The organism is Acrocarpospora macrocephala (assembly GCF_009687865.1).
Classification (GTDB): Bacteria; Actinomycetota; Actinomycetes; order Streptosporangiales; family Streptosporangiaceae; genus Acrocarpospora; species Acrocarpospora macrocephala.
The window spans coordinates 115,344-173,014 of the sequence record NZ_BLAE01000033.1; the positions used below are offsets into that span (position 1 = coordinate 115,344).

General features: G+C 71.5%; 37 protein-coding genes (1 of these 37 only partly in view). 27 read left to right on the forward strand and 10 right to left on the reverse strand.

What is annotated here, in order from left to right:
* The 5 genes from Amac_RS27005 to Amac_RS27025 form a co-directional block, all read right to left on the reverse strand.
* Positions 1-3,391: the 5' portion of a non-ribosomal peptide synthetase gene (locus tag Amac_RS27005; RefSeq protein WP_170322665.1), read on the reverse strand. 74 nt of this gene lie to the left of the window's left edge; the window shows 3,391 of its 3,465 coding nt (coding positions 1-3,391); the start codon lies at positions 3,389-3,391; the stop codon falls past the left edge of the window.
* Between the two features lie 100 nt (positions 3,392-3,491).
* Entirely contained in the window at positions 3,492-9,320 is a 5,829-nt protein-coding gene (locus tag Amac_RS27010) for a non-ribosomal peptide synthetase (protein WP_155357216.1), read from the reverse strand.
* Positions 9,317-10,228: an LLM class flavin-dependent oxidoreductase gene (locus Amac_RS27015; RefSeq protein WP_373869844.1), complete on the reverse strand. Its 912-nt coding sequence runs from the start codon at positions 10,226-10,228 to the stop codon at positions 9,317-9,319. Before Amac_RS27015 ends, Amac_RS27010 begins: the two co-directional genes overlap by 4 nt.
* Positions 10,229-10,275: 47 nt before the next feature.
* The gene (locus Amac_RS27020; RefSeq protein WP_155349151.1) at positions 10,276-10,479 is read right to left on the reverse strand and encodes an MbtH family protein; all 204 of its coding nucleotides are present in this window, start codon (positions 10,477-10,479) and stop codon (positions 10,276-10,278) included.
* A gap of 19 nt (positions 10,480-10,498) precedes the next feature.
* A complete protein-coding gene (locus Amac_RS27025) occupies positions 10,499-15,928 on the reverse strand; it encodes a type I polyketide synthase (protein ID WP_155357218.1) in 5,430 nt (1,809 codons plus the stop codon).
* Positions 15,929-16,117: 189 nt separating this feature from the next.
* Here Amac_RS27025 and Amac_RS27030 point away from each other — a divergent pair, with 189 nt between their 5' ends.
* Positions 16,118-17,404, forward strand: coding sequence for an MFS transporter (locus Amac_RS27030; protein WP_155357219.1), 1,287 nt, complete (start codon positions 16,118-16,120; stop codon positions 17,402-17,404).
* The gene (locus Amac_RS27035; RefSeq protein ID WP_155357220.1) at positions 17,385-18,188 is read left to right on the forward strand and encodes an alpha/beta fold hydrolase; all 804 of its coding nucleotides are present in this window, start codon (positions 17,385-17,387) and stop codon (positions 18,186-18,188) included. Before Amac_RS27030 ends, Amac_RS27035 begins: the two co-directional genes overlap by 20 nt.
* Here the strand turns inward: Amac_RS27035 and Amac_RS27040 are convergent.
* The gene (locus tag Amac_RS27040; RefSeq protein WP_155349147.1) at positions 18,175-18,411 is read right to left on the reverse strand and encodes a helix-turn-helix domain-containing protein; all 237 of its coding nucleotides are present in this window, start codon (positions 18,409-18,411) and stop codon (positions 18,175-18,177) included. The genes Amac_RS27035 and Amac_RS27040 overlap by 14 nt on opposite strands.
* A gap of 84 nt (positions 18,412-18,495) precedes the next feature.
* Positions 18,496-20,355, reverse strand: coding sequence for an AfsR/SARP family transcriptional regulator (locus Amac_RS27045; RefSeq protein ID WP_155357221.1), 1,860 nt, complete (start codon positions 20,353-20,355; stop codon positions 18,496-18,498).
* 233 nt (positions 20,356-20,588) lie between these two features.
* Here Amac_RS27045 and Amac_RS27050 point away from each other — a divergent pair, with 233 nt between their 5' ends.
* The 3 genes from Amac_RS27050 to Amac_RS27060 are packed head-to-tail and all read left to right on the forward strand — an operon-like array spanning position 20,589 to position 23,374.
* On the forward strand, positions 20,589-21,617 hold the full coding sequence (locus Amac_RS27050) for a pyridoxal-phosphate dependent enzyme (protein WP_155357222.1): 1,029 nt from the start codon (positions 20,589-20,591) through the stop codon (positions 21,615-21,617).
* Complete coding sequence (locus Amac_RS27055; RefSeq protein WP_246268722.1) at positions 21,614-22,660, forward strand: ornithine cyclodeaminase; 1,047 nt, start codon at positions 21,614-21,616, stop codon at positions 22,658-22,660. Before Amac_RS27050 ends, Amac_RS27055 begins: the two co-directional genes overlap by 4 nt.
* 21 nt (positions 22,661-22,681) lie before the next feature.
* Entirely contained in the window at positions 22,682-23,374 is a 693-nt protein-coding gene (locus Amac_RS27060; RefSeq protein ID WP_155357223.1) for a rhomboid family intramembrane serine protease, read from the forward strand.
* Here Amac_RS27060 and Amac_RS27065 read toward each other — a convergent pair.
* On the reverse strand, positions 23,371-24,564 hold the full coding sequence (locus Amac_RS27065) for a DUF418 domain-containing protein (protein ID WP_155357310.1): 1,194 nt from the start codon (positions 24,562-24,564) through the stop codon (positions 23,371-23,373). The two genes, Amac_RS27060 and Amac_RS27065, sit on opposite strands and share 4 nt — an antisense overlap.
* Positions 24,565-24,817: 253 nt before the next feature.
* Between Amac_RS27065 and Amac_RS27070 the strand changes: the two genes are divergently transcribed.
* The 21 genes from Amac_RS27070 to folD all read left to right on the forward strand — a co-directional run bounded on the left by Amac_RS27070 (position 24,818) and on the right by folD (position 52,767).
* Positions 24,818-26,260 carry a hypothetical protein gene (locus Amac_RS27070; RefSeq protein WP_155357224.1) on the forward strand — a complete coding sequence of 481 codons (1,443 nt, stop codon included), beginning with the start codon at positions 24,818-24,820 and terminating at the stop codon, positions 26,258-26,260.
* A 30-nt stretch (positions 26,261-26,290) separates the two neighbouring features.
* On the forward strand, positions 26,291-26,698 hold the full coding sequence (locus Amac_RS27075; protein WP_155357225.1) for a hypothetical protein: 408 nt from the start codon (positions 26,291-26,293) through the stop codon (positions 26,696-26,698).
* A 654-nt stretch (positions 26,699-27,352) separates the two neighbouring features.
* The gene (locus Amac_RS27085) at positions 27,353-27,976 is read left to right on the forward strand and encodes a 4Fe-4S single cluster domain-containing protein (protein ID WP_155357226.1); all 624 of its coding nucleotides are present in this window, start codon (positions 27,353-27,355) and stop codon (positions 27,974-27,976) included.
* On the forward strand, positions 27,973-29,127 hold the full coding sequence (locus Amac_RS27090; RefSeq protein WP_155357227.1) for a hypothetical protein: 1,155 nt from the start codon (positions 27,973-27,975) through the stop codon (positions 29,125-29,127). Before Amac_RS27085 ends, Amac_RS27090 begins: the two co-directional genes overlap by 4 nt.
* Positions 29,128-29,145: 18 nt before the next feature.
* Positions 29,146-30,945, forward strand: coding sequence for an AAA family ATPase (locus tag Amac_RS27095; protein ID WP_155357228.1), 1,800 nt, complete (start codon positions 29,146-29,148; stop codon positions 30,943-30,945).
* Positions 30,942-32,825, forward strand: coding sequence for a hypothetical protein (locus Amac_RS27100; RefSeq protein WP_155357229.1), 1,884 nt, complete (start codon positions 30,942-30,944; stop codon positions 32,823-32,825). The genes Amac_RS27095 and Amac_RS27100 overlap by 4 nt, the downstream gene beginning before the upstream one ends.
* Entirely contained in the window at positions 32,818-33,804 is a 987-nt protein-coding gene (locus Amac_RS27105) for a hypothetical protein (RefSeq protein ID WP_155357230.1), read from the forward strand. The genes Amac_RS27100 and Amac_RS27105 overlap by 8 nt, the downstream gene beginning before the upstream one ends.
* Positions 33,801-36,062: a hypothetical protein gene (locus Amac_RS27110; protein ID WP_155357231.1), complete on the forward strand. Its 2,262-nt coding sequence runs from the start codon at positions 33,801-33,803 to the stop codon at positions 36,060-36,062. The genes Amac_RS27105 and Amac_RS27110 overlap by 4 nt, the downstream gene beginning before the upstream one ends.
* The gene (locus Amac_RS27115) at positions 36,059-37,486 is read left to right on the forward strand and encodes an acetate and sugar kinases/Hsc70/actin family protein (protein ID WP_155357232.1); all 1,428 of its coding nucleotides are present in this window, start codon (positions 36,059-36,061) and stop codon (positions 37,484-37,486) included. The genes Amac_RS27110 and Amac_RS27115 overlap by 4 nt, the downstream gene beginning before the upstream one ends.
* Entirely contained in the window at positions 37,483-38,472 is a 990-nt protein-coding gene (locus Amac_RS27120; RefSeq protein WP_155357233.1) for a coiled-coil domain-containing protein, read from the forward strand. Before Amac_RS27115 ends, Amac_RS27120 begins: the two co-directional genes overlap by 4 nt.
* On the forward strand, positions 38,469-40,007 hold the full coding sequence (locus Amac_RS27125; protein ID WP_155357234.1) for a vWA domain-containing protein: 1,539 nt from the start codon (positions 38,469-38,471) through the stop codon (positions 40,005-40,007). Before Amac_RS27120 ends, Amac_RS27125 begins: the two co-directional genes overlap by 4 nt.
* Positions 40,008-40,023: 16 nt before the next feature.
* Complete coding sequence (locus Amac_RS27130; RefSeq protein ID WP_155357235.1) at positions 40,024-43,251, forward strand: hypothetical protein; 3,228 nt, start codon at positions 40,024-40,026, stop codon at positions 43,249-43,251.
* A 5-nt stretch (positions 43,252-43,256) separates the two neighbouring features.
* Entirely contained in the window at positions 43,257-44,543 is a 1,287-nt protein-coding gene (locus tag Amac_RS27135) for a hypothetical protein (protein WP_155357236.1), read from the forward strand.
* 226 nt (positions 44,544-44,769) lie between these two features.
* Complete coding sequence (locus tag Amac_RS27140; protein ID WP_155357237.1) at positions 44,770-45,315, forward strand: methylenetetrahydrofolate reductase C-terminal domain-containing protein; 546 nt, start codon at positions 44,770-44,772, stop codon at positions 45,313-45,315.
* Entirely contained in the window at positions 45,312-46,247 is a 936-nt protein-coding gene (locus tag Amac_RS27145; RefSeq protein ID WP_155357238.1) for a methylenetetrahydrofolate reductase, read from the forward strand. Before Amac_RS27140 ends, Amac_RS27145 begins: the two co-directional genes overlap by 4 nt.
* Positions 46,247-47,725, forward strand: a complete 1,479-nt coding sequence (locus Amac_RS27150) for a hypothetical protein (RefSeq protein ID WP_155357239.1) — start codon at positions 46,247-46,249, stop codon at positions 47,723-47,725. Before Amac_RS27145 ends, Amac_RS27150 begins: the two co-directional genes overlap by 1 nt.
* A gap of 3 nt (positions 47,726-47,728) precedes the next feature.
* Positions 47,729-48,787 (forward strand): uroporphyrinogen decarboxylase/cobalamine-independent methonine synthase family protein, encoded by a 1,059-nt coding sequence (locus tag Amac_RS27155; protein WP_155357240.1) that lies wholly within the window; start codon positions 47,729-47,731, stop codon positions 48,785-48,787.
* Positions 48,784-50,007 carry a methionine adenosyltransferase gene (gene metK / locus Amac_RS27160; RefSeq protein WP_155357241.1) on the forward strand — a complete coding sequence of 408 codons (1,224 nt, stop codon included), beginning with the start codon at positions 48,784-48,786 and terminating at the stop codon, positions 50,005-50,007. The genes Amac_RS27155 and metK overlap by 4 nt, the downstream gene beginning before the upstream one ends.
* A 7-nt stretch (positions 50,008-50,014) precedes the next feature.
* Positions 50,015-50,920 (forward strand): formyltetrahydrofolate deformylase, encoded by a 906-nt coding sequence (purU, locus tag Amac_RS27165; protein ID WP_155357242.1) that lies wholly within the window; start codon positions 50,015-50,017, stop codon positions 50,918-50,920.
* Between the two features lie 21 nt (positions 50,921-50,941).
* On the forward strand, positions 50,942-51,934 hold the full coding sequence (locus Amac_RS27170; RefSeq protein WP_155357243.1) for a carbohydrate kinase family protein: 993 nt from the start codon (positions 50,942-50,944) through the stop codon (positions 51,932-51,934).
* Entirely contained in the window at positions 51,931-52,767 is an 837-nt protein-coding gene (gene folD / locus Amac_RS27175; protein WP_155357244.1) for a bifunctional methylenetetrahydrofolate dehydrogenase/methenyltetrahydrofolate cyclohydrolase FolD, read from the forward strand. Before Amac_RS27170 ends, folD begins: the two co-directional genes overlap by 4 nt.
* Before the next feature lie 50 nt (positions 52,768-52,817).
* Here folD and Amac_RS27180 read toward each other — a convergent pair whose 3' ends face one another.
* Positions 52,818-53,249 (reverse strand): hypothetical protein, encoded by a 432-nt coding sequence (locus Amac_RS27180; protein WP_155357245.1) that lies wholly within the window; start codon positions 53,247-53,249, stop codon positions 52,818-52,820.
* A gap of 268 nt (positions 53,250-53,517) precedes the next feature.
* Between Amac_RS27180 and Amac_RS27185 the strand changes: the two genes are divergently transcribed.
* Positions 53,518-56,700: an ATP-binding protein gene (locus tag Amac_RS27185; RefSeq protein WP_218041300.1), complete on the forward strand. Its 3,183-nt coding sequence runs from the start codon at positions 53,518-53,520 to the stop codon at positions 56,698-56,700.
* A gap of 11 nt (positions 56,701-56,711) precedes the next feature.
* Here the strand turns inward: Amac_RS27185 and Amac_RS27190 are convergent, their stop codons facing one another.
* Positions 56,712-57,587, reverse strand: a complete 876-nt coding sequence (locus tag Amac_RS27190) for a bile acid:sodium symporter family protein (protein WP_155357247.1) — start codon at positions 57,585-57,587, stop codon at positions 56,712-56,714.
* Between the last annotated feature and the right edge of the window lie 84 nt (positions 57,588-57,671).

A 57,671-nucleotide genomic window follows, 5' to 3' on the forward strand; every position in this document is an offset into this window, starting at 1 on the left:
CGCGGCTGGCGCGGAGGCGGGTCGCGGTGGCGATCTCCGGTCCGGGTGAGGCCGTCGCGCGGTCGACGGCGTCGGCCACGTCGGCCAGGCGGGGGTGCTGGAAGATCAGGCGGACGCCCGCGCTCACCCCGAGGCGGCGGCGCATCCGGGCCGCGACCTGGGCGGCCAAGAGCGAGTGGCCGCCCAGGTCGAAGAAGTCGTCGTCGGGGCCGACTTCGGCGACTCCGAGGACCTCGCACCAGATCTCGGCCAGCGCGTGCTGGGTCTCTCCGGACAGCTCAGCCCGGTCGGCGCGGGCGGGAACGGGATCGGGCAGCGCCTGCGTGTCGATCTTCCCGCTGCCTGTCCTGGGCAGGGAAGGCAGCCACACGTACGCGGCGGGAACCAGGTGACCCGGCAGCAGCCGGGCCGCGTGCACCCGGATCGCACGTGCGCTGGTCTCCCCCTCCTCGCTCGGAACGAGGTAGGCGACCAGATTCCCGGCGCGTACGGTCACCGCGGCGTCCCGCACGGACCGATGCCGGCGCAGGACCGACTCGGGTTCCGCGGGCTCGATCCGGTAACCGCGCAGGCTGATCTGGTTATCGGCGCGGCGTACGAACTCCAGGGAGCCGTCGGCGAAACGTCGGCCGATGTCGCCCGTCCGGTAGAGGCGGCGGCCGGTGGCGAAGGGGTGCGGGATAAAACGGTCGGCCGTGGCGCCGGGCGCGCGGAGATAACCCCGGGCCAGCCCGAGCCCGCCGATGTGGATCTCGCCGGGGACCCCGTCGGGCACGGGTTCCAGCTCCCCGTCCAGGAGGTGGATCTCGGTTCCCGGGATGGCGCGGCCGATCGTGACCCTGGCCCGGTCGGTGCTCGCGTCCAGGTGGGCGATGGCGGAGACCATGCTCGCCTCCGTGACGCCGTAGGCGTGCGCGAGCCGTACCGAGGGGGCGACCTGGCGCCAGCGCGCGAGCTGGGCCGGGTCGGCGGGCTCGCTGCCGATCACGACCAGCCGCAGCGACTCGGGCACCGGCGCGCCGTCCTCGGCTATGGCGGCGCACAGGAGGTTCAGGTAGGACGTGGGCAGATGCGCGACGGTGACGCCGAGCCGGGCTACCGTCTCCAGGAAGGTCTGCGGGCTGTCCAGCATGTCGTCGGAGCGCAGAACCAGGGCAGCCCCGGCGGCCAGACAGGGGAAGATCTCCTCCGCGCTGAGGTCGAACCCCAGCGAGCCGAACTGAAGCACCCGATCCTCCGAGTTCAGCCCGTACGCCACGAGATCGGCCGCCACATAGGCCTCAAGCCCGCCCCGAGTGACCTCGACCCCTTTGGGCCGCCCGGTCGACCCCGACGTGAACATCACATAGGCGAGGTCGTCGGGACCGGCCTCGGGCCACGCCTGCGCCGGTTCCCCCGGAGCCCCGGTCTCCGTGAGAGCCACGACGAGCGCGTTCTCCGCAGAGCTGACCTGATGCGAAGTCTCCGCGAGAGTCACCACGAGCGCGTCCGGTGGGAGGCCGGTCGCGTGCTGGGCGGTCGCGTACCGGGCGGTGGTAAGTACGGCGGCCGGGGCCGCGTGGCCGAGAAGATCGGCGATTCGCTCCGCGGGCTGGTCCGGCTCAATCGCCAGGTAGGCCGCCCCGGCCCGCAGCACACCCTGGATCGCGATGATCGCCTCCGGCGACCGGTCACAGCAGACCGCGACCAGCGATCCCGGCCCCACACCGCGCTGCCCAAGCTGCCCGGCCAGCCGATCAGCGGCCAGGCACAACTCGGCGTAGGTGAGCCGCTCCGACCCCGACATCACCGCCACCGGGCTGGGCGTGGGGGGTTCAAGGGCCAACCGGGGTGCGCTGGAAGTGCGCGGTTCGGGGGTGAGCGGGGATGCGCTGGGCGTGTGCGGTTGAGGAGCGGACCGAAGGGCGTTACGTGTGCGCAGTTCGGGGGTAAACCAGGGTGCGCTGGGCGTGCACGGTTCGGGAGAGGCCCGGAGGACGCTGGGCATGCGCGACTCGGGAGTCAGCGGGGATCCGCCGGACATCTTTTGATCGGGAGTGGGCTGAAGTGCGCTGGTCGTGCACGGTTCGGGAGTGGGTCGGGGGACGCTGGGCGGTGTGGCGAGGATTCTGGCTCGGTCGTGGGTGTCGAGCAGCGGGAGTTCGGTGATCGGGCGGGTGGGGTGGGTGACGGCCGCCGACAGGAGGGGGCGCAGGCAGGCGAGTAGGGAAGTGGCGGTGGGGGTCTCGAAGAGTTCGGTGCTGTACTCGGCGAGCAGGTGGGCGTCGCCGGTGACGGTGAGGCTGAGGTCGAACAGGGAGACACGCCGGTCCAGCACGGTCAGCGGGGTGATCTCGATGCCGTCCAGGTGGAGTCGTCCCGACGAGAGGGGTTCGGCGTCCAGCATGACCTGGAACAGGGGGTTGTGGCCTGGTGTGCGGGTGGGGTTGACGGCGTGGACGATGCGGTCGAAGGGCACTGAGGCATGCTCGTGGGCGGCCAGCACCGTTTCCCGCGCTCGGGCGAGTAGATCGCGGAATCCCTCTCGGGGCCGTACCTGGACTCGGAGCGGGAGCGTGTTCGCGAAGCACCCGATCAGCGCCTCTGTCTCGGGGCGGTCGCGGCCCGCGTGCGTGGTCCCGATCACGAGATCCTCAGCGCCGCTCACCCGGTGCAGCAGCAGCGCGAAGGCCGCCAGCATCGCGGTGTACGGCGTCGCCCGCAGTTCCCTGGCCAGCCTGGACAGCGCGGCAGGTGGCGGGTCCACGGCGAGAAGCGCGCCCTGGTACCCTCGCACGCTAGGTCGGCGCCGGTCCACCGGCAGTTCCAGCAGCGGTGGCGCTCCTGCCAGCGACTGCGCCCAGTAGGCGATCCCCCGATCCAGCTCACCGCGTTCGACCAACGCACGCTGCCACAGGGCGTGATCGGCATACTGCAACTGAAGCGGCGGCAGTTCCGCGCCCCGGTAGGCCGCGCTCAGCTCGTCCAGCAGCACCCCCACCGACCACCCGTCGCAGATCGCGTGATGCACGGCCAGCAGCCAGACGTGCCGGTCGGGGGCGATCCGCAGCATCTCGCTGCGCACCAGCGGGCCATCGAACGCCCGCCGCGCGTGCTCGGCGGCGTGCGCCTCAACCTCGCCCGGCCCGATGTCGATCACCGGCAGCGCGACGGCGAGTTCGTCCGCGATCACCTGACGAGGCCGGCCGCCGACCGGCCGCAAGGTGGTGCGCAGCGACTCGTGCCGCGCGACCACCCGCTGCAGCGCCGCGTGGAAAGCTGGGACGTCCAGCGGGCCGGTGAGTTCCAGCGCCAGGTGCATCGTGTGCGGCGGCGGCCCGCCGGCGAGCTGTTCCAGGAACCAAAACCGCTCCTGCGCATAGGAGGCGGGAACCGCGACGACCGAACTCACCGGGCCACCTCCGCACCGATTCCGCCGAACCCGCCGGGCTCGTCCAACCCATCGATGAACCGTTCCTGCGCGTAGAAGGCGGGAACCGCGACGACCGAGCTCACCGGGCCACCTCCGCACCGATTCCGCCGAACCCGCCGGGCTCGTCGAATCCATCGATTCCGTCGGGGTCGTCGAAGAGGTCGGCGTCCATCCGGTACGCCTCCCGGCCCGCGGGCACCAGCGGGAGGGTGAGCGCGAGTTCCTTCGCCGCGACCCGCTGGGCGATGGCCGCGACGGTCGGCGCGGCGAGCAGGTCCCGTACGGACACCTCGCGGTTGAGCCGAGCCCGCAACTGGATGGCGGCGCGTGCGGCCAGCAGGCTGTGCCCGCCGAGGGCGAAAAAGTCGTCGAAGGCGCCCACCCGTGGCACGCCCAGCACCTCGCCGAGCACCGTGGCTACTGTCAGTTCCAATTCGTCCCGAGGCGCCACAAATGGCAGGTCGGACACGGGCGGTGCGGTCTCGGCCAGGGCCCGTCGGTCCACCTTGCCGGAGCTGGTCCTCGGAAAGGCGGGCACCTCGGTGAACGACCCGGGGATCATGTAGTCCGGCAGCCGCGACGCGAGCCATTCCCGCAGGTCGGCAACCCTCCCGGGGGCGACGATCAGGTACGCGGCGAGCCGTTCGGACCGCCCCGTGGCCTGACCAGCGGGGTCGGCGCCCACGTCGCGGCAGGCGACCACGACCGCGTCGCGGACGCCGGGGCAGGTGCGCAGCACGGCTTCGATCTCGCCGGGTTCGACGCGGAAGCCGCGGACCTTTACCTGGTCGTCAGCGCGGCCCAGGAACTCGATGGCACCGTCGGGGCGCACCCGGCCGCGGTCTCCGGTGGCATAGGAGCGGGCGCCGGGCGGGCCCGTCGGACAAGGCACGAACCGTTCTGCGGTTCGGGCGGGCTCACCGTGATAACCGCGCGCGAGGGTGGGGCCGGAGAGGTGGATCTGCCCGGCCGTCCCGGTAGCGGCGGGTCGCCCAGCCTGATCCAGGACGCGGGCAGTGACGCCGGGCAGCCCGCGCCCAATGGGCAGCCACAGCGCACCGCCGATGGCGGCCTCGTCCCGTAAAGCCCCGTCCCGGAAGATTTCGTCCTGTAAGGCCCCGTGCCGCAAGGACCCATCCCCCAAGATCTCGTTCCGCAAGGTCCCGTCTTGCAAGGCCTCGTCCTGTAAGACCTCGTGCCGCAAAGCCCCATCCCCCAAGATCTCGTCCGGCAAGATCTCGTTCCGCAAGGTCCCGTCCTGCAAGGCCTCGTCCTGCAAGACCCCGTCCCACAGGGTGCTGCCGACCGTGGCCTCGGTCACGCCGTACACGTTGAGGATGCGTGGGCCAGGACCGGTCACGCGGCGCAGCGCCCGGTATTCCGCCGGGGTCCACGGTTCTCCGCCGACGGCGATGAGCCGCAGGAACGACAGGCTCTCGCCGGTGGCGGCGCAATGGTCGACCAGCAGCCGCACGACCGAGGGGAGGAACTCGGCGTAGCGCACGTCGTTGTCGTGCAGCGCCTGGTAGAGCGCGGCCGGGTCGAGGACGGTCTCGCGTGGGCAGATCACCAGCGTGCCGCCGCTGGCCAGCGCCCGGACCAGATCGCCCGTGCACACGTCGAACGGAAACGCGGCGAGTTGCGCGTGCGCGCCGGGGCGCAGTTGGTAGGCCTCCGCCCAGGCCTGGTATTCCGCCGCAAGCCCGCCGTAGGTCAGCACGACCCGCTTGGGCCGTCCGGTGGATCCCGACGTCGTGATCAGGTAGGCGGCGTTCTCCGGATCGGCGACGGGCGGCCGGTTCCCCTCGTCCGGCCCGGCGAGTGCGTCCACGGCGACGACCGTGGCGGAACCGCCGACAGCGAGGGCGAGGGAGGGCTTGAGCCGCGCGGTGGTCAGGATGATCGTCGCCGAAGTGTCGAGGAGTGCGTGGCGGAGGCGTTCCGTCGGCCAGGAGGGGTCCAGTGGAAGGTAGGCCGCGCCCGCTTTGAGCACACCCAGCACAGCGGGCGGCATGGCGAGGTCCCGGTCCAGGCACAGGGCGACAACCTGCTCCGGACCCGCTCCCGAGCGCCGCAGGAAGGCCGCGACCTGGTTGGCCCACCGATTCAGCTCCCCGTAGGCGAGTAAGCCACCGCCGCAGAGCCGGACCGCGACCGCACCGGGATGGGCAGCAGCGTGCCGCTCGACAAGGACCTGAACCGGGTCGGGGCGACCCAGGACCAGTTCGCCAACCGGCACATCCGGCTCAACCAGGGCCTGGGCGAGGTCTGAGCGACCCAGAGCCAACTCGCCAACCGGCACATCCGGCCCAACGAGCACCTCAACGGGATCCACGCGATCCAAAGCCAACTCGCCGACCAGCACATCCGACTCGACCAGAGCCTGGGCGAGGTCTGGGCGACCCAGAGCCAACTCGCCAACCGGCACACCCGGCCCAACGAGCACCTCAACGGGATCCACGCGATCCAAAGCCAACTCGCCGACCGGCACATCCGACTCGACCAGAGCCTGGGCAGGGTCTGGGCGACCCAGAGCCAACTCGCCGACCGACACATCCGGCCCAACGAGCACCTCAACGGGATCCACGCGGCCCAAAGCCAACTCGCCGACCGGCGAATCCGGCCCGACGAGCACCTGAACGAGATCCGCGCCATCCAAAGCCAACTCGCCGGCCAGCACATCCGGCTCGACCCGGGCCTGGGCGGGGTCTGGGTGTTCCAGAGTCAGTTCGCCGACCGGCAGATTTGGGTCGTTGAGGGCGGCGGTGAGGAGGTGCTCGTACTGGTGGGTGAGGCGGGTGATCGTGGTGGGGGTGAACAGGTCGGCGCGGTATTCCCAGATCATGGTGATTCGGGGGTCGCGCTCGTTGGCGGGGAGATCTGTCTGGCGTTCCGCGCGGGGAACCGCCAGGACGGAGAGGTCTACCTTGGCGGTGCCGTTCTGGCGTTCTAGGTAGGTTCCGTGGACGTCGCCCAGGTCGATCGGGCCGAGTGGTGCGTCGTCCATGTTGAACATCGCCGCGAACAGCGGATTGCGGCCTGGCGTACGGGCCGGAGCCAGTGCTTCCACCACTCGGGTGAACGGGAGTTCCTGGTTGGCCTGGGCGCCGAGGGCGACCTCCATGGCCTGGCTGAGCACGTCGGCGAAGCTGGGGTTTCCGGTCAGGTCGAAGCGGAGGGTCACCGGGTTGACGAACATCCCGAGAACGTTCTCGCTGCCCGGGACGCGGCGGTTGGCGAAGGCCGAACCGACGCACAGGTCTCGCTGGCCGCCGACCCGGTGCAGGAGTGTCGCGTAGGCCGCCAGCAGCGTGGCGAACAGCGTCACTCCCCGGGCGCGGGCGTAGTTGCGGATCCGATGCGACAGTTCGGCGGGCAGTTCCACCCGGTGGGCCGCGCCCGCGAACGCCGGTCCCAGCGGCCGGGGCCGGTCGTAGGGCAGGTCCAGGGAGTCGTCGGCGCCGTGCAGCCGCCGCGTCCAGTACGCCCTCTGTTCCGACAGATCGGCCTGCCGCTGCCAGCGCGCGAAATCGCTGTACTGGATCTGCGGTTCCGGCAGATCGGCCTGCCGTTGCCCGTTCGCGAAATCGCCGTATTTGGCCTGCGGTTCCGGCAGATCCGTCCCCCGTTGCCCGTCCGCGAAGTCGCCGGACCGAACCCGCAGTTCTGGCATGTCCGGCCGCTGTTGCACTTGCGCGAAGCCGCGCACCTGCGGTTCCGGCGATTCCCCCCGGTAGAGCGCCGAGAGCCCCCGTACCAGCAGCGCGAACGACCAGCCGTCGTGGACGAGATGGTGTTCGACGAGCACGAGTTCGTGGAGCAGGGGGTTCAGGCGTAGCAGTGTCCAGCGCACCAGCGGTAGCCGGGTCAGGTCGAATGGGATGCGTGTTTCGGCGAGCACGGTCGCCTCGCGTCCGGCCTCGTCCACCTCCACCAGGGGGATCTCCACCCGGTATGGCGGATGTACCCGCTGCACCGGGCCTCCGTCGGCGCCGGTCGCCACTGTCGTCCTGAGCACCTCGTGCCGTTCGACCAGCCGGGTGACCGCGTCTTCCAGGCGGGCGTGGTCGAGCGGCCCGGCCAGCCGGAACGTCGTGGGGGCGTTGTAGGCGATGTTGCCGGGCTGGAGTTCCTCGAGGAACCAGATCTGCTCTTGGGCGAGCGACAGCGGCGCCTCCCCCGGCCCGCCACCCGCGGCGGTGAGCGGTGGCCAGGGCGAGCGGGACCGGCCGGAACCGGCGAGTGCCGCGAGCCCGGCGACGGTCGGGGCCGCGAATACCTCGCGCAGCTCCAGTTCCACGCCGGTCGAGGCGCGCAGTGCCGCCAGCACCCGCATCGCGCCGATCGAGGTGCCGCCCAGCTGGAAGAAGTCGTCGTCCACGCCGACCGAGGGCAGTCCGAGCACCCGCCGCCAGATCCCGGCCAGCTCACGCTCCATCGGGGTCCTGGGCGGGCCCGAACTCCCAGCCTCCATCGGCCGCCGCGGCAGCGCGGCCCGGTCGAGCTTGCCCGCCGCCGTGACGGGCAGCCGGTCGTGCAGGTGCCAGGCCCCCGGAATCATCCACGGCGGCAGCCGCTCGGCCAGCCACGCCCGCAGCTCCCCAGGAGACGGCGGGCTGCCGGCGGCGACGAGATGGGCGTCGAGCCGATCGGGCCCGGCGACCACGCAGCACCGCGCCACCGCCGGATGCGCGCCCAGCGCCGCCTCCACCTCACCGGGCTCCACCCGATGCCCGTGAATCTTGACCTGCTCGTCCACCCGCCCGAGAAACTCCAGCCCGTACGGCTTCCGCCGCGCCGCCCGATCCCCCGTGCGATACATCCGCGCCCCCGGCGGCCCAAACGGATCGGGCACGAACCTCTCCGCCGTCTCCCCCGGACGCCCCAAGTACCCCCGGGCCAGAGCGTCGCCGCCGATGTAAAGCTCCCCGCCCCGCCCACCACGGACCCGCCGCAACTCCCCATCCAGAACCGCCAGCCGCCGAACCCCGACCCGCCGCCCGATCGGCACCTGCTCCGCCTCGGCCGAAACCACCTCATGCAGGCTGGCGGTGATCACAGCCTCCGTCGGCCCGTACGCGTTGACCAGCGGCACACGATGCGCGCCCAGATAACGGCGCGCGGCCTGAACCGGAAGCCGCTCCCCACCCGCCAGCAGCAACCGCAACGACCCAGCGGGCAGCGCGCGTTCCTCCGCCATGAGCTCCGCGAACAACGCGGCGGGCAGATCGGCCACGGTCACGCCGTCACCGAGAGCACGGCGCACCTCGGCGGTCCCCCACGGATCAGGGCCACGCATGAGCACGGTCGCCCCACTGCCCAGCGCCACGAACAACTGCTCGATCGCGACGTCCACCGACTCCCCGGCCACCTGCAGAACGGTGTCCCGCGGCCCAACCCCCAGCCGTACAGCCATGGCCCGCACATGCGCCGCCACCGCCCCATGCGCCACGACGACCCCTTTGGGCGTCCCAGTGGACCCGGACGTGTAGACGACGTAGGCCGCCGCCTCCGGCGGAACCTCCGGCCAGGCCGCGACGGCGGGCCCGCCGGGCCGGTCCACGTCCACGTTCGTGAGCCCCGCAAAAGTACCGACCACGATGGTCGCCCCGGCGTCGGCGAGGATCGCCCGCGCGCGCCGTTCAGGGGATCCCACCGGCACTACCAGGAACGCGCTCCCCGCCTCCAGCACGGCCAGCAGCGCCACCGCCAGCCGTACCCCGCGCGGCACGCAGACCCCGACCACCCGCTCGGGCCCCGCGCCCAGCGCCCGCAACCGCCCCGCCAGCGCCAAGGAACGCTCAGCGAGCTCCCCATAGGTCAGCTGCTCCGCGCCACACACGACGGCGACCGCCCGGGGCCTACGCGCCGCCGCCGCCAGCACCGCTCCATGCAACGTCCCGGTCATCGGCAGGCCAGCGCTTCGACGGTACGGGTGAACAGCGTGCGGTCGTGATGCGCGGAGGCCATGGGCGTGATGACGACCTGAGTCGCCCCCGCACGCTCGTACCGATCCGCCATGGCGCGGATGTCGTCCTCGACACCCAGCACGGCGATGGCGGCGAGCATCTCATCCCCGACCACGCCACGCCCGAGGTCGCCCCCGAACCCGCTCCGCTCATACATCCGCCGGTAGGAGGGCACCCGCGCGTACGCGGCGAGATAGCGTCGCAACAGCTCCCGATCCTGATCCAGGTCGTCGCAAACCGCGCCGGGAACCATCGCGACAACGGGAAACCCGTCCAAGGAGCGCCCGGCGGCACGCAAGCCCCGCCGCAACGCGGGCATGACCACCTCGCGCAGGTGATCGGCCGTGCACATCCACACCAGCAGCCCGTCCGCGACCTGCCCGGCCAGCTCCGCCAGCGCCGGCCCGAACGCGCCGACGTACACGGGCAGCGCGGCGCGGCGCGGCGAGACGTAGACGGCGTTGGCCCGGAACCGGGAGCCGGTGGTGTGCACCTCGCCGTCGCGCACCAGAGCGGTGACGACCTCCAGATACTCGCGCATGGACGGCACCGGCGCGTCCGCAGGCCGGCCGAGCATCCAGTCGGCGGTGAGCCGGTGCCCGGTGCCGACCCCGAGCGCGAACCGCCCGCCGGACAGCTCGTCGATCGTCAGCGCGGTCTGGGCCATGGTGACCGGAGGCCGGGTGTAGTAGGGCAGCACGCCGGCGCCCAGGGTGACCCGGTCGGTGACGCCGCACATCGCGGCCAGCACGGCGGCGCTGTCGCGCAGGCTGGGCAGCTGCACCAGCCACACGGCGTCGGCGCCGAGCTTCTCGGCGAGGCGGGCCCGCTCGAGCATCTCGGCCACGGGCAGGTCCTGCCCGTGTATCACCACTCCGGTCGTGGCGGGCAACCTCAGCCGCCCATCCGCTCGCGCAGGCTGCGGGGCCGCATGTCCGTCCAGACCTCTTCGATGTAGGCCAGGCAGTCGGCCTTCAGGCCCGACTTCCCGACCTCCGACCAGCCGTCGGGGATGACCCGGCGGGTGGGCCAGATGGAGTACTGCTCCTCGTGGTTGATCACGACCGTGTACTCCCGGTCGTCGTCGTCCTCAAACATGTGATCCCCTCTCGATGGGCTATTCCAGGGCGGCGAGCAGCGCGGCCGCGTCCTCTTCGGACATGGCCGCGACCTGCTCGGCGAGCACGCTCTCGAGGTCGGCGGCGAGGTTGCGCACGGTGCGGCACTCGAACAGCACGGCCACGGCCAGCTCGGTCCTGAAGTGCTCCCTGATCCGGGCGACCAGCTGGACCGCGATCAGCGAGTTGCCGCCGAGGTCGAAGAAGTCGTCGTCCACGCCGACCCGGTCCACGCCGAGCGAGTCCTCCCAGAACCCGGCCAGCGCCCGCTGCGCGGCGTTCTCCGGTTCGACGTAGGGGTTGGTGAGGGTCCGGGTGGTGACGGTCGCGGCCCGCTGCGGCGCCTGCGCCATCTGCGCGCGCAGCGCCTCGCGGGTGACGCCCGCGGCCCGGCGCAGCCGCTCCCCCAGCCCGTCGGGGCACATGATGAGCTGCGGCGCCACCCCGCTGGCGAGGATCTGCCAGAGCGCGGCGGAGCCGGCCTCCGGGTGGATGCCGAACTCCAGGTCGGCCTCGCGCAGCAGCCGCAGCTCCAGGTCGGCGGCGGCGGAGGGTTCGGCGATGGCGGCGATCGGGGCTTCGGGCGGCATCACGTCGGCGTTGCCCTCGGTGTCGTACGCGAGGAGGGTGAACCCCTCGATGGACACCAGCTCGGTCCCCGCCTCGTCCATGATCGTGATGTCGCTGCGGGTGATGTCGCCGGTGGTGTCGTCGCGGTGCCGGATGTGGCTGTAGACGCGGGCGGGCAGCTTGCCCCGGACCACCACCCGGTCGTAGCCGAAGGGCAGGAAGCGGGCGTCGGCGGCGATGCTCTGGCCGAGCGCGTTGGCGCTGTCCAGCACCGAGGGGTGCAGGCCGTACCGGGGGATGTCGCCCAGGTAGGCCTCGGGCAGCTCGACCAGGACGAGTTCGGCGTCCTGGCCCCGCCAGCGGCCGCGGATGTTGTCCCAGCGCGGGCCGACGGTCAGGCCGCCGATGCTCGGCTCGTACGCGGGGGTGTCCTCCTGGTCGCAGATCGCGCGCAGGGTGCCCAGGTCGTGGGTGGGAACCTGTTCCGCAGGGGCGTGCCTGACCCGGGCCCGGGTGTATTCGGCGATCTCCTGGCCGGAGCCGTCGTCGGCGTCCAGGATCGACACCTGGTAGCCGCCCTCGCCGTCCGGCCGGTACTGCACCCGGATGTTGCGGCTCTGCTCGAAGGAGAGCGGGCGCATGAACACCAGGTCCCTGATCTCGGCCCTCGGGTCGCCGGTGGCCAGCTCGAACCCGGCCCTGACGATCTCCACCAGGCTGGTGCCCGGCATCGTCGGCAGCCCTTGCAGGCGGTGCTCGGAGGCCTCCCAGTCCTGTTCCGACAGGCGCTTCACGAAGACCACGTCGTCGGAGTAGAGCTGGTGGAGGCGGCTGTCCAGCAGCGGATGGTCGACCGGCTCGTAGCGGTCGCCGCGCTCGAAGTCGGTGAGGACCGCGGGGGCGTACGTGTCGTGCGCCATGCCGACGTTGAACCAGATCGGCCAGTTGATGGACAGCACCCGGGTGCGCCCGCCGGCGCGGGACTGGGCGTAGGCGTCCATGACGGCGTTGGCCGCGCAGTAGTCGCCGAGGCCGAAGTCGCCGGAGATGACGGCGATCGAGGAGTACAGGACGAGCAGGTCGAGCTCGTCGCCGAAGACCTCCTCCAGCGCGTACAGGCCGCCGACCTTGGGGGCGAACACCTGCGCGGCTGCCTCCGGAGAGCGGGTCTCCAGCATGCCGCCGCCGGAGATCCCGGCCGCGTGGAAGACGCCCTCGACCGGCCCGAACGCCGCCTCGGCCCGCTGCCGGACCTCCCGCATCGCGGCCGCGTCGGCGACGTCGGCGGCGATCACCAGGACGTTCTCGCCGAGCGCGCGGACGCGGCGGATCTTGCGGGCGATCGGGTCGGCGGGGTCGTGCGCGGCCAGGTAGGCGTCCCACTGGTCGCGGCCGGGCAGGCCGGTCCTGCCGACGAGCACCAGGCGGGCGTTCACCCGCGCGGCCAGGTCCTCGGCCAGCACCAGGCCCAAGCCGCCCAGGCCGCCGGTGATCAGGTAGACGCCGCCCTCGCGCAGCGGCTCCCCGGTCGGCCGGTCCAGGTCCACCTGGTCGTAGCCCCAGATCCAGCGCTTGCGGCCTCGGTAGGCGACCTGGTCGTCCTGGGAGACGGCCGAGATCTCCGCCGCCAGCCGCGCCGCGTCCGCGACCGGGTCGCCGGTGCCGCTGAAGTCGACGCCGCGGCAGCCGATCCCGGTGAGCTCCTTGGGCACCAGTTTGATCAGGCCGAGCAGGGCGGCCTTGGCCGGGACCACGGGGTCGTCGCCGGAGACGTCGTTCATGTCGGTGGAGACCACGACCAGGTCGGCGTCGGGGGCGCTGCGCTGGCGGGCGAGCGCCTGCAGCAGGTTGAGCACGCTGTAGAAGCCCAGGTCGAGCCAGCCGTCCGCGGTGTCGGCGGCCGACCAGCCGTGAACGATGGTGAGCCGCTCCTCGCCGCCCGTCTGGGCGAACACCGCGCCGTAGTCCGCCGGCTCGCCCGGCCGTACGGTGAACCGGTCGCCTTCCGCGAATTCGGAACCGGGAACCACGGCCACAACGGGCAGCCCTTCGGCCCTGCGGCGGCGGACGAGCTCCTCCACCAGGCCGTGCCCGGGCGAGAACACCACCCACAGGCCGCTGTCGGGGGTCGCCGGAGGCCGCGCCGAAGTCTCGCGCCAGACCGGCACATAATAGGGACCGGTGTCGCGCGGCCCGGCGACAGTAATCTGCTCTGACTCCGGGTCCGGCTCGGCCCAGCAGCGCTGCCGCTCGTACGGGTAGGTCGGCAGCGGAATCCGCGACCGCTCCTCCTCCCGCCAGAACGCCTCCCAGTCGATCCGGCCCGCGGCCTGCCACACCTGCCCGACCGCGGTGAGCAGCGCCACCACGTCGGACTGCCGCTGCTGCGGATGCCGCATCGTCGGCACCGCGAGGCCGGCCTGCCCGGCGTCCAGCTGGCGGCGGGCCAGCGTGGTGAGCGTCTGCCCGGGCCCGACCTCCACCAGCACCCGGCGCCGCCCGTCGGCCAGCAGCCGCACCGCGTCGCCGAACCGCACACAGCGGCGCAGATGCTCGCTCCAGTACGCCGGGTCGGTGGCCTGCGCCCCGGTGATCCACGTCCCGGTCACGTTCGACACGTACGGCAGGGTCGGCTCCCGCAGCTCCACCGCGGCCACCCTGGCGGTGAACTCGGCCAGGATCGGCTCCATCATCGCCGAGTGGAACGCGTGCGAGGTGTGCAGCGGGCGACCCGAAACACCCTGCACCTCCAGCGTCTCCCGCAGCTCCGCCACGGCCTCGGCGGGTCCCGACACCACGCACAGGTCAGGGGCGTTGACGGCGGCCAGGTCGAGCCCCGGACCGAGCATCGGGACCAGCTGCTCCTCGGCCAGCGGCACCGCCAGCATGTCGCCGCGCGGCAGGCCCTGCATGAGCGCCCCGCGCGCCGCGACCAGGGCCAGCGCGTCGTCGCGGTCCAGGACTCCGGCCAGGCAGGCGGCGACGTACTCGCCGATGCTGTGCCCGGCCATCGCCGCCGGTTCCACCCCCCACGAGCGCAGCAGCGCCGCCAGCGCGTACTCCACCGCGAAGACGGCGGGCTGGGTGACGGCCGTCTCGTTCAGGTCGCCGCCCTGGTAGAGCCGCTCGCGCAGGTCCCAGCCGGTGAGCGGGAGCAGCGTTTCGGCGCAGGCGTCGATCTCGGCGCGGAAGACCGGCTCGGTGTCGTACAGGTCGCGGCCCATGTCCGCGTGCTGGGCGCCCTGGCCGGGGAAGACGAAGACGACCTCGCGCTCGCCGCCGCGCGGCGGGGCCAGCGCCGGATGCCCGGCCGGGACGCCGCCGATCAGCCGCTCGGCCGCCTCGGCGGCGCCGCCCGCCACCACGAACCCGCGCGAGGCGCGAGCCGTACGGCCCAGGGCGAGGGTGTAGGCGGCGTCGGCCAGATCGCCGGGCCGCTCCTCCAGATGCCCGCCCACCAGCGCGCCAAGACTCTCCAGCGCCGTCGGCGTGCGAGCCGCGAGCGGAATCAGCTGGTACGGCCAGCCGCTGGGCCCAGCCTCCCGAACGGGCGCCTCCTCGACGATCATGTGCGCGTTGGTGCCGCCGACGCCGAAGGAGCTGACCCCGGCCAGCAGCGGATGCCCGTTGACCTTCCACGGCGTGAGCTGGGTGTTGACGTGGAACGGGGACGAGGCGAAGTCGATGCCCGGGTTGGGCTCCTCGAAGTTGAGGCTGGCCGGCAGCGCCCGGTGGGACAGGCACAGCACGGTCTTGATCAGCCCGGTGATGCCGGCCGCCGCGCCCAGGTGGCCGACGTTGGACTTGACCGACGCGATCGGCACGTCCCCCACCCGGCCGGTGTGAGTCCGGAACGCCTGGGTCAGCGCGGCCACCTCGATCGGATCGCCGACCAGGGTGCCGGTGCCGTGCGCCTCCACGTAACCGATGTCGGCGGCGCTCACCCCCGCGCTCGCCAGCGCGGCCAGGATGACGGCCACCTGCCCCGGCACGCTCGGCGCGGCGAACGCGCCCTTGGCCGAGCCGTCGTTGTTGATGGCCGAGCCGCGGATGACGGCGTGGATGGTGTCGCGGTCGGCGAGGGCGTCCTCCAGCCGCTTGAGCACGACCACGCCCGCCCCGCTGCCGAAGATCGTGCCCTTGGCCCTGGCGTCGAAGACGCGGGCGTGGCCGTCGGCGGAGAAGATCCCGCCGTCCTCGTAGAAGTAGCCGGACACCCGCGGCAACGGCTCGTCCACGCCGCCGGCAAGGGCGATCTCGCACTCGCCGGTGCGCAGCGCCCGGCACGCGGTGTGCACCGCGACCAGCGAGGTCGAGCAGGCCGACAGCGTGGTCGTGGCGGGCCCGCGCAGGTTCAGCCGGTAGGCCGTCTGGGTGGCCACGTAGTCGCTGGTGTTGGACAGGTCGATGGCGAAGTGGCCCATCAGCCGGATCGCGTCGCTGTTGCGGATCACGTTCAGCTCGCGGTACCTGTTGATGCCGACGCCGCCGAAGACCCCGATCCTGGCCGGGTAGCGGGCCGGGTCGTACCCGGCGTGCTGGAGCGCGGTGTCGGACACCTCGAGGAAGGCGCGGTGCTGCGGGTCGAGGATCTCCGCCTCGCGCGTCGACATGCCGAAGTAGGCGGGCTCGAAGAACTCCGTGTCGGGCGCGATCGGCGCGGCGCGGACGTAGTTGGGGAAGGCGAGCAGGTCCTCCGGCGTGCCGGCGGCGCGTAGCTCCTCGTCGGTGAAGAACGTGATCGACTCGACCCCGTTCACCAGGTTCTGCCAGAACTCCCCGATGTCGTGCGCCCCGGGAAATCGACCGGCCATGCCGATGATCGCCACTTGCCCGCTGGCCGCGCTCTCCGCCGTCATCTGCGCTCCTGAAGTGATCACCGGTCCTCGGCAAGCTCAAGGCTGCGAGACAACACGCGGCCCGGCAAGGACGAAACAGCTGGTTGGCGACAAGTCGCCAGCGGAGTTGACGGGCCTTCCCCCCGCTTGGTGCGCTGACCGCATCACTGGGCGTGTCGCCGGTGCCGCCGGAGGAAGGAGCGTCGCCGCGTGGTGTCGCGACCGAGCCAGACCCTGCCCCTGCCACCCAGCCGCGGGCTGGGGAGTCGCTTCTGGATGCTCTGGGCGGCATTCCTCATCGCCAACCTCGGCACCGGCATCAGCGCGGTCGGCTTCCCCTGGCTGGCCACCTCCCTGACCAGGGAACCGCTGCTGATCGCGCTGATCGGGGTGGCCGCCGAGCTGCCGTGGCTGCTGCTCAGCCTGCCGATCGGCGCGATCGTGGACCGCGCCGACCACCGCCGGGTGCTGGCCGCGACCCACTGGGGCCGCGCCGCCCTGGTCGGCGGCATCGCGCTCGCGCTCTACCTGGACCTGATGGCCCTGGCCATCCTGTACGTCGTCGCGTTCACCCTGGGCACGCTCACCGTGGCCAACGAGAACGCCGCCCAGACGATCCTGCCGCGGCTGGTCGTCCGGGAGCGGCTGCAGGTGGCCAACGCCCGGCTGACCATCGCCGACACCGTCGCCGGGGTCTTCGTCGGCCCTTGGGTCGGCGGGCTGCTGGTGGGGGTCGCGCTGGCGGTCCCGTTCACCGTGGACGCCGTCCTGTTCGTCGCCTCCGGCCTGCTGGTGATGATGCTGCCGACGGCGGAACCCCAAGCCGTAGAGCCGTCGAAGTCGATGCGCGCCGACCTGATCGCCGGGCTGAAGTTCTTCTGGGGACACCGCCCGCTACGCGACCTGGGGCTCCTGCTGGGCGTGCTCAACATGGCGGGCGCGGTCGCCATCGCCACCCAGGTGCTGTTCGCCCAGGAGATCCTGGGCCTCACCGCCGTGCAGTACGGCCTGCTGTTCATGGTCGGCGCCATCGGCGGCATGATCGGCGCCCAGGGCACCCCGTGGCTGGAGCGCCGGATCGGCCCCCGCCGGGTGCTGCTGGCTTCCCTGGCCGGCAGCGCCGTGGCCCTGGTCATCGTCGGCCTGACCAGCAGCGGCATCGTGGTCGCCCTGGCCCTGTCCGCCAGCGCGGGCCTGGGCCTGTCCTGGAACATCATCACGATCAGCTACCGGCAGCGGATCGTGCCCGAGGGCCTGCTCGGCCGGGTCAACAGCATCTACCGGCTGATCTCGTGGGGCCCGCTGCCGCTCGGTTCGGCCATCGGCGGGCTGCTGGTGACGCTCGGCCAGTTCTTCGGCGGCCGGGAGATCGGGTTGCGCACACCGGTCCTGGTGGCCGCCGCCGTGATCGCCATACTGTTCGTGATCGCGCTGACCCGGTACTCCACCGGGCTGTGGAGCAGGACCGGGAGCGTGGATGCCGACGATCAGGAGTAACGGGGTCGAGCTCAGCTACACCGACACGGGGTCGGGGCCGCCGGTGCTGCTGGTCTCCCCGGCGGCGTCCAAGGCCGGGATCTGGGACCTGCACCAGGTGCCCGCCCTGCTCGCGGCCGGGCACCGGGTGATCACCTTCGACAGCCGGGGCACCGCGCCGTCGGCCTGCCCGCCGGGGCCGTACCCGCTGGCCGAGCTGGTCGCCGACGCGGCCGGCCTGATCCGCGCCGTGGTGGGCGGCCCCGTCCGGGTGGTGGGGGCCTCGCTCGGGGCGATGATCGGGCAGGAACTCGCGCTCGCCCACCCCGAGCTGGTCGCCTCGGCCGTGCTGCTGGGCACCCGGGCCCGCGCCGACCACTTCCGCGCCGCCATGACCAGGGCCAGCGCCGACCGGGTCAGGCGGCCCGAGACCGGGTCCGCGGAGCACGCGGCCGTCGCGATGATGTGCCAGCTCTTCTCGCCCCGCACGCTCGCCGACGACCGGGCCGCCGCCGACTGGCTCGACGTGCTGACCGCCTTCCCCACCACGGGCGAGGGCCCGGCCCTGCAGTACGAGGCGACGCTCGCCGGCGACCGGCGCGAGGCGCTCGGCGGGGTGCGGCGGCCGGTGCTGGTGGTGGCGTTCTCCGACGACCTGGTGATGCCCCCCGCCCTGGGCAAGGAGGTGGCCGACGCCATCCCGGGCGCCAAGTACGCCGAGGTTCCCGGCTGCGGGCACTTCGGCTTCATGGAGCGCCCGCAGGTCGTCAACCGGATCCTGGTGGACTTCCTCAGCCGGACCTGAGCCAGCCGCGCCGGGCCACCTCGGCGCCCGCCTGGAAGCGGCTCTCCACGCCCAGGTGTTCCAGCAGCTCCGACACGCGCCGGCTGTAGGTGCGGGGCGAGATGCCCAGGCGGTTGCTCGCCGTCTGGTCGGTGGCGCCGCTCAGCAGCTGGAGCAGCACGGCGTGCAGGTGATCTGGAAGGGTACGGCGCGTAGCCTCGGGCCGGGAGACGACATCATCCATGACCGCTGTTCCTCTCCGCAGGTCCCCGAGGATCTGGCCGGATCGAACATGAGCCACGCTATGCTTTGGCGCCTGGGTTGTCCTCTACACCCACTCTTCACCCTCTCTCACAGCTCTTCCCGCCAGCCGGCGCAGCGCGGCGTCCAGTTCGCCGGGGGGTTCCTCCGCCTCGGCGCGCTCCCGGGCGTACAGACGGAACAACACGTGCATGCGGTAGCGGACCGTGCCGCAGTCCTCGACGCCGGCGACGTCGATCAGGCGGGCCTCGGCCAAGGTCTCCATCAGCTCCTCCGGGTGCGCGCCGGTTTCGCCTAGAAGGGGTCCGGCGACCCAGCCCGCGAAGGTGGGCGCCGCCAGCGTGCCGAGCAGGCGGAACAGCCGGGCGGCCGGGGCGTCCAGGCTCTCGTAGCTCAGCGCCAGGCTGGCGCGGACCTTCAGGCCCCCGGCCGAGAGCGCGTCCAGGCGTCCGCGCTCGTGCTCCAGCAGGTCGGCCAGGCGGCTCAGCCGCCAGTGCGGGCGGCCGCTCAGCCGGGCTCCGGCCACCCGAAGCGCCAGCGGCAGCCGCCCGCACAGGTCGGCGATGCGGCGGGCGTCGGCGCGGGCCGCGGCGCGTTCCGGGCCCGCGGCGCGGCTCAGCAGGTCCACCGCCTCGCTCTCGGCGAGCACGTCGAGATCGAAGGCGCGGGCGTTGGGCACCCCGCAGACCCGGCGGCGGCTGGTGACGATCACGGCGGAGCCGTACCCGGCGGGCAGCAGCGGGCGGATCTGGGCCTCGCCGCGGATGTCGTCGAGCACGAGCAGGACGCGGCGGCCGGCCATCCTGGCGCGGTAGAGGGCGCACCGCTCCGCCTCGTCGGCGGGGACGTCGCCGTCCTCGACGCCGAGCCGGTGCAGCAGCCGGGCCAGGACGGTGGCCGGCGCGACCGGCTGGCGGTCCAGGCCGCGCAGGTCCACGAAGAACTGGCCGTCGGTGAACGCGTCGGCCAGCAGGTGGGCCACGTGCACGGCCAGCGCCGTCTTGCCGGTGCCCGCGCGGCCCGTGATGGCGGCGACCGCGAGCCCGGCGTGGGCCGCCGAGCCGGACAGGAACCGGGTGAGCGCGTCGATCGTGTCGGCCCTGCCGGTGAAGTCGGCGAGGTCGGGCGGCAGCTCGCGCCGCCCCTGCGGGGATGGGGGCGCCGGGGCGGGCCGCGCGGGGGCGGGCACGGTCCGTGGCGGGTCGAGTTGCGGAGCGGAGGTGAGGATGGCTTGGTGCAGGTCCTGCAGCTGGGCGCGGGGCTCGACGCCGAGCTCGACCAGCCGCCGGTGGCCGTCCCGGTAGATCTCCAGCGCCTCGGCCTGGCGCTGCGAGCGGTACAGGGCGAGCATGAGCTGGCCGCGCAGCCGCTCGTTCAGCGGGTGCCGCTCGACCAGGACCTGGAGCTCGGGGACGAGCCTCCGGTGCCGCCCCAGGGTCAGGCCCGCGTCCACCTGCTCCTCGATCGCGGCCAGCCGCAGCTCCTCCAGGGTGGCCGCGGCGGTCCGCACGGTGGCCAGGTCCACGTCGCTGAAGGCGGGGCCGCGCCACAGGGTCAGCGCGTCCTCCAGCACCCGGACGGCCGCCTCCACCCGCCCGGAGGCGAGCATGGCGCGGGCGCTGTCGACCCCCGCCCCGAACCGGGCGAAGTCGAGCGCCTCCTGGTCGGCCCTGAGCATGTAGCCGCCGGGGCGGGTGACCAGCGGCGAGCCGTCGGTCTTGCCGCCGGAGCCGTTGAGCAGCACGCGCAGCCGCCACACCCGCGTCTGGATCTGGCCGAGCGCGGTTTCCGGAGGCTCGTCCCAGAGCTCGTCGATGATCTCCCTGACCGGGACGACCTGGTTGGCGTTGAGCAGCAGGATCGCGAGCAGACCCCGCTGGGTGTTGCCGCCAGGCGAGCACGCCCTGCCGTCAACGGAGATCTCCAACGGTCCAAGTGTGTGGAACTCAAGTTGCCGCACGCCCTGATCTTCACAAATTGTCTACGTCTGTGAAGCCCCACAGTCCACATGTTCATCGGGTATTCCAGGGCATTACTCGCCAACCTGGCAGTTCGTAACGTCACTTGTTCAGCTGGCGACAACTCGCCAACGCCCTTCCCGATAACCGGCGCGGACTCGATCCTGCAGGGGAATCGTCAAGCAGCCGTGAGGTACCGCTGATGCTGTCCCCGCTGGAGGTACTCCACTCGGCCATCACCGGCACCCCTGTGGTGCGCCTCGACATCTCCTTGCGCGGGCGCGCGCACGGCGTGCTGCTGAAGCTGGAGAGCGGCAACCCCACCGGCTCGATCAAGGACAGGACCGCCGCGGGCCTGCTGATGGCGCTGGACCGGGAACGCCCGCTGACCCCGGGCACGGTGGTGGTCGAGTCCACCTCTGGCAACCTCGGCCTCGGCCTGGCCCGGCTGCTGGCGGCCCTCGGCTGCCGGTTCATCGCCGTCCTGGACCCCGGCACCCCCCGGGCGACCCGGCAGCGGCTGGTCGCGACCGGCGCCGAACTCCACGAGGTGCACGAACCCGATGGCTACGGCGGCTACCTGCTGACCCGGCTCCGCGCCGTGGACCGGCTGCTCGCCGACAACCCGCACTACCGCTGGACCGACCAGTACGGCAACCCCGCCAACCCGCGCATCCACGAGCGCACCACCGGCCCCGAGATCGCCGCCCAGGGCGGGCCAGGACTGGACGCCGTCTACATCGCCGTCTCCACCGGCGGCACCCTGTCCGGCGTCGCCGCCCATTTGCACGCGCTGGACCGGGGCGTCAGGGTGGTCGCGGTGGACGCCGAGGGCTCGCTCGCCACCGGCCCCGCCACCGGGCCGCGCCTGATCAACGGCCTGGGCGCGAGCCGCCGCTCGGCGTTCCTGCCGCCGGGCACCTACGACCGGGCCTACCGCGTCCCCGACCCGGAGGCCGTCGCCGTCTGCCGCCTGTTCCGCGCCGACACCGGCGTGGCGCTGGGCGGTTCCAGCGGCAGCGTGGTCGCCGCCTGCCTGCGCGACCTGGCCGCCCCCGGTGCGCCGCGCCGCCCGCTCTGCCTGTGCGCCGACACCGGCCTGACCTACGCCGACACCGTCTACGACGACGGCTGGCTGGCCCGCCACCGGCTGACCGCCGCCGTCGCCGAGGCCGCGGCGCGGCTGCGCGCCGACGGCGTCCGCTTCCACCTGGAGGATCCGCGCCCGTGAACTTCACCGAGTATCCGGCGAGCGAGCTGCGCTACCTGCCGAGGGCGGCCGTGATCGAGTGCTGCGCGGAGATCGACGTCCTGGCGGTGGTGGAGGACGCGCTGGTCCGGCATGGCCGGGGGCAGACGATGCTGCCCGAGGAGGCCTACCTGGGCTGGGAGACCTCGGCGGGCACGGCCGCCCGGTCGCTGGCCATGCCCGGCGGGCTGCGGCTGTCCGGTGGTCTCGCGCTCGGGGTGAAGACGATCAACGGGAACCTGGGCAACCCCGACCGGGGCCTGGCCCGCTCGCAGGGCCTGCTGATGATGTTCGACCCGGAGATCGCCTGGCCCAGGACCATCATGGAGTCGGCCTACCTGAGCGCCACCCGGACCGCCGCCGTCACCGCCCTCACCGCGCGGCTGCTCGGCCGCCCGGGCATGCGCGGCGCGGCGCTCATCGGCTGCGGCACGCTCGCCAAGGCGCACCTGGCCCTGCTGCCCGCCGGGATCACCGAGGTCTGCCTCTACGACCGCGACCCGCTCCGCGCCCGCGCCCTGGCGGAGGCGGTGCGCGACCGGATCGAGGTGCGGGTGGCGGCCGACGCGGAGTCGTGCGTACGCGGCCGCGACCTGGTGGTCACGGTCACCACGGTGACCGAGGGCTACCTGCCGTTCGAGTGGCTGGCGCCCGGGGCGCTCGTCGCCCACGTGTCCCTCGACGACGTGCTCCCCGACGTCGTACGCCGAGCCGGGCTCGTCGTGGTCGACGACTGGGACCTGGTCAGGCACGACCACCGGCGGCTGCTCGGGCGGCTCCACCGCGACGGGCTGCTGCTCGGCCCCGACGGCGGCAGCCATCCGGGGGTCACGCCAGAACCCTCGGCGCGACGGGTGGACACCACGCTCGCCGCGATCCTCACCGGCGCCCACCCCGGCCGCCGGAGCGAGCACGACGTGGTGCTCAGTAACCCGTTCGGGATGTCCATCCTCGACATCGCCCTCGGCCAGGCCGTGGAGGAGGTGGCCGCCCGGCGTGACGCCGGCGTCCGCCTGGCGATGTGACCCCCCGCGAAGGAGACCGCCATGAGCAACGACCAGATCCGAGCCGTCACCTCCCCCGCCCCGCCAGCGACCCAAGCCGGGCGGCGTCACGCGCTCACCGCCCTGATCGCCGTCAACGTCGCCGCCGCGGTGATCGCCAGCGTCATGATCGTCGTCAGGGACGGGTTCGACCTCGCCGCCGTCTTCTACGATGGCGTCAGCCCGCTGCACGAGTGGGGTGAGCTGAACGGCCCCGCCATCCAGGACGGCGCGTACTGGCGGCTGCTCACCAGCATGTTCCTGCACTACGGCGTGCTGCACCTGCTGGCCAACCTGCTGCTGCTCTGGCTGGCCGCGCGCCGCCTGGAACCGCTGGCCGGATCGGGGACGGTGCTGACCGTCTACCTGCTGTCGGGGCTCGGCGCGGCGGTGGCCGTCTACTACTTCGACCCCGAGGTGCTCACCGCGGGCGCGTCCGGCGCGGTGTTCGGCCTGATCGCGGCGCTGCTGGTGGTCAGCCTGCGGGCCCGGGCGAACACGACCCTGCCGCTGGTCCTGCTCGGCGTCGGGCTGGTGGCCACGTTCGCGGTCCCCGGGATGTCCATCGCCGCGCACGCGGGCGGTCTGCTGGTGGGCACGGTCCTCGCGCTCGGCTTCGGCCGGGCCCGGCTCGCGGTCACCGCGGCCACGGCCGTGCTGCTGGTGGCGCTGGCCGTGGCGCGGCAGTTCTTCTAACGACCGTGGGTGAGAGTGCGGAGCCACCACTCGGCAGGGCCGTACCGGTGGCTCCGCGTCCACCAGGCGCTGAGGAGTAGCTGGCCGGCGAACACGGCGGCGGCGATGCCGAGCAGCAGCGGCGGGGAGGCCTTCGCGAACAGGGCCAGGCCGTAGCCGGTGAACAGCAGGGCCATCAGCGCCGACTGGCCGAGGTAGTTGCTGGCCGACAGGCGGCCGGCCGGAGCCAGGGCCCGGGCGATCCCCGGGCGGGCGTTGCTGATCCGCAGCAGGGTGGCCGCGTAGGCGGCGGCCAGCAGGGGCGCGGTGGCGGTCGTCACCGTCAGGTCGAGCGCCAGCAGGGCGCCGCTGCCGCTGTGGTCCACCAGGTGGGTGACGCCGACCGCGAGGGAACCGGCCAGCCCGGCGGTGAACCCCAGCCATTGCGCCCGGACGAGCCACCGCCGGGGCACGTCCTCCAGCAGCCGCACCTGCCCGGCGGCGAAGCCGAACAGGAACATGGCCATCGCGCTGCCCGCCTGCATGAACCAGATCCCGCTGAGCATCCCCGGCAGCAGGGCCAGGTTCTCGCCGATCACATCCAGCGGGCCGCCCCGGTAGGCCGCGATCATCTGGCTCGGGTCGTCGAACACGTTGATCGAGGTGTTCCGGCCCACCGACTCCGCCCAGAAGCTGAACCCCGCCAGCAGCGCGTAGAACGCCACGAGCACGGCCAGCAGGATGACGGCCGCCTTCACCGCGGTGCGCGGCCTGGCCCGGCGTGCCGCCAGCAGCACCAGGCCCAGCACGGCGTACACGGTCAGGATGTCCCCGCGCCACAGCACCACCGCGTGGAAGGCGCCCAGCAGGAACAGCGCCCCGTACCGGCGCAGCGACCGCCGCACCACCGACGCGCCCGCCCGCTCCGCCTGGAAGGTGAAGGAGTAGCCGAACAGGAAGGCGAACAGCAGGTAGAACTTGTCGACGAAGAGCGTCTCGCCGACCAGCCGGGCGGCGTCGTCCACCGCTCGGGTGAAGTCGGGGTCGGGCAGGCCGAACGTGCCGTACGGCGAGGCCATGTAGGAGATGTTGACGACGAGGATGCCGAAGAGCGCGAACCCGCGAAGCATGTCCACTTCGACGACGCGCCGCACGAGGGGCGACAGGGACGGGGAAGGATCCCGAGGCAGCGTGGTCACGCTCACCAGCATGATCCGCACGCGTAACTTTCCTATGGTTTTGGCGTGAATACGCCATTTGTGCGGCAATCGGCACGTCCGCCAGTGCGCTGGGTAATGAACGCCGGTCATGCGCGGGATCGAGGCCTGGTGGCCGGCGGGGCGCTGAAGACCTCGGCTTGAGCGCGCATGTGGCCGAGGGCGGCGTGGAGTTTGTTCTGCACCGATTGAACCGTTCCATACCGCAGACTAGACTTTCGTCCAGGCTGCCCCGTCGAAGGAGCTGATGGGATTGACGGAGACGGATCTCTCGCTTCCGCTCGGAGCCGCCCGGTACAGATGGGGTTCGTTGATTGTCTTCTTCAAGGGTGCTCCGGTCCGCAATCAGACTCTATTTCAAGAGCTACAGCATGAGTCCTTTGGACAGTTCGCTTGGCAGAGCAATGCCGAGGTGCGTGAGAGCTTAGCTTTCATGCACGAGATTGTGCACTATCAGCAGGATCTGGGCACGGGAGTCGGCCACTGGGATGACAACGTCCGCCGCCGCCATATACCTGATTGCCTGCTCAGCCTGCGAGTACCGGTCTCGCGCACGGACCTGGCGTTTCCCTTCGCCCGGCACGACGAAGACGAGGCGACGAATGGTGACCTTGAATACGCATGGTTCGTCTACGAAGATTTTTTACTCGAGAAGCTTATTTTTCTGCACAACAGTGATGTACCTGCGTCTCGCCACCAAAAGATAGCCGCTATTCTTGCTCTCGAACTTGGCGTAGAAGTTCAGCCAGAGCAGTACGAGTTTTTGTTGCCGGAAAGCATACTTGAGGGCGAGGCGGCAGCAACAGTTTATGGCACTATACTCGCCTCACAGGCGACTGCGGAGGCCCGTGAACTCATCTACGCTCACAGTGGCATGTGGGATATCTTTGAGATGAATCCCGCCCCTGTATATCAAGCAACTATGCAGGCCTTTGTCGGTGGATATCCAGACCTTCCAGACGATCCCGATTGGCAGCCTCGTTCCGCCTTCGATCTTTTTACCTTTCTTATCGACCTCTCCTGTGCCCATCCCTGCCCGGAGTGGTTTGAAAAGCATGGAGTCGATCGTACGAACTTCGAGCCCGGCGTCAAGTTCTTCCGTCTCGCCCGCGCGCTTGCGGGGCTTGATCTCACTGGGCGCCGGGCCATCGAACATGCTTTTAGTTCGGACGACTTGGAAGCCGCTGAAGATGTTCTGCTTGAGCGAATCTCTTTCGATTACCCCAAGGCGCGGGAGATCTATGCCGGCTGGGTCGAGCACTACACGAATGATAATCATCGGGGCGATAACCGCGTGCTTGCCACACGCCTGGCCTCAGCCCGGTATCGAGCTGAAGTAAAACCGATCATCGCTCGAAAGTCGGTTATGGAAGCCACCATGGCAGGTATTCCGGTGCTGCTTCATGGCGCACAGGGTGGCCATCAGGTCTGGTTCGGCGACACCATCATTCAGCCGACCGAACAAACGATGCTGCAAGTCGATGCCGCGCTCGATGCCGTCCACTACGAGCTGGTCACAGCGATGCTCGATTCTGGGCGATTTCGCTGCCCCCTTGCCACCCGTAGCCTGTGCGGCTCGGCGCAGAATACCTGCCGCCATGGCATCGATAATCTTCGTTTGCTGCCTGAAGCTCCTGGCTGCCACGTCCGTGTCCAGCTCGAGGTCAATGGGTTCAACATCTTGCAGTAACAACTTCACGATCAGACTGGAGAATCCAGCTTGCGAACACTGGACATAGACGCTGTCAACGCTGAGATCGCTGAAACTCAGGCGGACCTGGCCGTGGAGGATGACGAGACCGGCTTATCCATACCAGGCCTCGAAACAATTCTAGCCTTCGTGGCAGTCAAAATTGTCATCCCTGTGGTCACCGGGTTCCTGGGTAAGCACCTGTACGACAAATATCAGGATCTGCGCTCTCGCCGCGACACCGAGGCCGCCATCGCTGACCTGGCTCAACCTGGTGCGCTTGTCCGCGCGGACGCGTCGTCGATCGACATAGAACAGCTACGTCGCGAGGTCGTCGCCATGGCCGTGGCGGAAGGAATCGATGTCCGGCTTGCGGACGCGGTGGTGTCCAAAACCATCAGCAGAATTCATGAGCGGTATTTCCGTGCTTCCGAGTAGGCCCATGAGTCCCCCGGGAAGTGCTCCAAATCATGTCCTCGCGGCCCTGTCCATGCCGACCACGTTCACGCTCGGCCGTCGCGGCTCCAACGCCCTGCTCGGTCATCTGGCCGACACCTCCCATCCCCGGCAAGCGGTCTCCAGGTCCCCACTCGGTGACCGTCACCGGGCATCCCTGGATGATTCCGCCTTCGGCGGGGGGCGAGGACTTCACCGAGTTCGGGCCAGGTAACGGGTGGGCCGAGTTCGCCGAGGGCGCGCAGGGCGGCTTCCTCGCCGATGCGCCATTTGGCGGACTTCACGAACTGGAACACACCGATCGGCCAGCCCTGGTTCCAGGAGTTGACCCGCGTACCCCGAGCAACCGGGGGTGAAGTCCGCGCACCCGAACGACGAGGTCGGCGTTTCACGACCCTGTGCCGCTTCTCTTACGAGAAGTCCGATTTTCTTTTCCGCCAACCCCACAGAATTGTTTACCTGCTTGAAAGGTTCCTGCCGTTATTCCGGTAGCGGTCTGGGGTTTGCGCGTACCAGGAGGGACTCGTGTAGATTGCCAGGAGAGTCCTATATTGGTCCACAGGCAAGCTCCATGCGGGGAATGCGATGGCACGGACAGACTCGCCCCGAAATGTTCCACCGAACGATTTGGCGGACATGATCAATGTCGCCGAGGTGTGCCAGGCTACCCGAGCGCTGGGGCCAGGGTTACGTGCCGTCGTCTGGGTGCAGGGATGTCCTTTCCGCTGCCGTGAGTGCGTCTCCCCGGAATGGCTGGAGTACCGTCCGGCGACCATGTTTCACCCCGGGGAACTCGCGCGCCGCCTGCTGTCACAACCCGATGTCACGGGATTCACCTTCTCCGGCGGAGAGCCGATGACACAGGCTAAAGGCCTCGCGGCGACAATTCGGACCGCCAGGCAGCAGCGGGACTTATCGCTGATCTGCTTCTCTGGTTACACATTGGCGGAACTTCACGGCGAGCGGCGACCGGACGGAGCCGAGGAGCTTCTCAGCGAAGTCGACGTCTTGATCGACGGCCGTTACCGGCCCGCCCTCAACGACGGCAGAGGGTTGCGCGGCAGCGCCAATCAACGTGTTCACCATCTGACCCGGCGACTCCGCGACAGTGACTACGACTTCGAAGGGCGACCGCGCGAGGCGGAGATCCAGCTGAGCGATTCCGTGCTCCGGCTGGTCGGGGTCCCGCCGCTCGGGCTGCTGCCCGCGCTTGATCATGTGTGGCCCGCCCGGGTCGCACCGAACGAGGGAGATCGATGAGCGGCGACAAGCGGTACAGACTCCGGGAATCCGAGTGGGTGGGCCTGACCTCCAGCGTCGCGGGCCTGCAACGTTCCTACGACACGTTGTCCCAGCGGGTGAGCGACCTGCGGGCCGAGACCCAACGGAAGATCAAAGCGGTGGAGACCCGGTTGCAGTCACAGATCAACGCGGTGCACGCCGAGTTCGACAAGCGCGTCGGGCGGGTCGAAGCCGACGTCCGCGAGATCAAGCAGGACAAGGCCAGAGCCGCCGCCGCGGCGGCCATCTGGATCGAAGGCGCGGTGAAGATTCGCGACGCGGTCGCGGGGCTGCCGCTGGAGCGGATCGCGACCGCCGACCTGACGCCGCTCAGCCAGCCCGACCACGCGCTCAGCCTGGCGAGGGAGAGCATCGCCACCAACTGGCCCGAAGCCGCCCTCTCCACCGCGCAGTCCGCATACCGGGAGCTGACCACGCTCCAGGTCAAGGCGGAGGCGCGGCTCGCCGAGTGGCAGGTGCAGCGCGAGGCCGCGCTGGACGCGCTCACCGCGGTGGCCACGTTCTGCCGGGAGAACGCCAGCTACCAGCTCAAAGACGAGCACGGTGCGCCGATCGGCGCGCCCTTCGAGGTCGACGGCTGGGTGGCTGGCACGTTCGGCAAACTCCGCGCGGCGGTCGACACGCTGCTGGCCGAGATCGCGGACGATCGCCGGGCTCCCGGCAGGGCCCGCCTGGACGCCATCCTCGCCAACGACATCCCCGAGCTGGGCACGACCGCACGTGACCTGGTGGAAACGGCCATCCGCCGGGTGGTGGCCGCCGAACGCCGGGCGGAGCGGATGGCCGACATCGCCGAGCAGCTGCTCACTCAGGGCTACGGCTACGTGGAAGGCGGCTTCGTCGACAACGACTACCAAGGGACATACGTCGGCATTCTGGAGAATGTGGCGGGTGACCGGATCGTGGTCTCGCTGGTGCCCGACGAGCATGATCCCAATTCCGTGGAAATGCTGCTGAACAGCTACGAGGACGGCAGCTCCGACGAGATCCGCATCCAGCGGGCCGAAGCGCTCGTCGAATACCTGAACGACCAGGGCACCAGCGTCGAACGGCTGCCATCACGCGACGAGGGCACCGGCCGGCGCAGGCCAGAACCGGGTCTGGGCTAGGCGCAGGTGGCAGCCTCGGTGAAGCCGTGGTCGACCGCCCGGCTGGCGAACGCGATCAACCTCGATTCGGGCGACGCCCTCTACATCCTGTGCGGCCCGGGCGTTCAGGATCGATTCGTCTGCGCCGACTACCGGGAACGTTCCCTGGAGACCGCACTGTGGGAGCACTTGCGCGACTCCGGCTTCGAACGCGTCGCCTTCAGCCGCCACGGCGATCCGCTCTACTTCATGGACGAGGCCTCGGCCGAGTCGGCCGTCCCCGGTGGCACAGCCTCCCGGGCCGGCCGCGCCGCCGCCGGTCAGTCCGGGCCGCTGGGCGGCGGTCTGCCAGGTGGTACGGCTTCCCGGGCCGGTCGTGATGCCGTCGGTCAGTCCGGACCGCTCGGCGGCGGTTTGTCGGGTAGTGCGGCTTCCCGGGCCGGCGTCGGTCAGTCCGGGCCGTTGGGTGGGGGTCTGCCGGCGAGATCGGCCCCGCCCCGCCGCCCGCCGCGCATGCTGGATCTGAGCCTGGTCCAGACGCTCAACGCCTTCATGCGGGACACGTCCGTGCGGAGCGCGGTCGTCATCCTGTGGACGGAGGACTATCTGCGGCACCTCCAGCCCGCGGCGCATCGGGAACTCGCCGACTACCTGGGCGAGTGGGCGCGCAGCGCGGCCTCGCAGCGCAATGTCTGCGTCCTCGTCTTCGCCGCGCCCAATCTCACCGATGCCATCAGGAAAGTGGTCGATGTCCGCGACACCGATGTCCTGGTGTCATTCCTTGAGCGGCAGCGCGTACGCAGAGGCCGCCGGAGCGTCGGCACGGTCGGCCTCGCCGAGCGTTCGGAGATGGCCAGGCTCGTGCAGGTGGCGCGGCTGCGCCATGGGCTCGCCGTGGACTGGCCGAACCTGGACCGCCTGATCGCGGCGATGGCGGCCCGGCCGGGAGAGACCGTGCGGAACTGGCACGCCGCGCTGACCCGGATCGCCAGTCGAGGGGATGCGCTCACCGGCGAGATCCTCAAGGCGGAGCAGCTCATCGACGGCCTGCCGAGCGGCCTGAGTCCCTGGCAGGAACTCGACAAGCTGGTCGGCATGGAGCCGTTGCGGGAGCGGCTGGAGCTGTTCCGGGCCGTCGCCCGCGAGCCTGACGGCGATTCGGCGGGACAGGCGGAGACGTTGCACCTGGCGTTCGTCGGCAATCCCGGCACCGGCAAGACCACCGCGGCCAGGCTCGTCGGCGAGATCTACCGGGACTTCGGCCTGCTGGAACGCGGCCACCTCCATGCCGTGCGAGGCTCCGAGATCGTGGCGCCGTATCTCGGCAACACGGTGGCCATGACCGACGCGGCCGTGGACAACGCCCTCGACGGGGTGCTGTTCATCGACGAGGCGTACGCGATCGCGAACACCCGCGAATACGGTCCGGAGGCGATCAACGAGCTGGTGCTCCGAATGGAGGATGAACGGCATCGCCTTGCCGTGATCGTCGCGGGATACACCGAGGACATGAACATGTTCCTGGCCTCCAACGCCGGTCTCATCAGCCGGTTCAGCAGGCAGAACATCATCGAATTCCCCGACTACACGCCTGAGCAGCTGGTGGAGATCGCGCACGGCATGCTGGCCGAGCGCAATCTGACGATCTCTCCCGAGCTTGAGCCCCTCCTCGCCGAGCACATCCGCCGGATGTACGACCGCCGTAACCCGAAGACCTGGGGCAACGCCCGCGAGATGCGCGAGCTGGCCAGCCATCTGGCCGCGCGCTGGGCGTTGCGCACCAAGCGGAACCGGGCCGAGCCGTTGCGACCCGGAGACCTCCCGGAGGAGGCCGCATGATGGTCGCCTGTCCGGTCTGCCGGTTTCCGAGCCCGCCCGCGACCGCGGCCGAGCTGGCTTGCGCCGAATGCGCGTGGCTTCTCACGGGGCCGTATCTGGCGGGGGAACCGTCCGAGGCCGAACTGGCCGCGTTCGAGGAGAAGCTGATCGGGGCGCGCAGGCAGCGTGACGTGCTTGCCGCGCAACGGGTGTTCCAGCTCTGCGAGATCACTGACGCGGACCTGGCTGAGGCGGTGATGGGCCAGGTCAGGGGCGGCCCTCCGGAAGACGACGAGTTGAGCCGCCTGGCCAGGTTGGCGTGGGCGGAGCTACCGGCGGACGGCGGGCCCGCCCCGGCGGATACCTCCGGCGTCGCGGGCGTCGTCGCCGACCTGGCCGGTGGCGCCTTGAGCGCGGTGACCTTCGTGGAGCTCTCGCCTGACACGCTCTGTGGCGTTGACCTGGCAGTAGACGAGTTGGGGGCGGTGGGTCAGGTCACGCCCGGGTGGCAGCTGTCCTGGGCGGAGCTCGCGCCCGCTCTCCCGGCCGACGCGCCGATCCGGCACTTCTTCCTCGCGGGTGGAGTGGGCAACCTGCCCGCGATCGATGTCGACGCGCTGGGCGACCTGGCCGCCGAGCGGATCCCGGCCGGTTCCGGCCTGGTCCTGATCCAGCGCACTCCAGGCTGGCCCGTCCTGGAGGCGATCACCCGCAGGATCCGGCTCAAGCATCGTGTCCTGGCGGAGGTCCTGGCCGTTCCCCGGCCGTTTCCCGGGGTGCCGTTCGCGGAGACCATCCGGGAGATCGTCGCGCGCAGCCCGCTCCGGTACCCGTACCACCTCGTGGTGGCCCGCGCCGAGCCGGGCACCGGCGAGTACGACCCGGTCACGATCCGGCTCTTTCCCGCCGGGCAGCGCGGCAACGGCGAGGTCAGGACGGCGGAGGTCGACATTCTGACCCCGCCGGTTCCGGTGCCCGCCGTCACCCTGCCGATCGTGATCGCCCCGGCCGGCGATCCGGCCGGGTGGCGGCTCGTCCGGGCGGTGCGGGTGCCCGTACCCGCGCCCGACAGCCTGATGCGGGTACGCGTCGAGTTGCCGGAGCCCGGCCACCCCCGGGTGGTCGCCCCCAGCGAGCCCGTGGACGACCGGCGCGGCTGGGAGCAGCTGCGGCGCGCGTTGCCCCGCCGGCTGAGCGCACCCCGCGTGATCGACCTGGTCTGCGCGGTCGAACTCGGCGGCAACTCCGGCGACGTCGTCGCCGCGCGGGTCACCCGGCTCGGTGACCTGGTGACGGCCGCGCTGGGCGATCACCCGGGCCGCGACGTCCTGAAGGTCGGCGTGCTGTCCTACGCCGACCACCCGCTCAGCCAGCGACGGCATCGGGGGCCGTCCACCGACCCGGTCGTCTCGGTCCCGCTCAGCGAACCTGCGGCGGCCATGAAGACCCTGCGAGGGCTCCGCGCGAGCTCGGGGGTGGCGCACGCGTACGCCACCGCTCTCGAGGACGCGCTGAAAGCGCTGACCACCTACCGGTGGCGGCCGGGCAGTCACCGGGTCGCGGTCTTCGCGGGCGCCAGACCCGCGCATCGCGCGGCGGGCAGCCCGGCCGACGGCGTGGCGAGCTGCCCGATCGACTGGTCGGAACAGGTGCGGAAGCTGCGCGACCAGGGCGTCCGGTGTGTCGCGATCGTGGAGCCCACCCAATGGGAGGGCCTCTACGCGGCGGCCGCGACCAGGCACGCCGATCGGGTCTGGGCGGCTCTTGCGGGCGACGCGGTGTTCGGGCCCGGCGATTTCGGCGCACCGGCCGCCCTGCACGCGGCGGGGTTGTCGCTCTCGGAGGCCGACCGGGGCTTCCCGTTCGCGCTCGCCGCGGGAAAGGAACATGATCATGGCTGATCCGGTCACGATCGGCTTGTGGGGCGCGCCTCGCAGCGGGAAATCGACGGTGTTGTCCTGTCTGCGCATCGCCGCGCACGCCCGCGGGTGGAGGATCAACGGGGTTGGCGCGGACGCGGCCGAAGCGGAGCGTTTTCTCGCCGAACACACGAACATGCTCGACCAGGATGGGTTGTTCCCCGAACCGACAGATATGGCGCGGCCGCTCAGCTGGGAATTCCACCCTCCCGCCGGACCTGGTTTCACCGTTTCGCTGCAGGACGTGCCCGGCGGCTGGTTCAAAGGCTCATCGATCGCCTCGGACTCGACGGCCTCAAACTCCTGGGACTCAGCCGCCAGCGTGAAGAGCACGCCCGGCGGGCCGACGATGACGCAGAAAGAGGTGGACGAAGCCCGGGACAAGTTCGTCGAACACCTCGCCGCGTGCAACGGGTTGCTCTACATCTACGATCCGGTTCGCGAAAGGGAGGTGGGTGATTCGTACACCTTCCTGCAGGAAACGCTGGGCCTCGTCGCGCAGAAGGTGGAATCTCAACGGCTGGTCGACGGCAGCAAGCTGCCCCACGCCGTCGCGGTGTGCGTGACCAAATTCGACGATCCGATCGTGTTCCACCAGGCCCGCAGGGGGATGTGGGGCACGCAGTCCGATGACGGCGACCGCATGCCGATCGTGAAGGATTCGCTGGCGCCGCTGTTCTTCGAGTGGCTGAGCCGCCAGCCCAACCAGGACAGCGCACGTAAGGTGCGGGAGGCCCTCGTGGCGCACTTCGACAACACAAGGATCGCCTATTTCGTCACCTCGGCGATCGGCTTCGCGCTCGACGAACATGGTGATTTCGATCCCTCCGACTTCGACAACATCACGCCCGCCTCCGACGGCCCGCCTCGGATCGCCGACCAGATTCGCCCGATCAACGTGCTTGAACCGTTCCTGTGGCTGGCTGAGCGGATCAGAGCCGGATCGCTAGGTGCGCCATGACCTCGGTGAACGCCGGCTGGGCGCTCTACACCAAGGTGCCCGGCGACTGGGACGAGGCGAGCGTGCGCGCCAGTGGTGGGCCGGAGAGCCACGAGGGGCTCACCGCGCTGGTGCGCGCGGCCATGCCGGGCAAACCCCGGACGGCCGCCGGTGACCAGCCGCAACTGCCCTGGGCGACCTTCTTCTGCTTCGAGGATGAGCACGAGTGGCTGAGCGTCTCGCTGCTGGAGTCGTCGAATGAAGTGGACGGGACCAGGGCGCGCATCACTCCGGTGCGGTTCTACTGCATGCCGTACCAGGAGATCGCGCCGCTGCGCGCCGGATACGCCGGCTTGTACGCCGCCGTGGCGGCGGTGCCGCTGCCGTCGGCGGACGGCCCGCCGCTGACGCTGGTTCCGGAGCCGATGGATCTGGGGCGCGTCGCCCAGCTGATCGACGGCCTTGGTCTTCGCTGGGTCGCCTCGGTCGCGTCGATGCTGCTTGAGGCACGGGTGTGCGTCGTGGAGGGCGCGCAGGCCCGTACGCTCACGGAACGGCTCGACTGCCTGGACGCGATCGCCGCGCTGCTGCCCTACGGTTACCGGGCCCGCCTGAACGCCGCCGGGTGGACCGACAACGCCGTCCCGCATCGGATCCGCCTGTCGTTCAGCACCCGTCCGGGAAACGACATGGTTCCGGTCGAGCCCGGGTCGGACGGGGCCGAGCCCCAGGGGGAGCCCGCGCGCCGGTATCTCGCCGACCTGCTCGCCGCCGGGGAGGAGGCCGGCACCCTCGACATCGTCACCCACCTGGCCGATGACCGGCGGCCCTACGACCTCGCCGATCCGGCGGCGGCGCTGGCCGCCGTCCAGCTGCTCGGGCAGGTCACCCCCGTCCTGAGGTCCTATCGCAGCGGCGGGCGGCCCCGCGGGTGGGCGTCCCGCCTCCGGCCCGGCAGGGCGGCGAGCGGCGATCGGGTGTCCCTGGCCCCCGATCTGGTCCGCGCGGCGATCCACTCCGGCGATCAGGAGGAGCGGGACCTGGTGGATCGCCACTGGGATGCCACCACCCACCAGCTCATCGCCGAGGCGATCGCGGACAGCCCGGAACTGCCGCTCCCCGCGTTCATCGACCTGGCGGACCGGCACGGGGACCTGGACCGGATGCTGGCGATCGTCGTACGCCGGACCGCGAGCGTCGAGGTGCTGCTGAGCTGCGACGCCCCCGGCCCGCAAGCCCTGCCCCAGACCCGCGAGGCGGTGCTGGCGGGACCGGTCGACGCCCTGCTCGAACGGCTCGCCTTCGGCCAGGTGCCCAGGTCCGCCGCCTGGCTGTCGTGGCTGACCGCCGGGAACACACCCGGATGGCTGTCCCCGCTGCGCGGCCTCCGGACTCCCACCCCCACCGACGTGCGCGCCATGCTCGATCACGGCCCGGCTGGGCTGGTGCTCTTGATCGAGCGAACGCCGGACCTGCCCACGCTGCTCCCGGCGGTCTGGCCGTTGCTCATCCACCCAGCGGTCCTTCCGGAAACCGCCCGCGTCCGGATCGCCGGCATCTTCACCGCCAGAAGCGACAGGCCTTGGTGCGACCTGGCGCTCCTGGTTCTCGGCCGTACGCCCGTGCTCCCCGACCGGGTGGACCGGTCGTCGGCCGAGCAGTATCTGAACACGCTGACGGGCCTGTGGCACGACAAGGTCTTCGACGAGATCCGGCCGCGGCTGGCCGCCCAGCTGATCGACGAGTTACTCGCCCGCTCGGGGAAATGGGCCAAGGCGCTGCCCCACGTGACCGACGACGTCCTCCTGCGGGAGCTGGACAGCCGGGACAACACCGCCTGGCTCGACGATCCGAGCATCGACCCCTCGTATTGGAGCACGAAGGGCGCGTCTCTCGGCAAGTCTCATCGGAAGTGGCTGCGGAAGGCGCTCGGGCGCGATCCCGAACCGCTGGAGGCGGCGTCCCGCTGCGCGGAGGCGATCACCCATGGCATGCCGGAGACCGAGGTTCTCCCGTTGCTGGCCGCCTGGCCCCGGGTGAACCGGATGGAGGAACTCGACGAGCTTCTGTGGCGGCTGGCGTTCCAGCTGGACGCGGCGGCCTGGTGGGATCACTACATCCGGTTCGCCGACCTGGTGTGGTCGGGCGTGCTCGGCTCGGAGACGGCGACCGGCTACCTCGACTGGCTGCTGGCCAAGGCCCCGGGTGAGCTGGCGGACGCCGGGCGCAAGCTCCACTTCTACCATCAGGTCCTGCTCAGAGCGGCGGCGCGCGGATGAACCTCGGCGTGGATCTCGGCACCTCCTACACCAAGCTGGCCACCTGCTCCGGTGACCGGCGCGCGGAGGCCGTACGGCTGGAAGTGGCGGAGCCGGACGGCGTGATCCCGGTCGCGGTGGCGTACGGCGGCGGGGAGGCCGTCGTCGGCCGGTCCGCGTTCGCTGCGGTCACCCGCCCGGCCACGACGCTGCACGAGCACTTCACGCCGCGGCTCGACCGGGTGCCCGGCGGTTCACCCCCGGTCAGGACCCCGGCGGCGGTGACGCGCGACTACGTCGACGGGATCCTGCGTTCGGCGCGGACGAGCGGGACGATCCGCCGGCTGGACACCCTGGTGGTGGCGGTCCCGCCCCGATGGCTGGCCACCGGGCCTCCCGCCGAGCTGCTGCGCGTGATCTTGACCGAGGATCTGGGCCTCAGCCGGGTGCGCCTCATCGGGCAGCACGTCGCCGCGGCCACCTACCTGGCCCAGCGCCACGAGGGCGGGCACCTGGTGCTCTGCGACGTCGGCGCCTGCCGCGTCACCGTGACCCTGTGCGCGGTCGACGGCCAGACCGTACGAGTGATCGACTCGACCGGAAGCGACGACGAGCATCCGGCCGATCACGCCGGGCTGGAGATCGAGGCGGCGCTCGCCGACTCGGTCCCCCTGCGGCGGGCGCTCACCGACGCGCTCTACCACCGGCGCAGCCCCAGCTGGCTGGCCGAGGTCCTCGACGACCGGCACCAGCCGACACACGCGGACGTCGCGCTCTACGCCGACGACCACCACCGGGTGGAGGTCGCGCGGGCGCTGGCCGCGACCCGGCCGCTGATCGACCTCATCGGGCACACGATCGCCCGCTTCCGCGCCCGCAACCCCGGCCTCCAGCCGGGCGGCGCGTGGCGGCTGGCCGTGCTCGGCGGCGCCAGCCTGTTCCCGCCGGTGCGCGCGGCCGTGCACCAGGCCTTCGGCATCGCCACCGGCACCCGGCTCGGCCTGCTGCTCGACCTGTCGGCCGAGGAGGTCATGTACGCCACCGCGATGGGCGCCGCCTTCGTGGCCGAGGGCCTCGCGGAACCGGGCGACCGCTTCCCGCACCGCGTCACGCTGCCGGCCCGCCGCGTCCAGGACGGCCGGCTGCGGGCCGCCCACCTGATGGTCGCCGGGCCAGGCGAGCTGCGCGCGGGCGCCCTGGACCCGATGTTCGCGGCGGCCCCGATCAGGTTCCTCCCCGACGGCCTGCCCCTCCTGCTGGACGTGCATCGCGGCGACGAGCCCGAGCGGATCACCGTGCCCCATCACGCCCGTCCGGAGTCCGGCGATTTCGACGTCGGGCTCCTGATGGCCGGAGACGGGGTCCTCCACCTGGTCTTCAGGCCGATCGGCGACGCCCAGGACCGGCCACCGTATCCGCTCGGCGACCTACGGGAGAAAGCATGACCCGCGACGAACTCAAATCCCTGCTGGCCGGCGAGGATCCGGACGCCGTGCCGCGCGTCCTGCACGCCACGCTGCGGTGGGTGACGCAGGTGATGGCGGAGACCGCGAGCCGCGACGAGACCGCCGCGATCCGCCTGATCCGGCAGCTGACCGACGCCCTGGAGCCGGTCGCGTCCTTCTCCGCCGCGCTGCCGGGCCTGGCGGACACGGCGTTCGCCGGGCGCACCGCCGTCGCGGCGATCTCCGAAGCCCAGGCCGACCTGGCCCAGGCGCGTGCCACCCTCGCCCATCTGGGCCAGGAGATGGACCGGCTGCGGCAGGTCAAGGAGGCGACGCTGGAACAGGCCGCCCAGGCCGAACGGCTGCGCGCCGAGGTCGCGGAGCACCAGCGCCTGCGCCAGCTCGCCAACGCGCTCCCCGGCCTCCTCGCCGCCAGGGACGCGCTCACCGCGTACCGGCTGGAGGAGGTCGAGAAAGCCGAGACGGAACTCGAATCGGCGGCGGGTGACTTCGCCGTGCGGGTGCTGCCTTACCTCGATGACCTGCGGGCGCGTACCCGCGACGCGATCGCCGAAGCCGATCAGCTCGCGGTGACGCTGGCGGGCCTGCGGCGCGAGCGGCGGGAGGCGCAGGACCGGTGCGGGGAGCTCGCCGCCGAGGTCGAGACCGAGCAGGCCGGGATCGACGACGCGTCCCAGCGGTACCAGCGGCTCAAGGACGAGCTGAGCCTCCTGCTGGAACCCCGGCGGCGCTACGCCGCCGCCGACCTCGCCGTCGTCAACGCGCTGACGAACGTGTCCGGCGCGGTCCCGGGCGTGGATCTGGTGCCGGGCGTCGACTCGGTGCGGCTGGCGCTGGAGAAGATCGACCAGGACCTGGCCGCCGTCGACGCCGACCTCGCCCGCGCGCTCGCCGAACACGAGAGCGTCTACGACGACGCCCATCGCGTCCGGCGGCTGAACGACGACAGGGAACCCCTCAGATGAGCGCGGCAGGCCGGTTACTCGCGACGCTCGCCCTGTGCGGGCTGCCGCTGCTGGGTGGTACGGCGGCGAGCGCGGACCCGTCATCCCTCTACGAGGCCATCGACGTGGACCAGCAGGTGCCCGCGCTCTACGTCGTCATGGTCGACGTGTCCGGATCGATGGCCCGCGACAACCTGTACGGCAGGGTCAAGGACGCCGTGACCGCGTTCGTCGGCGCGCTGGACCCGGCCGACCAGGTCTACGTGTTCGCCTTCGACCAGACGGCACGCCCGTGCGGCAGCGGCCCCCTGCCCGCCGAGCGGCGGGACGAGATCCTGCGCTGCCTGCCGCCTCCGCCGCCGACGGGCGCCGACACCAACCTGGGTCAGGCGCTGTACGAGGCCGTCGGCGTACTCGAGAAGAGCGCGGAACCGGTGGCCGCGCTCGTCCTGATCAGCGACGGCGAGCACGACCCGGCCGACGGGAGCAGGTATCCCCGGACGGGCATCGCCACCGACCCGGACTGGTCCGATCTGGAAGACCGGGCCGCCGCCCTGACCAAGGTGACCGCGTACGCGATGGAGCTGCGGGCCAGCAACGGCGCGACGACCCTCGGATACGTGTTCCCGCATCCGCAGATCCTGGAGGCCGGCAGCCCGGAACTGATCCGGCCCCTGCTCGACCGGCCCAAGGCCGACGCGCGGGCGGCGAAGGCGCGCCTCCTGCTGGTCCCCGACCTCGCCAAGGGCGCCTCCGTCCAGTGGCCGGCTGGGGAGCCGCGGCTGGACTACGCGGCGGGGCGGGCCGAGGTGAACCTGACCGTGACCTCGGAGGTAGGACACCTGCCGGTGCAACTGGAAGACCTGCGACTGGAGTCCACCGGCCTGCCGGTCAAGGCCGACGGCCTGCCGGAGCGGCTCGATCTCGCCGCCTGCCGGGACCAGCCGTGCCCGCTGCGCCTGCGGCTCAGCTGGGCCGCCCCGCCGGGCAGCCCGCCGCCGGGCGGCACGCTGCGGCTGACCGGCCGGGTGACGTCGCCGTTTGAGGCGGAGCTGCGGGAGATCGACGTCCCCCTGGACTCACCCCTGACCAGCGCGCCGGTCCGGTTCACGGTGACCGCTCCCGCGCCGGAATCGCGCGCGCCCGCGATCGCCGTCGCCATGGTGGCTACGCTGCTCCTGCTGGGGGCCGCGCTGGCGGCCGCCCTCTGGCTCCGGCGCAATCCCGCCCTGCGCGGCAGCCTCTCGGCGTCGATCGTGATCAACGACGAGGGCGGCACCAAGGACACGGGCGTAGCCCAGCTGTCCGGGCGGCGACACCGCCTCGCCTTGAATCTGCCCGGCAAGGGCACCGTGCACCTCGCGCAGGGCTGGTATGTGATCACCTACTCGCCGGACGGGTCCGAACTCCGGACGGACACCGGCCGGTGCCCGCCCGGCGGCAGCGTCATCGTGAACGGGGTGCTGTTCCGGCATCGGCTCGCCGAGCACGACAAGGAGCGGTCCGGGGATTCCGGCCTCGGTGTGGACGAACCCGTACAGAGCGGGCAGTTCTGAGGAGGGGAATCGACTCGTGCTCGGCCTCCGGTCCTTCACCCGATCGATCACCATGATGCGCGTGCTCAGGAAGGCGGGCCGGCTGGCCATGGCGGACGAGCCGGACGAGGCACTCGCCCGGCTTTCCACGGTGGCAAGAATTACCGACGACGACTACGGTTCCGAACGTCTCGCCCCGAAGCTGGCGGCGTATCTGGACGGCCTGCCGGACGAACTGTCCACCACCTACGTGCTCATGCTGTCGGGCGCGCTCGGGATGCGCCGCCGCACGAGAGAAGCGCTGCATGTCGTCGAAGCGTTCCTGGGGCTGGAGCGGGGCGACTACGCCGACCCGGCGGGGCTCACCCGGAAACTCCACCTCCGGCTGAACCCCATGGCGGCCGACCTGCGGGCGTCCCTCGTCTGCACGCTCTTCGGCAGCCTGGGGGTGCTCAGCCGGGAATCGGAGAGCTCCGCCCTGCTCGGCGCCGACCTGAACCTCGACCCGGCGGCGGCCGACCGGACCGCGGACTTCGAGGCGAAGCTGATCGCCCGCCTCAGCGGGCTCTCGCCCGACGCGGCCCTGATGTATTTCAACGTGGTGGGCATGAGCCTGGACGGGCTCGGGGTGGGCTCGGCCGGGGTCACCGCCCTGGAGCGCTACCTCGACCTGCGGTCCGCCGACTACGAGTCACCCGAACGGCTCGCCGCCAAACTCCAACCTTGGCTCGGCAGCCTGGGCTCGCCCATCACGGGCCTCATCGCCCTGGCCGGACTGGCCGCGCTCCTCGCGGAAGCCGACGCGGAGGAGCGGGCCCTCGCACTCCTGGAGTGGTACGTCGGCGTCGAACCCGCCGACTATCAGGACCCCCGCGAACTGGGCCGCAAATGGCGCACCTTCTGCGCGGACCACCCGGAGGACATCGGCCCCACGACCTGGCGGATCTGGGGCGGCGTCCTGTCCGGCGCAGGACGGTTCGACGACGCCCTGGCCCTGATCGAGGCCGACAGCGGCCTGCGGCTCGCCGACCTGGACGACCCCGGACGTTTCGGCCCGAAGCTCGAGCATCGCCTCGCCCAAGCCCAGGTGGACACGCGCGCGGCCTACCTCTTCTCCCTCGTCGACGACCTGACCAGGATCGGCCATCCCGATCCCGCGACCCTGATCGCCGAGTGGTTCCTGCGCGGGTACGAGAACTTCTGGCGGGTCCCCAGCGCGGGCGATCCCGGCGTCGTGCACGTGATCCCGCTCCTGGTCCGCTGGCTGGAGGCGGCCTCGCTCGCGCGGCCCGACCTCGCCTGGAGGTTCTGCGAGCAGGGTGTCCTCTACCTGCGCCACAGCCTGGTGATGACGGAGATGCAGCTGGCCGACCGGCGCGAGTTCATCAGGTATGTGGAGCGGCTGCGCCGGGAGGTCCTCCAGGTCGGAGACCGGTGGAGCGGCCAGGGCCCGCTGTCCCCCGCCGACGAGGCCCATGCCCTCCAGGCCCAGCTGTGGGACGCGGAACTGGGTCAGCGCCTGCTGTTCGAAGGGTTCCTCATCGCCTCCATCGAACCCATCCCGCGCGCGGACGCGCCCGAAGACCGCTGGCCGCTCGCCGCGGCCGAACCGGCCGATCTCGGCACCCACCTGCCCGACCCGGCCGCGTGCCGGGAGGAGGACATGTTCCGCCTGCTGCGCTGGCGGGCGGCCCGGCCCGCTCCCGCCCCGCCGGATCCGGCCGTGCGCGCGGGAGATCCGGCCGCCGAGGGGTGGCTACGCGAGGCCGAGTCGATCGTCCGCGGCGGGGTGACGGAGTCCGTGCTCGCCGCGACGCTGGGCGCGAACGGGCTGCTGGTGCGGGCGGGCTTCCGCGCCGACCAGGCCCTGGTGTGGGCGGCGTTACGGCGTCGCGATGGTGACGACGGTGTACGCGTGGTCGCGGCCGGGACCGGAGCGCCTGGGGACCTGTGGCGGTTGCGGTGGGCGTCCTTCCGCCACGATATGCGCCTTCTCATGGCCGCGACTCCGCTGCGCCTGGAGGTGGAAGGCCGCGTGCTGAGCCCCGCCGAGATGCTCATCGAGGTCCTGGCGGAAGCGCTCGGCACCATGACAGCCGCCCTGGACCGCGCGGCGGCGGCCGATGGAGCCGCGGCGGACTGGCTGACCGGGATCACCCCCGTCCTGGCCGAACTCGACGGGCCGAAGTCGACGATCGCGGCGGACGAGCAGCTCGGCAGCCGCCTGCACACCCTCCTGACCGGCGCCTCCCCGTTCACCGAGCGGGACTGGCTGAACGCGACGCGGACCGAGCTCGGCAGGCTCGCGGCGATCGTCACCCGCTACCGGGAAACCCGCTTCGCCTCAGCGCGGGCGGCGCTGGACGAGATCGACGACGTCACCCGTTCCTATCTGGCCGACGTGGCGGAGATCTGGTCATTGGACCAGCTCACCGACCGGCTCCGCGCTGACGACGATCTCGTGTTCCAGCTGGAGGACTCACTCCAGTCCGTCCCGATCGCCCACTACCCGCTCCACGGCGGAGCGGCGCTCCACACCCGCGTCCGCTCCACCCGGATCTCCCTGTCGGTCCTGATGACGATCATGCAAGGGCAGCTGGAGGAGAGCTTCGAAACCACCGCCGACCGCATCCTGGCCCTTTCCTACTTCGAACCGTCCCTCGACGCCGAAGACGCGGCGAGCTACGCGAAATGGCTGCACCACGGCCAGCGCTGGCTGGCCCGCCGGTCTGCCGCCGATCCCATGACCTGCCTCAACGCCGCGGAAGCACCCGTGGGCGCCGCCGGTTCGATGCGGGCCGCGCTGGAGGCGTACCAGGGATTCCAGACCGTCACCGTGTGCGGGCACGGCAGCGCGGACGGGGCCGGGATCGAACTCTCCGACGGGCTCTGGCAGGGCGACGGCTGCGACTGGCGCGCGGTCAACCTGCTGATCCTGGTCAGCTGCTCGGTCGGCAGGCTCACCCAGACCGAGGACCAGGACGTCGAAGGACTGTGCGTACGGCTCGCGCTGCACCGGGCCCGGGCCGTGCTGGCCTGCCGCTGGCCGGTGATCGCACCGCAGGCGATCGCCTTCGCCAACGAGGTGGTGGCCCAGTACCTCGCCCTCCGGCAGGAACCGGGCGACGCCACCCGGGCGAACCTGCGCGCGCGTGCGGTCAACGCCGCCCGCCGCCGTTTCCTCAAAGCAGACGGAACCCGGATGGAAGACGAAATCGTACGCCTCAATACGGTCGCCGCGTTCGAACTCTACGGGCTGGGATAACAGACATGGAACCAGATGAATCCGGCCGGTTGACGCTGTTCTCCTTCGACCGGCACGGCGTGCTGCGCGACGAGCACGGCCTGCTGGGAAACGTGATCGCGGCCCTCCAGCGCACCACGAAACCGATCACCGACGTGTTCATTCTCAGCCACGGCTGGCTGAACGACCACGCCCAGGCCCAGGCCCTGTACGGCGACTGGATTCGCGCCATGGCCGACTATGCCCACGTCCGCCAGGCCGAGATCCAGGCGCGGCGCCCCGGATTCCGCCCGCTCCTGCTGGGCGTCCACTGGCCGAGCGCGCCCTGGGAGAACCCCCGCACACTCGTGTCGCTCGACCAGAAGGTGGCCTTCTTCACCGACCTCATCGGCGACCGGTCGGCCGCCGACGACCTGGGCCCGTTGCTCGAGGACGCCCAGGCGAACCCCGATCCCGACACGCTGTCGGCTCAGAACGAGGATCGGTTACACCGCATCGACGAGAAATCCGGCCTGCGCAAGGACCAGGTCGGCGCCCTGCCCGGCGACGACCGCGGCGACTTCGACGCCGGCCGGATCTTCGCCGATTACAAGCGCACCTGGCGCGACGCCGTCGGCGACGAGCCGTTGCGGTCGGCGCTGTCCCCGCTCTGGGTGACGAGCTTCTGGAAGATGAAACGCCGGGCCCTGGACGTCGGCGGGCTCGGCGTCCACACCCTGCTGAAGACCCTGCAGGCGGCGGACGAATCACACCAGGTCCGCTTCCACCTGGCCGGGCACAGCTTCGGCGGGATCGTCATGTCCGCCGCCCTGCAAGGACCTCCCGGCGGCCAGCCGCTGGCCAGGCCCGCCCATTCGCTGGCTCTGCTCCAGGGCGCCCTGTCCCACTGGTCGTTCGCCCGCCGCATCCCCGACACCGAACGATCGGGCTATTTCCATCCCGTCATCGCCGCGAATCTGGTGTCCGGGCCGATGGTCGTCACCCGCTCGGCCCACGACCGGGCGCTCGGCTGGTTCTACCGCATGGCCGCCACGCTCACCCGGGACGTCCATCTGAACCGCCGGGCCAAACGTCTCCCCCACTACGGCGCGATCGGCACGTACGGGCTGGCGGGCCTGACGGACGCGCCCCTCGACCTGGTCGTCCGGCCGGGTCAGTTGCGCTACCGGCTGGAACCCGGCCGCCGCTACAACGTCGACGGCAGCGCGGTGATCGTCAGCAGTAGTTTCTCCGTCCAGGGCGGGCACTCCAACCTCGTCCACCCCGAGCTGGCCGCGGTCATCTGGGAGGCGGCGACCACCAAGCCGGCGTAGCACTCACCGGGCAGGTGCTTGTCGGCGAACCGGCGGGCGGTCCGCATCCGGTGCGCCCGGGCGTAGTCCGCTATGCCGCTGACGCCCGTAGCCGGAGCGTGGCGAAGGTCCGCAGCGGTCTTGTGGCGGGACACAAAGACGATGGCCGGAATGTTGCGGCACCACCCGAAGACGCGCTCACCACGGCCCTGCGACCTTTGTGGGCATACCGGCGTGAGGAGTGCAAATGGCCGTGGAACAGGCTCGAGATCAGGGCGCGGGGCGGCCCTTCCGGCCGCAGATCCCGGCGTCCCTCGCGTACGCGCTGCACGCGGTCCTCGCCTCCAACCCGGCCTACCGGTGGCTGGCCGCGTTCCTCGAGCGCCATCCGAGGCTCTACCGGTGGTTCACCACGGGCGAGCGGGTCACCAAGGAGCGGCTGTTCGGCTGCCGGATGTGCGGTCAGTGCGCGCTGCCGGTGACCGGCTACGCGTGCCCGATGACCTGCCCCAAGCAGCTGCGCAACGGGCCATGCGGCGGCGTCTCGCCGGACGGCGCCTGCGAGGTCGACCGCACGCTGCGGTGCGTGTGGGTCACGGCCTGGGACCGGGCGGAGAGCGCGGGCCACGGCGCTGACCTCGACCTCCTCCAGCGGCCGGTCGACAACCGGCAGTGGTCGCGGAGCTCGTGGGTGAACTACTGGCAGGGCCGCGACGAGGGCCTCGCGGTCGCGTTCACCGGCGCCGACCCGCGCCCGGCCATAGCGGCCGGCTCCGCGCGGGCGGGCCGATGAGCGGCGGGCTGCGGGCCGCGCTCGCGTCGGACCGGTTCGTGGTGACGGCCGAGATCGGGCCGCCGCGCGACGCCGATCCGGACGCGATCGCCCGCAAGGCCGCCGCGCTGCGCGGCTGGGTGGACGCCGCGAACGTGACCGACAACCAGGGCGCCAGCGTCCGCATGTCGAGCCTGGCCGGCAGCGTCCTCGTCCAGCGCGCCGGCGTCGACCCGGTCATGCAGCTGACCTGCCGGGACCGCAACCGCATCGCGCTGCAGTCGGACCTGATCGGGGCCGCGGCCCTCGGCATCCGCAACGTGCTGCTGCTCACCGGCGACCATCCCACGCTCGGCGACCACCCGGACGCCAAGCCCGTCTTCGACCTCGACGGCGTCCAGCTCGTCTGGACCGCGCGCACGCTGCGCGACGACGGCACGTTGCTATCCGGCAAGCCGCTCGCGACCCGGCCCTCATGGCTGATCGGCACGGTCGAGAACCCGTTCGCCCCGCCGGCGGCGCTGCGCGCCCGGCGGCTCGCCAAGAAGGTCGCCGCGGGCGCCGAATTCGTCCAGACGCAGTACGTCTTCGACGTGGCCGCCTTCGCAGGCTGGGTAGCCCGGCTGCGCGAGGAGGGCGTCACCGAGCGGTGCGCGGTGATCGCGGGCGTCGGCCCCATCCGGTCACTGCGCATGCTGGCGTTCCTGACCGGCTCGGTGCCCGGCGTGCACGTGCCCGCGGAGCTGGAGCGCCGCCTGCGCGGGGTGCCGGAACACCGGGTGGCGGAGGAGGGCCTCAACGCCTGCGTCGAGACGATCCAGGCCCTGGTCGAGATTCCCGGCGTGCGCGGCGTGCACCTGATGGTCTTCGGCCACGACGACGAGGTTCCCGACATCGTGCGCCGGGCCGGCATCCGCCCGGCGGTCGCGGCTCTCCAGGAAGGGCGACAGTGATGTTGATTGATTTCCGGCCGCACGCGAGGTTGCGGGCCGACAAGCCGGTCGACCTGGTGGCCTCGGTCGCCCCGGTCGTCGCGGCGCTGGTCGACTCCGGGTGGGACCTCGCCCGGGTGCGGGTGGTGTGCGACTGGGTGCAGTACCGGGAGAACTTCCGCGACGTCGTCGACGCGAGGCCCATCCTGTCCGCCCCGGGCCGGGGAACCGTGCCCACACCGGCGGGGATCCGCCAGGAGGACCTGGAGGTCGCCGTCGACGTGCGGCGCGGCGGCGAGGTCGCGCTGGGCGGCCTGGCCGCCGCCTGCCTGCGGGGCGGGTCCGGCGAGCGGGCCTACCTGGAGGACTGGGGGCTCGGCTCGGCCGGCTGCGTCTGGGCCTTCAACGCCCTCTACTGGACCGCGCTGGAACTGTGGGAGAAGGCGTCCGGACGCGGCTACGAGCAGGCGCTGCCGGGCGGCGAGAGCGACGCGCGCAACCTGGACTCCGCCCGCGGCGTGATCAACGACCTCTTCGACGTCTGGGACTCGCTGGCGAGCTCGGCGGCGCTGCCGGAGGAGCTGGTCGTCGTCGAGCTCGGCGTCGGCAACGGGCACCAGGCCAAGGTCTTCCTCGACGAGTTCCGCCGGGCCGACCAGGCCCGCGGCGGCGACTACTACCGGCGCCTGCACTACCTCATGTGCGACTACTCCCAGCACGTCCTCGACCTGGCCGGGGAGACCGTCGCCGACCACGCCGGCCGCGTCAGCTCCGTCACCCTCGACGCGACGCGCCCGCTGACCTCGCTGGGCTTCCTCAAGTACAAGGTGTTCCTCGTCTACGTGTCCAACGTGTACGACAACCTGCCGACCGACGAGGTGGCCCAGATCGGCGGCCGCACGTACGGCGTCGAGACCCGCGCCTACCTGCCCGCGCCCGCGGCGGCCACGCTGGCGGACTCGGTCTCCGCCACGCCGGACCAGGTCCCCGCCCTGGTGCACAAGCTGCTCCGGCTCGGCCCGCAGCTGCTGACCGACGCCGCCCCGGCGCACTTCCCCGACGTGGACACCGCGGTCGCGTTCTGGCGGCAGGCCTGGTCGATGCTGCGCCTGGAGGAGCGGTACGCGCCGCTGGCCGGTCTCGACCAGTACGCCGTCACCGGACAGTTCACCGGGGAGGCGCTCCGGCCGTTGCTCGAGTCGGGGGCGGACGTCCGCATGCACGTCAGCAACGGCGCGGTGGCCAGCTTCGCCGACAGCCTCATGCTGCTCCACCCGTACGGCCGGCTCATCTGCCACGACCTCTTCGTCACCGGCGTCGAGGGCTACCGCAGCCAGTTCCGCGGCCCAGGCAAGTACGACGGGTCGGTCGTGAACTGGGTCAACGGCCCCCTGCTCGCGCACGTCGGGCGGCGCAAGGGCTTCGACGTGCACTACGAGCCCTTCCGGCACCGGTCGGCGGGCAACATCATCACGATGACCGCGCAGGCGAGGGACTGAACCATGGCGAGAGGAACGGTCCGCGCCCGCGTGCCGGTGCTGCCGACGACGGTAGTGGGCAGCTACCCCGTGCCGGACTGGCTGGAGCGGCTCAAGACCGACTACTTCCGGGGCCGGATGAGCTACAGCCAGCTGCAGGACGTGCACGACATGGCCATCAAGGCCGCCCTGCGCGACCAGGAGCTCGCCGGGATCGACATCGTCTCCGACGGCGAGCTGCGCCGGGACAACGACATCGACTACACGCTGGCCCGGATGCCCGGCGTCGAGATCCCGGAGACGGCCAAGGACTTCTACTTCGACTACTACGAGGCGAAGGTCGCCGCGCTCCCCGAGCCGGCCGGGCCGTCGCCGCTGGGCCTGGCCGCGGACTACGCGTTCACCTCGGCCCAGACCGCGGCGCCGATCAAGTTCTCGTTCACCGGCCCGTTCTCGCTCTCCTGCCGGGCGCACGACCTCGGTCCGGTCGGCCGGCGGGACTTCGTCATGGCGATGGCCGCCGTACTCAACGCCGAAGCGCGGGCGCTGGCGGAGCTGGGCGCGGAGCTGCTCCAGATCGACGAGCCGTTCCTCGCCGGTCACACCGACCAGGCCGGGCTGGCGGTGGACGCGATCAACGTGGTCACCGCCGGGGTGGACGTCACCTGGGCGCTGCACGTCTGCTACGGCAACCGGTACGCCCGCCCGTCCTGGGAAGGGCACTACGACTTCCTCTTCCCTGAGGTCCTGCGCGCCGACATCGACCAGCTGGTCCTCGAGTTCGCCCGCAAGGGCGACGACGACCTGGCCATCATCGAGAAGTTCGGCTGGCCAGGCGACCTGGGGCTGGGCGTCGTGGACGTGAAGACCGACCACGTGGAGTCGCCCGACCTCGTCGCGACCCGCATCCGCCGCGCCCTGCGGCACATCCCGGCCGACCGGCTGATGATCAACCCCGACTGCGGGCTGCGCAATGTGACCGGCGCGATCGCCCGGGCGAAGCTGGCCGCGATGGCCCGCGGGGCGCGGATCGTCCGGGACGAGCTGCCACCGATCACCCACTCCGAAGGAGCCACGTCATGAAGGATTTCCTCTTCACCTCAGAGTCGGTGACCGAGGGTCACCCGGACAAGGTCGCCGACGCGATCTCCGACGCGGTGCTGGACGCCGCGCTGGAGGCCGACCCGCTGTCGCGGGTGGCCTGCGAGACCCTGGTCACCACCGGCATGGTCGTGCTCGCCGGTGAGATCACCACACCGAGGCAGCTCGACTACGCGCGCATCGTCCGCGACACGGTCAACCGCATCGGCTACGACGACGGCGCCTACGGGTTTGACGGCAATCACTGCGCGGTGCTGGTCGCGCTGGACCGGCAGTCCCCGGACATCGCCCAGGGCGTCGACCGGGCCCACGAGCACCGCGAAGGCCTGTCCGACGACGCGTTCGACCGGGTGGGCGCCGGCGACCAGGGCATGATGTTCGGCTACGCCTGCGACGACACGCCCGAGCTCATGCCGATGCCGATCACGCTCGCCCACCGCCTGGCCCACCGCCTGGCGCACACCCGCACCACGCGGGCGGTCGGCTACCTCCGGCCGGACGGCAAGACGCAGGTGACGATCCGCTACCGCGACGGCCTCCCCGTCGGGATCGAGCGGGTCCTCATCTCGACCCAGCACGCCGAGGACGCCACGGCCGACCGGATCCGCGAGGACATGTGGCACCACGTCGTCGTGCCCGTCCTGCCCGCCGATCTGTACGACGCCGGCGAGCTGCACCGAAGCCTCCTGGTCAACCCGACCGGCCGGTTCGTCATCGGCGGACCGGTGGGCGACGCCGGCCTGACCGGACGCAAGATCATCATCGACACGTACGGCGGTTTCGCCCGCCACGGCGGGGGCGCGTTCTCCGGCAAGGATCCGTCCAAGGTGGACCGCTCCGCCGCGTACGCCGCCCGGTACGTCGCCAAGAACGTCGTCGCCGCCGGTCTCGCGCGGCGTGCCGAGGTGCAGGTCGCCTACGCGATCGGGGTGGCCAGGCCAGTCTCCCTGCTGATCGACACCTTCGGCACCGAGCGCGTGGACCCCGCCCTGATCGACAACCTGGTCACCGACTGCTTCGACCTGCGTCCCGCCGCGTTCCGCAGCTACCTCGACCTGCACCGGCCCATCTACCAGGCGACCTCGTCCTACGGCCACTTCGGCCGTACCGACGTGGACCTCCCGTGGGAGCGCACCGACCGCGCCGACGAGCTGCGGGTGGCCGCCGGTCTTACCGCCGACGCCACCCCGTCGATGGTCTGAGCCCGGCATGTCGATCACTGTCTCCGAGCAGCCCCTCGCCCCGGCCGGATCCGCCGTCTCCGACGACATCGGGCGCCTGGTCGTCTCCTGCCAGGACGGGCCCGGCATCGTGGCCCTCATCAGCGCGTTCCTCTACCGGCACGGCGCGAACATCCTCCAGTCGGACCAGTTCTCCACCGGATCCAGGGGCGGGCGGTTCATGCTGCGCACCGAGTTCCACTTGGACCGCGTCAGCGAGCGCCTGCCCCTGCTGGAGCGCCAGTTCGAGTTCGAGGTGGCCCGGCGCCTGCGCGCCAGGTTCCGGGTGCGCTCGGCGGCGACGCCCACCCGGGTCGCGATCTTCGTCTCCCGGCACGACCACTGCCTGCTCGACCTGCTGTGGCGGGCCCGCCGCGGCGAGCTGCCGATCGAGGTCGTCACCGTGGTCTCCAACCATCCCGACCTGGAGCGGGACGTCGCCGGGTTCGGCACGCCGTTCACGCACATCCCGGTCACGCCGCGGACGAAGCCGGAAGCCGAGCAGGCCCAGCTCGACGCGATCGCGGGGAAGGTCGATCTGGTGGTGCTCGCCCGGTACATGCAGATCCTGTCCGCGGACTTCCTCGACGAGGTCGGCGTCCCGGTGATCAACATCCACCACTCGTTCCTGCCGGCGTTCGCCGGCGCCAGCCCGTACGAGCGGGCCAAGCAGCGCGGGGTCAAGCTCATCGGCGCGACGGCCCACTACGCCACGGAGGACCTGGACGAGGGCCCGATCATCGAGCAGGACGTCGTCCGCGTGTCGCACCGGGCCGGCGTGGGCGACCTGGTCCGCCGCGGCGCCGACATCGAGAGGGCCGTGCTCGCCCGGGCGGTCGACTGGCACTGCGCCGACCGCGTGTTCGTCGACGGGTCCACCACCATCGTCTTCTGACCGCCTCCAGGAGGATCAGCCATGGCCATCGGCCCCATCGCGGTCACCGGTTCGATCGCGACCGACCACCTCATGCACTTCCCCGGCCGGTTCCGAGACCACCTCATCGCCGAGCAGCTCGACCGGCTCTCGCTGAGCTTCCTCGTCGACGACCTGGAGATCCGGCGCGGCGGCGTCGCCGCCAACATCGCCTTCTCCCTGGGCGTCCTGGGCAAGCGCCCGGTGCTCGTGGGGGCCGTGGGCGCGGACTTCGCCGACTACCGCTCCTGGCTGGAACGGCACGGCGTCGACTGCGGCGGCGTGCTGACCGTCGGCGGCGCGCACACCCCGCGGTTCACCTGCACGACCGACGACGACCAGTGCCAGATCGCCTCGTTCTATCCGGGCGCGATGGCCGCCTCCGGCTCCATCGACCTGGCGCCGATCCTCGCCTCCCGCGGGGTCGCCCTGGTGCTCGTCGGGGCCAGCGCGCCGGAGGCCATGCTGGCCCACACCGCGCAGGCCCACCGGCTCGGCGTGGCGGTCGCCGCGGATCCGTCGCAGCAGCTGCCCCGCCTGGACCGCGACGACTGCCGGGCGCTGGTGGAGGGGGCGGCGTACCTGTTCACGAACGAGTACGAGTGGGAGCTGCTCGTCCGCCGTACCGGCTGGTCGGAACGCGAGATCACCGAGCGGGTGGGGCTGCGGATCACCACGCTCGGCGCCAAGGGCGCGCGCATCATGGGGCGCGATGGCGCCGAGATCCGGGTGGACGCCGTACCGGCCCGAGAGATCCTCGACCCGACCGGCGTGGGCGACGCCTTCCGGGCCGGGTTCCTCGCCGGGGTCGACAGCGGGCTCCCCGTCGAACACGCGGCCCAGCTGGCCTCGCTGATCGCAACGGCCGTGCTGGAGAGCGTCGGCAGCCAGGAATGGCGGCTCACCGCGCGGGACGGGGAGGAACGATTGTCCGACGCGTATGGCCCCGCCTCGGCGGCGGCCATCGGGCCCTACCTGCGGGCTGTGCTCGCATGACCATTCTGGACGGGCGGCGCGTCGCCGAGAAGGTCGTCGCGGCGGCCGCCGCCGACATCGCCACGCTCGCTCGCGCGCCCGGGCTCGCCACCGTGCTCGTCGGGGACGACCCCGCCTCCGAGATCTACGTGCGGAACAAGCGGCGCCGCTGCGTGGCGGCGGGCATCCGCGACCTGCATCGCCGGTTCGGCGCGGACGTCACGCAGGACGAGCTCGCCGCCGCGATCCGCGCGCTCGGCGACGACCCCGGCGTCACCGGCATCCTGCTCCAGCTGCCGCTGCCGCCGCACCTGGACGCCGACGCGCTGGTGTCGCTGATCCCGCCGGACAAGGACGTGGACGGGCTGACCGAGACCAACGCCGGGCGGCTCGCGCTCGGCCGGCCCGGGCTGAGCCCCTGCACCCCGCTCGGCGTCCTGGAGCTCCTCGACGCCCACGGGATCGCGCTGGCCGGCGCCGAAGCCGTCGTCGTCGGGCGGTCCAACCTGGTCGGCAAGCCCATGGCGCAGCTGCTGCTGCGGCGCCACGCGACGGTGACCGTCTGCCATTCCCGCACGCGTGACCTCGCGGCGGTCTGCCGGCGAGCGGACGTCCTCATCGTCGCGGCCGGCATCCCGGGCCTGATCACCGCCGAGGCGGTGAAACCCGGCGCGACCGTGGTCGACGTCGGCATCCACCGCACCCCGGACGGCCTGCGGGGCGACGTCGACTTCGACGCCGTCCGCGCGGTGGCCGGCGCCATCACGCCCGTCCCGGGCGGCGTCGGGCCGATGACCATCGCGATGCTGCTGGCCAATACCGTCGCGGCCGCCCGCCGTACCGCCGGACGATGACGCCACGCCCGGCCGCGCGGGCGCGGCCGGGCCTGCGGCGTCCAGACAGATCAGGGAATGACCAGGTAGAACGGCAGGTCAGACCGGCCGACCGCGGCGGTGCCGGTGTAGACGGACAGGGTGTCGGCGCGGTTGCCGCACTCCACGCTCGGCGTGGTGCGCGCCATCACGATGCCCCAAGGCGTAGAACCGGTGGCCACCAGCGTGGCCACCGGCGTGAGCTCGTCCACCTTCAGCAACGGGTCCAGGAACCTCACGCAGTACACGCCAGCCGCGGGCTTGGTGAGGGACTTGATGCCCTTGGACTGCAACAGCGTGCCGTCGGCGGCCACCTTGGCCGACGCCTGAGCGTTAGGCACGACGGCCAGGCCCGGCCTGTCTTGCGCGGCCGGCCCGCCGTCGGCCAGCGCGACGCCGGGCGCACCGGCCAGCCCCAGCACCGCCATCCCCGCGACCACGCCGGACTTCAAGATCTCGATCATTACTCTCCCGAATGTCGTGAACCGAGGGTCCGCGACCCCGGCGAACCCGAACATCGGCAACGTATCGTGATCATGTCACTCCGAAGCGTGACACGCCTGATCGAGATCGATACTTGGCTCTTTCATGTGACAGGGACGTCACACGCCCTCAGCCTCGATCGGCGGCCCTTCTACGACCAATCCGGGACCAGTACACTCTGTTCACGCGGCGGTCCGATACGGGTCCCAAGCGGACGAATCTGCAATGGCCATCCAGGAGTCGACAGACGTGACCGGGCCAGCCCATCCCGTTCGGCCCGACGGCGAAGGTCCGCCGGACGGCTCGCTGCGCCTGCAGGTCCTCGGTCCGTTGCGGCTGTGGCGCGATGGCGTCGAACTGGACGCCGGCCCCCGGCAGCAGGCGCAGCTGCTGGCCCTGCTCCTGGCGCGCGTGGGCCGTCCGGTCAGCACGAGAGAATTGATCGACCTGATCTGGGCCGATGACGCCCCCGCCAGCGCGCTCAACATCATCCACAAGTACGTCGGGGCGTTGCGGCGGGTGCTCGAGCCCGCGGTCCCCGCCCGGGCGGCCGGCACATACCTGCACCGCCGCGGCGACGCGTACGTGTTCAGCGCCGGCCCCGCCACGCTGGACCTCCTCACGTTCCGGGAACTCCTCGAAGCCGCCCGGGCCGCCCTCGCCCAGCACGCTCGCGACGCGGCGCTTGACCACTACGTCAAAGCGCTCGGCCTCTGGCAGGGCCCCGCGGGGGACGGGCTTTCCTATGGATCGGCCGCGATGCCGATCCTGGCCGCCCTCGACGACGAGTTCCACGCCGCCTGCGCGGCAGCGGCCGAACTGGCGGTGTCGCTACACCGACCAGAGCGGGTGATCCCGCCGTTGCAGCTGGCCGCGTCGATGGCGCTGTTCCACGAACCCGTACACGCCGGCCTCATCACCGCCCTCGGCGCCGCCGGACGGCAGGCGGAGGCGCTGTCGGCGTTCCACGCGGTCCGTGACCGCCTCGCCGAGGAGCTCGGCATCGACCCCGGCCCGGCGCTGCAAGCCGCGCACCTGCGCGTGTTGACGCAGACCCCGAGGCCGCCGGTGGTGACGAGCACCGAGAGTGCGGGTGACCGCGCACCAGCAGCCGGGCTGGTCGGCCGGGGCGAGGAACTCGGCGTGCTGCGGCAGACCATCGAGGCGGCGCTCACCGGCCGCACCGGGCTCGGCATCGTCGAAGGCGAACCGGGTGCGGGGAAGACGCGCCTGCTGGAAGAGGCCGCCGCCACCGCGGATCGGCGTGGCGCGCTCGTCGTCTGGGCTTCCTGTCTGGAAGGCGACGGAACACCATCGATGTGGCCGTGGGAGCAGGCGCTCACCATCGTCCTCGACAGCCTGCCCGCGCCGGCGCGCGAGACGTGGCTGGCCAGCGAACTCGGCCGCCTCCTCGAATCTCGAGACGATGACGCCACAATTTCCGGCGGCCGCGCCCAGTTCCGCCTGTTCGAGCAGGTCGTCACCGTTATCGGCCAGGCCTCGGCAGAACGGCCGATGCTGCTGGTTATGGACGATCTTCAATGGATCGATGCCGCCTCGCTCCAGCTGTTCGGCCACCTGACGGGCCGGCTCCCCGCCGGCACCGCGATCATCAGCGCCCTTCGCGACCGCGCACCCACACCCAGCTCCGACCTTTCGCGGGTACTGGCCGCCGCCAGCCGGTTGCCCAGCCACCGCAGGATCCGGCTCGGCTCGCTCAACCTGACCGAGGTGGCCGAACTCATCCGCCGCGAGACCGGCCACGAACCGAGCGCGGACATCGCCCGCAACATCCACGTTCGCACCGCCGGCAATCCCTTCTTCGTCCGCGAACTGTCGCGGCTTCTCAGCGACCGCGGCGCGCTCGGCGACGGCGACGCGTCGGCCCGGGCCGGGGTGCCGTCCACCGTGCGAGACGTCGTCCGCGATCGGATGGCGGGCCTCGACGACAGCGCTCGCGACCTGCTCCGGGTCGCCGCGCTGATCGGCCGCGACGTCGACCTCGGCCTGCTCGCCCGCGCCGCCGGCGTCGACGTCGCCGACTGCCTCGAACGCCTCGAACCGCTGCGCGCGCTCGGCCTGCTCGAAATGGGGCCGGAGGACCCGTTCTCGTGGCGATTCGCGCACGACCTGGTCCGCGAATCGGTCACGGAGACAACGGAGCAGTGGCGGGCCATCCGGCTGCACCTGCGGGTCGCGGACGCGCTCGAAGAAAGCCAGGCGGACGACGAGTCCGTCACCGAACGCCTCGCCTTCCACCTGTGGGCCGCCAAGCCCCTCGCCGACCCGGTTCGTACCGCGGAGGCGCTGAAGCGCGCCGGTCGTCGCGCGGCGACCAAGCTCGCGTTCGCCGCCGCCGACCGGCACCTGCAATCGGCCGCCCAGGTCGCGCGGACCGCCGGGCTCCCGGAACTCGAGCTCTCCGCCCTCTCCCTCCTCGCCATCGCCCCGCGACGGCAAGCCGGGTTCGGCGGCACGACGTTCGATCTGCTGGAGCGCGCGGAACTCCTGGCCCGCCAGCTCGGCCAGGAGGTCGAGGCCGCCGGCCTCCTCTTCGCCCGCCTGTTCGGCGCCTACACCTTCCTGGAGTGGGATCGCGTCCGGCTGGTCCGCCGGCTGTACGAGCAAGGGGAAGCGTCCTCCGATCTGGTCGTCCGCGTGTACGGCCGGCAAGCCTGGGGCCTGCACCAGTGGGACATCGGCAACATCGGCGCGGCATACCGGTTGTTCAGCGGCAACAACCCCGCCCTTCTCGACGGGGTCGTCTCCTCGCACAGCGAGACCCCGATCCGGCGGGACGTCTCGGGTGAGTGGCCAGGCTGGCTGGCCGTCCTGACGGCACTGCACGGTGACGCCGAGACGGCGGGGACCATGATCGACAAGTGGAACGGCCCCGACGACCCGTACGCGGTCGCGACCTGGGCCTACTACATCACCATCATCGCGTCGATGGCCGGTGACGCGGGCTGGGTGCTGCGCACGATCCAGCGGTGGACGGCCGTGGGCACCGGCCGGACCGCCGTCCAGCAGGAGCACTACATCCGGCTGAACTGGTACTGGGCCCGCGCCCTCACCGGCGACGATCCGGCCGGTATCGCGGCGGAGGCCGAACAGCTCCTGGCCGGGACGCTGGTCGACCCGCCGCGGTGGGGCGTCGCGTACCACCACGGACTGCTCGCCGAGATGTGGCTGGCCGCCGGGATGCCGGACCAGGCGGGCCTCGCCCTCGACCGGGCGGACCAGGCCCTCGACGCCTACGGCCAGCGCTACGCCGAAGGACTTGTCCTGCTGCTGCGGGCGCGCCTGCTCCACGCCCGCGGCGAACCCGCCGACGTCGTACGAGCCGCTGCCGAGAAGGCCCGCGACCGGTCCAGCGAACGCGAATCCCACCTCTTCGCCCGCCGCGCCGAAAAGTTCCTCGCCGAGCTTTGATCGCCGGGCAGTCACCGGGGCGAGCTCATTCGAGTTCGACGGGTGATCAACCACCCGAACCCGGCCGCCGTGAAGAACATGACAATGCCGTACACCGCACCCGGGATGGCCATCTCGGCGCTGTTCAACAGCGCCGGGCTCAGGGCGATCGTGATGGCGAGCGCGGTGTTGTGGATGCCGATCTCAAACCCGGCCGCGGTGGCCGCGCGGTGGTCGACGCCGGCCAGCCGCGGCACGCCGTAGCCGATCAGCAGGCTCACGATGTTGAAGGCCAGCACGGCCAGCCCGACCGAGACGAAATAGCCGACGAGGTTCTCCCGCTCCCCGTACAGGACGGCGGAGATGACCGTGAGCAGGACCACGACGGACAGCACCCGGACGGGCAGGTTGAGCCGCCGCGCCAGCTGCGGCGCCAGCGCGCGCACGAGCATTCCGATCGCGACCGGCCCGAGCACCATCACGAAGACCTGCTGCAACTTGTCGACCTGCAGCCCGAGGGCGGCCCCACCGGGGAGGAAGTACCCGGCCGAGAGGTTCACCACGATCGGCAGGGTGACCACGACCAGCACCGAGTTGACCGCGGTGAGCGTGATGTTCAGCGCGACGTTCCCGCCGAACAGGTGGCTGAACAGGTTGGCCGTGGGGCCACCGGGCGACGCCGCGACCACCATCATCCCGACCGCCAGCTCCGGTGGGAGCCGGAAGGCGAGCACCAGGCCGAAGCAGATCGCCGGCAGCAGCACGACCTGGCACAGCAGCGCGACCACGGCCGCCTTCGGATACTGGCCCACCCGCCGGAAGTCGTCCAGGGTCAGGCCGAGACCCAGGCCGAGCATGACGATGCCGAGGGCGAAAGGCAGACTGGCCAGGACCAATGGGGAATCCATGGCGGACATTCTCGGGCATCCTGACAGCCTGTAGGGAGAGTCGCAGGCTGGCCGATCCAAACAACGCGGGCCGGACGACGCGGA

Coding starts and splice junctions, on each gene's coding strand:
- Amac_RS27010 (WP_155357216.1), bottom strand. CDS start 9,320: ATGACCGGGACGTTGCATGGAGCGGTGCTGGCGGCGGCGGCGCGTAGG.
- Amac_RS27020 (WP_155349151.1), bottom strand. CDS start 10,479: ATGTTTGAGGACGACGACGACCGGGAGTACACGGTCGTGATCAACCAC.
- Amac_RS27025 (WP_155357218.1), bottom strand. CDS start 15,928: ATGACGGCGGAGAGCGCGGCCAGCGGGCAAGTGGCGATCATCGGCATG.
- Amac_RS27035 (WP_155357220.1), top strand. CDS start 17,385: ATGCCGACGATCAGGAGTAACGGGGTCGAGCTCAGCTACACCGACACG.
- Amac_RS27040 (WP_155349147.1), bottom strand. CDS start 18,411: ATGGATGATGTCGTCTCCCGGCCCGAGGCTACGCGCCGTACCCTTCCA.
- Amac_RS27050 (WP_155357222.1), top strand. CDS start 20,589: ATGCTGTCCCCGCTGGAGGTACTCCACTCGGCCATCACCGGCACCCCT.
- Amac_RS27060 (WP_155357223.1), top strand. CDS start 22,682: ATGAGCAACGACCAGATCCGAGCCGTCACCTCCCCCGCCCCGCCAGCG.
- Amac_RS27065 (WP_155357310.1), bottom strand. CDS start 24,564: ATGCTGGTGAGCGTGACCACGCTGCCTCGGGATCCTTCCCCGTCCCTG.
- Amac_RS27070 (WP_155357224.1), top strand. CDS start 24,818: ATGGGATTGACGGAGACGGATCTCTCGCTTCCGCTCGGAGCCGCCCGG.
- Amac_RS27085 (WP_155357226.1), top strand. CDS start 27,353: ATGATCAATGTCGCCGAGGTGTGCCAGGCTACCCGAGCGCTGGGGCCA.
- Amac_RS27090 (WP_155357227.1), top strand. CDS start 27,973: ATGAGCGGCGACAAGCGGTACAGACTCCGGGAATCCGAGTGGGTGGGC.
- Amac_RS27100 (WP_155357229.1), top strand. CDS start 30,942: ATGATGGTCGCCTGTCCGGTCTGCCGGTTTCCGAGCCCGCCCGCGACC.
- Amac_RS27105 (WP_155357230.1), top strand. CDS start 32,818: ATGGCTGATCCGGTCACGATCGGCTTGTGGGGCGCGCCTCGCAGCGGG.
- Amac_RS27110 (WP_155357231.1), top strand. CDS start 33,801: ATGACCTCGGTGAACGCCGGCTGGGCGCTCTACACCAAGGTGCCCGGC.
- Amac_RS27115 (WP_155357232.1), top strand. CDS start 36,059: ATGAACCTCGGCGTGGATCTCGGCACCTCCTACACCAAGCTGGCCACC.
- Amac_RS27120 (WP_155357233.1), top strand. CDS start 37,483: ATGACCCGCGACGAACTCAAATCCCTGCTGGCCGGCGAGGATCCGGAC.
- Amac_RS27125 (WP_155357234.1), top strand. CDS start 38,469: ATGAGCGCGGCAGGCCGGTTACTCGCGACGCTCGCCCTGTGCGGGCTG.
- Amac_RS27135 (WP_155357236.1), top strand. CDS start 43,257: ATGGAACCAGATGAATCCGGCCGGTTGACGCTGTTCTCCTTCGACCGG.
- Amac_RS27140 (WP_155357237.1), top strand. CDS start 44,770: ATGGCCGTGGAACAGGCTCGAGATCAGGGCGCGGGGCGGCCCTTCCGG.
- Amac_RS27145 (WP_155357238.1), top strand. CDS start 45,312: ATGAGCGGCGGGCTGCGGGCCGCGCTCGCGTCGGACCGGTTCGTGGTG.
- Amac_RS27150 (WP_155357239.1), top strand. CDS start 46,247: ATGTTGATTGATTTCCGGCCGCACGCGAGGTTGCGGGCCGACAAGCCG.
- Amac_RS27155 (WP_155357240.1), top strand. CDS start 47,729: ATGGCGAGAGGAACGGTCCGCGCCCGCGTGCCGGTGCTGCCGACGACG.
- metK (WP_155357241.1), top strand. CDS start 48,784: ATGAAGGATTTCCTCTTCACCTCAGAGTCGGTGACCGAGGGTCACCCG.
- purU (WP_155357242.1), top strand. CDS start 50,015: ATGTCGATCACTGTCTCCGAGCAGCCCCTCGCCCCGGCCGGATCCGCC.
- Amac_RS27170 (WP_155357243.1), top strand. CDS start 50,942: ATGGCCATCGGCCCCATCGCGGTCACCGGTTCGATCGCGACCGACCAC.
- folD (WP_155357244.1), top strand. CDS start 51,931: ATGACCATTCTGGACGGGCGGCGCGTCGCCGAGAAGGTCGTCGCGGCG.
- Amac_RS27180 (WP_155357245.1), bottom strand. CDS start 53,249: ATGATCGAGATCTTGAAGTCCGGCGTGGTCGCGGGGATGGCGGTGCTG.
- Amac_RS27190 (WP_155357247.1), bottom strand. CDS start 57,587: ATGGATTCCCCATTGGTCCTGGCCAGTCTGCCTTTCGCCCTCGGCATC.